Origin of the sequence: Ochrobactrum sp. P6BSIII (assembly GCF_014138065.1) — a bacterium.
Taxonomy (GTDB): Bacteria; Pseudomonadota; Alphaproteobacteria; order Rhizobiales; family Rhizobiaceae; genus Brucella.
On sequence record NZ_JACGXB010000009.1, the window covers coordinates 172,676 to 230,346 of the forward strand.

Consider the following 57,671-nt stretch of genomic DNA (forward strand, 5'->3'; position numbering starts at 1 on the left):
AGGTTGCTCGCCAGAATGGCATCGACATCAATTCGCTTTCGGGCAGCGGGCGTCGGGGCCGGATCGAGAAGGAAGACGTGCTTGCGGCTTCCGGCGGTTCGAAATCCAATAGTGCTGTGCATTTTGCCGATCTTGCAAATGGCCGTATTGCCTATCTGGATCAGGGGCCGAAGAACGGTCGTACAATCATCTTGCTGCACGGTTTTTCTGGTGACCGGACGACATGGAGTGGCATTGCAGCGGGTCTGCGGCGTGCGAATTGCCGCGTTATCGTGCCTGATCTGCCTGCCCACGGACTGACGACAATCGATGCTGCGAACGCGGCTGAACTCAGCGCCTTCCTGCCTGTGTTCCTTGATGCTCTGGGAATTGCCGAGGTTGACGTCGTCGCGCATTCTCTTGGTGCCGTCGCAGCCACGCAATTCGCGGATGCCCATGCAGGCCGCATTTCGAGCCTGACGCTTATCGCGCCTGCTGGACTTGGTTCTGAAGTCGATGCCGGCTTTATCTCCGGTATGGCCAATGCAACGACGGCTGGCGAAGTCAGCCATCTGTTGCGCCGTATCGCGGCCAAGCCAGTGGAGCTTTCACCCGAACTGGCAGCGGAGTTTGCGAAAACCATGGCCAAGGGGCGTCTCAAGGCGCTTTCCGCAGCGATTGTCGGTCCTTCGGGGCAAACTTCCGACATCGTTCCGGCGCTGGAAAGGCTTTCCCGTGCAAAGCCGGTTCGTGTTCTGGTTGGACTGCTGGATCGCATCATCCCATGGCAACAGGCGACCGCATTGCCACCGTCCATTGCCATACATTTCCTCGGTCAGTCCGGCCATATGCCGCAATGGGACCAATCCAAAGAAGTGCTTGATCTGATTATAAATTCCACGGGAGGATCCCATGACTGACGATGTCAGGCTTCGTCTGAAAGAAGCGCAAGCACGGCTTGGCGCTTTTGCAAAATCCGCACCCGAACTGATAAGCGGCTTTGCCAAGGTCAGCAAGACTGCAACGGCGGCTGGCGCGTTTTCTTCGGCGCAGCGTGAACTGATTGCGGTCGGCATTGCCGTGGTGAAGGGGTGCGAAGACTGCATCCTCTACCACGTGGACGCAGCAATCCGGCACGGCGCAACCGAAAGGGAACTGATCGAGGCGCTTGAAGTCGCCGTTGAAATGGGGGGCGGCCCGGCAGTCATGTATGCGGGCAAGGCGCTGGAAGCATTTCGCGGCCTGAGTTGAAAATTGCGCGATGAGGCATGCGAAGACTGGAGGAGTTTTCGCAGCCGCCTCGGGAGGAATTGAATGGCTTATTTTCTCACCGCCGACGGAGGAACGGAAAGTATCCGGGCGCGGGTTTACGACCTGTCGGGCACTTGCCTTGCAAGCGCGGCAGTTCCCTATGAGACGAAGTTTTCCAGCGGCGCGCGCGCGGAGCAAAATCCGGAAGACTGGTGGTCATGCTTCGTCCAGGCCGCACGCAAGGCGATAGCGGAATCGGCTGTCGACCCATCGGCAATAGAAGCGATCACGCTGGCGACGACCAGTTGCACTGTCGTGGCTCTGGATGCCGAGGGCAAGCCGCTGCGTCCGTCGATCATCTGGATGGATGTTCGCGCAAGTGCCGAGGCGGATGCCGTACTTGCCACCGGCGATCAGGCCTTGCAGGCCAATGGCGGCGGACGAGGGCCCGTCTCCGCGGAATGGATGATCCCGAAGGCGCTGTGGATCGCGCGCAATGAGCCGGAGATCTTCGAAAAGGCAGATACAATCTGCGAATATCAGGATTTCATGACCCTGCGCCTGACCGGTGAAAAGGCGGCGAGCCTCAACAATGTTTCGCTTCGCTGGCACTATTCGACAGATCGCGGCGGCTTTCCGGTTACGCTTCTGGAGAAACTTGGCCTCGACGCTCTGTTGCAAAAATGGCCGTCACGCGTGGTTGCGCCAGGGGAGGTTATCGGCGGACTTTGCGCATCGGCTGCTTCCGCACTTGGCCTGTCGCAGAGTGTGAAGGTGGTGCAGGGCGGAGCCGATGCACTTATCGGCATGATCGGTCTCGGTGTTGCCAAACCGGGTCAGCTTGCGCTGATAACCGGTTCATCTCACTTGCAATTTGGTGTTGCAGATAAGCCTCTGCATGCGCCGGGCATTTGGGGCAGCTATCCCAATATGGTCTATCCGGACCGCTACATTATCGAGGGCGGGCAGACTTCAACCGGGTCGATCATCGCATGGCTTGGGCGCATGATGAACGGCACCATGGATATGGAAGCGTTGAACGCCAAGGCTGCCGCGCTGGAGCCGGGTGCAGAGGGCCTTCTGGTGCAGGATCATTTTCAGGGTAACCGCACGCCCTATACCGATGCCTTGTCTCGCGGCGCAATTGTCGGTCTGACGTTGGCGCATGAACCGCACCACATCTTCCGCGCCATTATGGAGGGTATCAGTTTCGGCACGCGCGCCATTCTCGATGCCATGGCTGATGCTGGTTATCGCGGACAGGAAATTACGGTTGGCGGCGGGGCCAGCGCATCGCCGCTGTGGCTGCAAATCCATGCCGACACGGCTGGGTTGCCGGTCTGCGTGCCGCAATCGCGTGATGCGCCTTCTGTCGGGGCTGCGGTTCTTGCCGCGCACGGGGCTGGCCATTTCGCAAGCATTGATGACGGCATTGCCGCGATGGTGAGGCCGGGCAAACGCATCGAGCCACGCCCGCGCGAGACCGCACTCTACAATGAAATCTACCAGCAGTATCGAGCGCTCTATCCGGCATTGAAGGCCGTACAGGCTGCCTGAGGCATTGTGATGGGAGGACGAAATGCTCAAAGATTTTCAACTGACCGGTAAGCGTGCCGTCATAACCGGCGGCGCAAAGGGTATCGGGCGGGCCATTGCCGAGCTTTTCGTTGAGGCTGGCGCGACGGTTATCATCACGGACCGCGATGAAGCGGCGGGCAAGCAGACGGTCGCGGAGCTCAATGCGCGCCGTCCTTCATCTGCAAGCCTCTACATTCTGGATGTCACGGATCGTGATGTAGCAGAGCGAACAGCCGAAGCGATTGCTACCGAGGTCGGCGTTCCCGACGTTCTGGTCAACAATGCGGGCATTGTTCGCAACGGCCCGGCGAGCGAAACGTCCGAAGCAGACTGGCGCGCCGTGATCGACGTCAATCTCAACGGCGTCTTCTTTTGTGCTCAGGCCTTTGGCAAACGCATGGCTGCTGTGGGGCGGGGTGCCATTGTCAACATCTCTTCCATGTGCGGCGAGATTGTCGTCTATCCGCAGCCGCAGGTTGCCTATAACGCAGCCAAGGCCGGGGTAAACCTCATCACCAAGTCTTTGGCTGTTGAATGGGTGAAGCAAGGCGTGCGGGTCAACGCGGTTGCGCCGGGTTACACCGCAACGGAACTTACGCTTGCTGGCCGCAGCAATGAAGAATGGTTTTCAACCTGGATGCGCATGACGCCACAGGGGCGGCTGGGAGAACCACGCGAGATCGCAAATGCCGTTCTTTTTCTGGCGTCCGACGCCGCAAGTTTCGTGACGGGAACAGTACTTGCCGTAGATGGCGGTTACACCGCGCTTTGATTTTGGGAGAATGAGATGACTGAACAGGCGAAAATTGCTCTGGTCACCGGTGCAAGTCGCGGTATTGGCCGAGCCATTGCTATTGGTATGGCCAAGCGCGGCTTCGATGTCGCGATCAACGATATCGAGCGTCAAAAAGATGCGTTGCAGGAAGTGGCGCAGGAAATCGAGACCACCGGCCGCCGCGCATTAATCGTCTATGCCGATGTGAGCAACAAGGCTGACGTCGAGGCGATGGTCAAGAAGACTGCTGATGCATTTGGTCGTATCGATGCAATCGTCAACAATGCCGGTATTCTTATTGCCAGCGATGTGGAGCACCTCAAGGAAGAGCACTGGGATAGCGTCCTCGATGTCAATGCGAAGGGAACATTCCTCGTCGTGCAGGCTGTGTTGCCTTACATGAAGCAGCAGAAATACGGCCGCATCGTCAATATCGCTTCCATCGGCGGTAAGCACGGCGCGCCTGAACAGGCCCATTATTCGGCATCGAAGGCCGCCGTCATGGGCTTTACCCGCGTTCTCGCGCAGGAGGTTGGCACTTATGGGATTACGGCCAACTGCATCTGCCCGGGGATTATCCTGACCGATATGGGGCGGGTCAATTTGGACGATGTTGCCGTGCGCCAGTCCTGGCAGGAAAAGACAGCGATGCGCCGTATTGGTGACCCGGAAGATGTCGTCGGACCGGTCGCATTCCTGGCTTCGGATGATGCGGGCTTCGTGACCGGCCAGAGCCTCAACGTCGATGGCGGTATCGTGCTGAGCTAATGTTGTGCTTGAGAGGCTAAACGGTCCGTGTTTACGGCGCGGCAGTTGCTGACTGCTGCGCCGGAATGTCATCGGGAAAGGCGAAGTTACAGATCGACCGGACGTCCCGAGGCTTCTTCCTCAAGCGTGATGGCCACATCTGCATTGGCTGAAAGCCTGACCTTGTCGCTTTCGATATCGGCGACAAACCCCAGCTCGATGTAATGATGATGGTCGCTATGTTGCCCGGAATTATCGCTCTTCTTGAGCTTGATCCGGTTGCCCTCCAGCCGATCAACCGTGCCGACATGCACGCCGTCGGCACCGATCACTTCCATATTTTCGTGAATTCTATGCTGCATAGGGATTTCCTCCGCTTGAGCTTCAGATGAATTCAACATCTGCAAATGGGATTGCCGTCTCTAAACTAGTGCACGTTTGCCTCTTGGCCATGGCAATGAGTGACGGAAATCCTGTTACTCAAAAAATCAGCCCGAAGCGGGCTGAGCAATGCGTGGGTTGTTGTTTGCGTTATTCGAATACGCGCGCCAGTTCTGAGGCGCGCTGTGCTGTTAGCTCCGGATCAAGGTCGCTGTCTTCGAAAGTGCGTATAACGACCCGTGCAAGTTGGTCTCTGTCATCATCAGTCGATGGAGACCGGCCCAAAAGTTCGCAACTGCGGTTATAAGCCTGTTGCAACAACGACAATTCTGCCTGGCTGAATATGCCACGGTAAGCTGCGCTACGAAATGGCATTGGTTTTCTCCTCTGCCTATATGGAGCGCCAATTAACACGCGGCAGCAAGGAACATTCGCGTGAACTGGGTTGCGGGCATCTTCGTTGCAGGGCAAGAACTGAAATCAGTTCAGGCTTTTCAGCGTCAACAGTTCCTGAGCAGTCATCTCATCCGTGATCAGCACTTGAGCCTTTGTGGTCAGGATACTGGCGCGGATGATCTGCGCTTTGCGAACGCCTCCTGCCGAAATGATCACTTTTGGCACTTTGCGCAGTTCCGTTGGGTTGATGGCCATGGCGCGTTTGTTAATCGGATGATCGACAATCTCACCTGCCTCATCAACGAATTGGCACAACACATCGCCCACTGCGCCTGCTGCCTGCAGGCTTTCTGCATCTTGTGCCGTCAGCAAACCGCGACGGAAAATCGATGCCTGTTTGCTGACGTCCGCTACACTCAAAACAGCGAGATCTATGTCGGAAACTTTGCTTTTCAGTGCTTTTAGTTCCTGGATTTCCCACAGCTCCTTCGCCAGAGCCACATGAGGCACGAAGACGGGGGCGGTGATCTGGAAGAGTTCCGTCTTGTAAAACTCAGCCAGCCGCCATGCGACGGCTGATGGATTGTCAGCCATGGAATGTGTCAAGCCGCCGAGCAGGGAGATAACCGACAGGTCATTGATTTCACGCCATTTCAGATGGCTCATACAAGCCTGCAACGTTGCACCCCAGCCAACGCCGACTGTCAGCCCGTCTTGCAGGCGATCTGAAAGATAACGTCCGGTAGCGTGGCCGATCACGGCGGAGATACTGGCTTCGGATTGATCGGAAGAGGGCACGACAATGGCTTCAAACAGCCCGAGGTGTTTTTCCAGCGCACGTTGCAAACGTATGAGCGGCTCGGCATGGGAATTCAGAGAAATCTGGACGATGCCCTCGTCGCGCGTGGCAGCCAGCAGCCGGAAAGCCTTGATCCGGCTGATATCCAGATTCTGCGCAACCTGCTCCTGCGTCAGCCCTTCAATATAATAGAGCCACGCGGCACGTAGTTTCAGCTCGTCCTGATCTGCCTGAAACTTGGTTTTCGGCTTTGTGCTGCGGGCCATTATTCTACCTTTTGCGTCTTTCTTCCAAGAAGGCTCACTATCTCATTTGCGTGCGATAATGATGCGATAATTACCTTTACGTCAAGAATTGATTGAAATCATAAATGAACAAAAATATTGTGATTGCAAAGAATGTACAAATAAATCATATGTTGCCACATAAATTGCGGAGACTCTCCTGCTGGGAGAGGGGTTTTCAAGAGGTGGGAAATGCGAATTCTGATTTCAAACGACGACGGTATTGATGCTCCCGGCATTGCGGTGCTTGAGAAAGCCGCGCGTCTTTTGAGTGACGATGTGTGGATCATCGCACCGGATGGAAATCGCAGTGCAAACGGTCATTGTGTCTCTCTCACGGCTGGGTTTTCGGTCAACAAGCTTGCAGACAAGCGTTACGCCTGCACGGGTACGCCGGTGGATTGCGTAATCGCTGCGATTCATTGGGTATTCCGTGATCAGCAAATGCCAGATCTCGTTTTGTCGGGCATCAATGCCGGGCGCAATGTGGCCGAGGATGTGTCCTATTCCGGGACGATGGCGGTTGCCCGCGAAGGCGCGCTGAACGGCATTGCTTCGGTTGCTTTTTCCGCGCCGCGTGATTGTGAAGCGTTCGATGCAGATGCTCTGGCGTGGCTTGCCAGTCATATTCGCAATTTCTGGGAAACTAGAAGCGATTGGGCGCATGACGGTCATTGGCTGAACGTCAATCTGCCGCGCAAACTGCCCGCCGCATTGGAAATGGCTGAAATCGGCCGCGACAAGAATCTGAAATATGTGAATCTTTTCGAAGAAACGGAGAATTCAGTTCGCATCCAGCCATTAGCGGATCGTGATTACAAATCCAACGGCAACGATGAGAACGCGTTGATTGACGCAGGCAAGGCCAGCGTGACCAACCCCAACTGGTTTGGCCATTCAAAAGTTCCGGCATCGGTGACTGGACACAAGCCTGCTTGATATCTGTGGCGCGCAAAAAACACCCCCGTTGGCAGAGGCTAACGGGGGTGTATTGGTTTAAAAACGGCCGGTTTCTGGCCTTTTAAGAGCTTAGCCACCGATCAGCGGGTAAACCACCTTGATCATGTCTTCGAGGTGATCATTGGCGAAACCGTCGTGCTTCAGCACTTTGCTTTCAACGCGACCATCATCAGAAAAGTGATGTTCCATATAGCCGACTTCGCGAGTGCCACCCATTTCCGGAACAAGCTCTTCCGTTGTCGTAAACGCAATCGATGAGCACCATTCCAGATGCACATTGCCGCGCTTGGATGAGCGCTGCTGATGCAGGTGGCCGCTGGCGATTAGCCGCAGCTTTGGGTGGTTGATCAGACCCTCAAGGCGACCCCAACCCTTTGGATCGACAGTCCAATAGGTCAGCTCGGTGCTGTCCATATTATCGATGTAAATCGGCTGGTGGGAGAATACGGCGAGGTAACGGTCACCGGATGACGCGATCTGTTGGTCTATCCAGTCATATTGTTCGGCTTCCTGCGACAAGCCGGAACCAATCAGCATCGAGCTTATACCGATGATTCGCCATTTGCCTTGATCGATAACCCAGCGGTCGGCGCCAAAATAATCTGCAAATCTCGCATAGCGCGCGGCATTGATGGCGCTGCCATTTTCACTTTCCGGCTTGGAAAGGTTTGGATTGTCGCCAACGTCATGATTGCCCGCAAGAAAATGGATAGTTTTGCCGGATTCCTTAAAGAAATCCCGGCATAACGCATAATCCTCGTCATAACGAATCCCGTCCAGGGTCACATCGCCCGTATGGATGATGAAGTCATGATTTGATTCCGCCAGTGGTTCGGCGAGCAGGCGATTGTTCTCGCGGAAATGGTCGGTTCGCGGCGAAAGGTGAGTATCTGAAATTTGTAATATGCTGAATCTGGACATGTTCGCTCCCATGATGAATGAGTCCCAATACAAAGAAACTCATTTTGTACAAAAGTATTGACTGTGAATAAAAAGTTCAATAATTTTTTTGCGGATGGAGACTGGTTCCTTGGGTTTGTCCCAAAGTGTTGCCAGTCGGGAGCTGTCTTTGCGCCGATGCGGTTTCAAAGGCAGATATAAGCATTGGGAGGGGACGCGAATGTCGGGAATTGAGATCGTCAATCTCAACAAGAAGTGGACGACATTCCACGCGGTCAATGATGTGAACTTTACCGTTGAGCCCGGCACGCTGACTGTGCTGCTTGGTCCTTCGGGTTGTGGTAAATCCACCTCTCTGCGTTTGATCGCCGGGCTGGATTCTGTCACCTCGGGCCAGATCATCATCGGTGGCAAAGACGTCACCAACGCGCCGCCCGCGAAGCGGGGCCTGGCGATGGTGTTCCAGTCCTATGCCCTGTTTCCTCATTTAACCGTTGCAGAGAACATTGTTTTCGGCCTGCGTGTGCGCAAAGTGTCTGCTGGTGAGCGTGACCAGCGTTTGAAGCGCGCTGCCGATATTCTGGGTCTGTCGCATCTGCTGGATCGGCGCCCGTCGCAGCTTTCTGGCGGTCAGCAGCAGCGTGTTGCTCTGGGGCGCGCCATCGTCGCAGAAGCTTCCGTGTGCTTGATGGACGAACCGCTTTCAAATCTCGATGCGCAGCTGCGCCACGATATGCGCAAGGAAATCCGTAACTTGCAGCAGCAACTCGGTATGACCATGGTTTACGTGACCCATGATCAGATCGAGGCCATGAGCCTTGCCGATCAGGTTATTCTGATGAAGGGTGGGAAGATTGAGCAGAAGGCAAAGCCTTCCGAACTCTATCTGGAGCCCGCCACTACGTTCGTTGCCCGTTTTATCGGGACACCACCAATGAACATCATCCGTATGGCCGATTTTGACGGCAAGGCCGCTATCAGCGGTGCCCCAAATGGACCGGCGATTTTGAGCGATCCTGCCCGGGGACTTGTGCTGGGATTGCGCCCCGAGGAAATCCGTGTGGCGGAGGAGGGGCGCGTAAAAGCCTCTATCGAAGCCATCGAGTATCACGGTGCGGACAGCATTCTCGAATGCCGCGTGGGCGATCAGTCTTTGCAGGTGCGCATTGAAGGCATTCGTCGCCTCAATCGCGGCGATACCGTCGGTCTGACATGGGCACCGTCTGCGGTGCATGTGTTTGATGAGGCGGAAGGACATCGCGTCGAGCGCACGGCCTTAGCCGTTTAACCAGAAAATGATCGGGGAACGATCATCCCTTGGGAGGAGAGAACAATGAATTTGCAGGTAAAACGATCTGTAACGCTCTTGGCCACATCTGCTATGCTGGCCGTAATGGGCGGTTGGGGAACAGCCCAGGCAGAACCCGTCGAAATCAGCTTCTACTATCCGGTCGCCATCGGCGGTCCGGTCACCAAAATCGTGGATGATCTGATCACCCGTTTTGAAGGGCAGCATCCGGATATCAAGGTAAAGCCGATCTACTCCGGCACCTATCCGGAAACCCTGAGCAAATCGTTGACTGCTTTCAAATCCGGTCAGGCGCCTGAAGTCGCGGTTATGCTCTCGACCGACATGTTCACGCTGATCGATGAAGATGCCATCGTTCCTTATGAGGATCTGGCCAAGACCGACGATGACAAGGCATGGCTTGCAGGCTTCACGCCGGTTTTCATGGTCAACAGCAAGAGCGAAGACAAAACATGGGGCGTGCCGTTCCAACGCGGCACCACCGTTTTCTTCTGGAACAAGGATGCCTTCAAGGAAGTTGGTCTTGATCCAGAAAAAGGCCCACAGGACTGGAAAGAAGTTGTCGACTTCGCAACAAAGTTGACCAAGCGTTCTGCTGATGGAAGCGTCGCGCGCTGGGGCATGCAGGTGCCGTCGTCGCTGACCTCCTACTGGTTGTTGCAGGGATATGTTGCGCAGAATGGCGGCAAGCTTGCCGAGCCGGATGGGAAAACCACTTATTTCAATGCGCCTGAAGTTGTCGAGGCGATGCAATATTGGGTCGATCTAGCCCATAAGCATAAGGTGATGAAGCCCGGCGTAATCGAATGGGCGACCAATCCGAAGGACTTCTTCGAAGGTCGCGCGGCTATGATCACCACGACCAGCGGCAATCTCACCAATGTGAAAACCAATGCGCCTTTCCCGTTCGGCGTGCAGATCCTGCCGAAAAACAAAGCCTATGGTGCACCGACCAGCGGCGGCAATGCGTATATTTTCAACGTTGAAGATAAGGCAAAGCAGGCGGCGGCATTCCAGTTCGTGAAATGGCTCTCCTCTGCGGATCAGGCTGCCGAATGGAGCATCAAGACCGGCTATATCGCTGCCCGTGATGATGCTTGGCAAACGGAAGCCATGAAGAAATATGTTGAGGAATTCCCCGGCGCAAAGGTGCCGCATGACCAGATTCCTTACATGGTGCCAGAACTTTCAACCTATGAAAATCAGCGTGTCGCACGCGTGATCGACGATGCGATCGAGGCGTCGCTGACGGGTAACAAGAGCGTTAAACAAGCTCTCGACGATGCGCAGGCCGAGGCCGAACGTATCCTTAAGCCCTACCAGTGATAGGTTGGCATAGAGCTTCGTGCGGCTCGTCCATACGAAGCTCTTTATCGTGCAAGAATGACAATGCGGCGTGTGCCCGGCAGAGCCGATTCGCATCATCGCAAGAAGGCTGGAGAACTCGCGTGAACCAGGCGAAAAACCAGATAACACCATGGCTTCTGCTGTTGCCGGCCACTGTCTTGTTGGCAGTGTTTACGCATATTCCAGCCGTCATGACGTTCATCAACAGCTTCTACCAGACGCCGCGCGGCAAGCGTCCGCCTCGCTTTGTCGGCGTTGATCATTATACGACAATGATAAGCGACCCGGTTTTCTGGGCGGCCCTCAAGAATAACGCTATCTACGCGCTCGGCACTGTACCTGCATCCATAGCATTGGCCATGCTGATGGCGATCATCGTGAATTCGTCCATTCGCGGTCGCTCGTTGATGCGGATGTCGTTCTTCATGCCGACCGTGCTGCCGATGATTGCAGTTGCCAATATCTGGCTGTTTTTCTACACGCCGGGCTATGGTTTGATCGATCAGTTTCTGGGCCTGTTCGGTTTCCATGAAACCAACTGGCTGGGTAATCCCGATACCGTGCTTGGCAGTCTGATGGTGTTGGCTATCTGGAAGGAAGCCGGTTTCTTCATGATCTTCTATCTGGCGGCATTACAGCAGATCAGCCCGAGCCTGTCCGAAGCGGCAGCGCTTGAAGGCACGGGACGCTGGTACTTCTTCCGCCGTGTGACGTTTCCACTATTGATGCCAACCACTCTGTTTGTGCTGATCAATGCGGTGATCAATGCGTTCCGCCTGATCGACCATGTGATTGTCATGACCCGTGGCGGGCCGGACAATGCCAGCACTCTGCTGCTCTACTATGTTTACAATGTTGCATTCCGTTTCTGGGATACGGCCTACGCATCGGCTTTGACGGTTGTGCTGTTGCTGGCGCTTGCTCTTATCGCCTTCGTCCAGTTCGGGGTTCTTGACCGCAAGGTGCATTACAAATGAGTGCAATGACATTACCGCATCAGCCACGCGAATTCTCGTTTTGGCGGGGCCTTGAAACCGTTGGGTGTTATCTGCTGGGGTTGCTCTGGATACTGCCTTTGCTCTATGCCGTGTGGATGGCGTTTCATCCAGCGCAATATGAAGCTCGGTTTGATCTCTTCGCTCCGGTGACACTGGAGAACTTCAGCAATGCGTGGAATGCCGCGCCTTTCGGACGCTACTTCCTCAACACATTCCTGCTGATTACCACGATACTGATCAGCCAGTTCATCATCTGCACGCTGGCGGCCTATGCTTTTGCTCGCTATGAATTCCGCGGCAAAACGATTGTCTTTATGCTGGTGTTGGTACAGCTGATGATCATGCCGGAAGTGCTGCTGGTCGAAAACTACCGCACCATTGCGAAGTTGGGTCTGGTGGATACAGTTGTGGCTATGGGGCTGCCTTATATGGCGTCGGCCTTTGGTATTTTCCTTCTACGCCAGACCTTCCTCACTGTGCCGAAGGAACTGGACGACGCAGCGCGTGTCGAAGGGGCGGGGGCACTCACCACGCTTCTCAAGGTCTACGTGCCGTTGGCCAAGCCCATCTATGTGGCCTACGGTCTCGTATCGGTCAGCTATCACTGGAACAACCTGCTCTGGCCGCTGGTCATTACCAATTCCGTTTCCACCCGTCCCCTGACGGTTGGACTACAGGTGTTTTCATCGCCGGATCAGGGTGTGCAGTGGAGTATTATCTCGGCTGCTGCATTGATGACGTCAGCGCCTTTGCTGATCGGTTTTTTGCTGTTCCAGCGCCAGTTCGTTCAGAGCTTTATGCGCGCGGGTATCAAGTAGTATAGTGCGTTCTAGACCTTGAACGACGGCGGTATTCTGTATCGCCGTCGATTGCCGCGATACCAAGATAATTTAAAATAAATGCGTTCTTAAAGCGTGTAAAACGCCGGTCAAGAGCGTGCGATTTTGCCATGTGATTTCGATACTAATTTTGCCTGGCGCCGCAGCGCTGCAATGCTCGCTTCATATATCCATTCTTATTGCTGGCCTGTTTATCTCTCGGAAAGTGTTCCGATCCGCTTGTGCGATCCGGCTCGGGTGGGGGTACTCAAGGCGCATCACCGCGTATTGAGTGAATAAAAAAACGATTCATATTTCTATGGCCATCCGCTGATTTTTTCCTGGGGCTTGCAGTGAAACGCCAAGGCTTCTAGACTTGGATTTCAGATAAAATATTGATAAATAACGTTAAATTCCAATTTGATAATCAGAAGAAATTGAGAAATTTTTTAATGAAACGTTTTATTGACAGGTGTTTCCCTCGCAGCTATGGTCACGAGGTAGCTGGCAGTCAGGAGGAGACTTCGCGTTGGTAACAAGCGAAGCGACGATGCGGCTACACAATGGGAGGAGAAAATATGTCAATGCGTCTTGGTCGCCTCTTGGGCGGCGTTCTACTTGCGTCTGCAGCGTATACGAGCGTGGCGTCTGCTGCCTGTGATCTCAAGATCGGTACCCCGGCTGTGTTGTCGGGTCCGGCAGCCCAATGGGGCATTGCTTTGCGCGACGCCGTCAATTTTGTCGCCAAGGAAACAACCGACGAAAAGCGTCTGGTTATTGATGGAACTCCATGTTCGGTTTCCACTGTTGTGATTGACTCCAAATATACCGCTGAAGGTGCAGCTTCGGCGATGAACCAGCTTGCCGCTCAGGGTATCAAGGTCATTGTCGGGAGTGTCGGCTCGCCCGAAGTGACCGGTATGAAGCCTGTTGCAGCACGCAATCGCATGGTTGCTATGGTTGATAGTTTCGCCAAGAACGCAATTGGTCCTCAATGGCCGAGCATATTCCATATCGGTCCCGGACCGTCTGGTTGGGCCGATCCGATTATTGATGCTGGTCGCGAGCGTTTCAAGTTCGACAGCGTAGCGATTGTGGCTCCGAACGATCAGGGTGGTACCGATGTTGCTGGCGTGAATGCACAGATATTCAAGGAGAAGGGTGTTAATGTCTCCGAAGAATACTACCAGCGCGGAACCAGCAATTTTGCGCCGATCGTCACGCGCATAATGAGCGCAAACCCTGGGGCTCTGGATCTCGCTTCATCGCCAGCGGGCGATGCTGGCATCATCGTAAAACAATTGCGTCAGGCTGGCTTCGAGGGACCCATTTTCCGTCTGGGTGGTCCTGGTTTTGATGAAATTGCCCGTGTGGCCGGTGGCGTCGACGTGCTGAAGGATTTCCTCTGGTACGAGCCGATCTATATGGACGAAAACACGCAAGCTTTGGAAGACAAGTACAAGAAGCTGATGGGTTCACCACGCCCGGAAAATAGCGACTTCTTCCGATGGGTCTTTGCCGCTCGGATGATGATTAAAGCTGCGCAAGCTGCCGGCACTGTCGACGATTCCGAGAAGATCGCTGCCGAAATGCGTAAGCTTTCCGTGGAAGACGAGAACATTGGCAAGGGTCATTGGATCGGCCAGTCCTTCTTCGGCATCAATCAGGAAATGTCTTATCCGTTCGCTATCGGCGTCGTTCAGGATGGCAAGAAGCAGCCTCTGCTGCGCGCGGAAGCAGTCAGCGAAAAGTAAGGCACCGTATCATGGAAAGCTTCATCACGACGGGGCTGATTGGTATCAGTCTCGGCTCACAATATACTTTGCTTGCGCTTGGGTTCACACTGATTTTCGGGATCCTCGGCGTGGTGAATTTCGCTCACGGCGGCTTCTATGTAATGGGCGGCTACGTCGCCTATTACTGCACTACAATGCTCGGATTGCCTTATCCTGTGGCGGTGTTGATAGCCCTTGTGGCGACGGCAGTGCTCGGTTGGTTGTTCGAGGCAATCATTCTTGAAAGAGTGATTGAAGATCATCAGGCGACATTGATGGTCACGATGGGCTTCTATCTGGTCCTGGCCACAGCGATCCTGGTAATTTTCGGGGCTGAATCGCCGCAATTCTCTTTCCCTGTAACCGGGGTCTGGCGTTTTGGTGGCATCTATTTTCCCTATGCCAATATGATTGTGCTCGCCGCATGTCTGGTGGCTATCGCATTGGTCTATTGGCTGATCTATCGCACCAATGTCGGGCGTGGCATGCGAGCAATGGCCGAAGACCGCGCGGTAGCAAGCGCGCTCGGCATGCGGACCAAGGCGCTCTTTCCTTTTGCATTTGCTCTCGCCACCGGGCTTGCCGGGGTGACGGGTGCGCTGGTCACGCCAATCCTGTCACTCGCTCCGCATGTTGGAGATGCGACGCTCGCTTATTCGTTCATTACCGTCATTCTGGGTGGCCTTGGGAGTGTCACCGGTGCCACCGTCGCTGCCTTCATTGTCGGTATGGTTGAAGCTTATGCTGCCGTCTATCTCGGCGGATCCAAAGGTGCGCTCACGCTTTTCGCAATCGTCATGGTGACGCTTGTGGTTCGCCCACAGGGACTTTTCGGCAAGGAGGTCCGCCGTTCATGAGCCGCACCACCATTTCCTCAGACATCACCATTCGACGTCAGCCATTCTTCAGTATTCCTGATTGGATCACACTCGGCCTGGTGCTTCTGTCCTTCATTGTGCCACTTGTCAGCACCAATCCGCAGGTCTTGTCTCAGACCAATTTGATCCTGATCGCGGCAACGGCGGCACTCGGCGTCTATATTATGCAACGGCTCGATCTGATGAGCTTCGCCGTTCCTGCTTTCATGGCTGTCGGTGGCTATACCGTTGCCATATTGAGCCTGAGGCTTGGCATTACCGACATTTTTGTCCTCTCGGCAGCGGCCTTTCTCGTGCCGGTGCTCTGTGCAATTCCGCTCGGCTCGTTGATATTGCGATTGAAGGGGGTGTATTTCGTGCTGGTCACTTTTGTGCTGACCGAAATCGTCCAACTCCTGCTGTTTGAAGCTGAGCCGTTGACGGGTGGAGCAAACGGACTTGTCGGCATGCCGCCAGTGACGTTGTTCGGTATGGACCTGTGGGACAATTCCCACGTTGTGCTCACCACCTGCGCACTCGCCTTCGCCGGTTTCCTGATCACTGCCGCCTTCACACGTTGGTATCGCTACGAATTTGCGGCCATTGAGACCAACGATGTGCTGGCGGAAAGCCTCGGCCTCCCGGTCTGGAAATATAAGGCGATGGCGTTCTGCGTCGCAGCTGGCGTGTCGGGCTTCGCAGGCTTTGCGCTCGTCAACATGCTTTTGACCGCCCATCCCACGTCCTTCGCTCCGATGTCATCAATCACCTACATCACCTACGCGATCGTTGGTGGAAAGCGGACCATTCTGGGCTCGCTTGTGGGTGCAATTGTTCTGGTCTCGGCGACCAATTACTTCGCACTTTCCGGTGAATTGTCACCTGGCCTCTTCGGTGTGCTGATCATTGTTGTGACGCTTGTGGCGCGCGGCGGTCTGGTCGGTATCGCAATCACGCTCATCAAGCGTCTGCGCGGCACAGATAGTGGCTCGGTTGGGAAAGATCGGACCAAAGCGGCGGTGCATGAAGGCAATCTTGCTATTGGGGAGAATGGTCGATGAACCGGACTTCAACAAATGCCCTGAAAGCGGATCGTATCTCCAAGGCATTCGGCGGACTGAAGGTCTTCACCGATGTCAGTTTCACCTTGCCAGCCGGCGGACTTCTCGGTGTCATTGGACCAAACGGTGCCGGCAAGACCACGATGATCAACATCATCTCGGGTCGACTGAAGCCAAGCTCGGGCCGTGTTCTTCTTGGCGACACGCAGATCGACGGCAAGCCTGTCTATGAGAATGCTGGTCGAGGTCTGGTGCGCAGCTTCCAGCAGACCGCAACCTTCAATGGCTACACCGTCGAGGACAATCTTCTTTCGGCGCTCCGCTTTTCAAAGAGAGGGCGGTCGGCACTCGAACAGCTGTCTCCGCTGCTTGACCAGTTTGGTCTCGTCGAAAACTGGACGCGCAGTGCGGAAATTCTTCCCTACGGACTTCAGAAGATGCTGGGTCTCACCATGGCACTTGCAACACAGCCAAAGGTGCTTCTGCTCGATGAACCGGCGGCAGGGTTGGAAAAATCCGAGCGCACCAACATCGATACATATGTGCGTTTCGCTCAAGAAGCCTTCGGCTGCGGTGTGCTTCTGGTTGAGCACGATATGGAATTGATCAAGCGTCTGTGTCCGTCGGTCATTGTTCTCGATGGCGGCAAGCTCATTGCAGAAGGCCCGCCGGAAACGGTGCTGACAAATCCGGATGTAATCAATGCCTATCTTGGGGGCAGCGATGAGGAGGAAGACGATGCTCAGCATTCGTGATTTGCATGTGACCTATAGCGGCACGCACGCATTGTCTGGTGTCGATATCGCAGTCGAAGCCGGCCAGACAGTACTTCTCATCGGGGCCAATGGCGCAGGGAAGTCGAGTCTGATCAATGCTGTTATCGGGCTCGTCAGAGCGGCTCGTGGCCAGATCAGTTTCGATGGCCGTGATATTTCCGGTCTTTCGAGTGATGCGCGCGCCCGGCTAGGTATTGGCTACTCACCCGAAGGACGACGCGTTTTTCCAACCATGAGTGTCAAGGACAACGTGCTGGCAGGTGCCGGTTCGCTCGGCACACGTGATCAGTCGAAGGCCTGGGATCGTCTTGTGGCAAGTTTCCCTTTTCTGGCTGAACGTCAGGCCCAGCCAGCAGGTCAACTTTCGGGTGGCCAACAGCAATTGGTGGCGATTGCCAGAGCGATGTGCGGTGGCCCGAAACTATTGCTTTTGGATGAGCCGTTTCTGGGTCTCGCCCCGGTCTGGATCCAACAGATTTCGACCGCCGTACGTCAGATGCAAGAGGACGGTATCGCAGTGCTCATGACCGAGCAGATGGCGCGGCCAGCACTCAAACTTGCGCATAGCGGACACATCATGCGCGGCGGTCTCATCCGCCGTTCGGGAACGACCAATGAAATCAGAGGCGCCGCACTGGCGGAGGAATATCTCTGATCCGTTTGGTCTCCGAAATTCGACAGGAGAATTATTTTGGGTAAATCCGCACCACTTCACGGTCTTACCGTTCTCGAGCTGGGGCACAGCGTGGCCGCTCCCTATGCAGGCCTTATTCTGGCAGAGTTGGGAGCACGGGTAATCAAGATTGAAAACCCTTCCACTGGGGATTATGCGCGCGGTTGGGGGCCCCCCTTCTTCAAAGAAGACGCCACCGCATTTCACGCTCTAAACCGGGGAAAGGAAAGTCTCACACTCGATTTTTCAGACCCAGAACAATGTGCGCATCTCAAGAAGCTGATCCTTGGGGCTGATGCTGTTATCCAGAACCTGAGACCTGGTCTGCTCACCAAATTCGGTGTTGATGTCGACGAGATGCGGCGGCAGGCGCCTGGTATGATCTGGTGTGATATCGGCGCTTTTGGCAAAACTGGCCCGCTGTCGCGCAAGCTTGGTTATGATCCGCTGGCGCAGGCTTCCTCTGGCATCATGTCCATCACCGGCGAAGCGGATCGTCCTCCCGTCCGCGTCGGTGTGTCGCTGGTGGATATGGGGTCGGGGATGTGGACCGTCATCGGCCTGTTGGCAGCCCTTCTTGAGCGCAATAAAAATGGCGAAGGCGCGCATATCGCAACGTCTTTGTTTGAGACTGGGCTTGCCTGGATGACCATCCCGCTTGCCGCGCATGCGGTTGCAGGCGAAGTGCGCAAGCCTCATGGTTCCGGCCTGGCTGAAATTGTGCCCTATCAGGCCTTCGAGGCTGATGACGGCTGGGTGATGATCGCAGCGGGCAATGACCGGTTGTTTGCAAAACTCTGCCAGGCGTTACCGGGGCTGGAGCATCTGGCTAAAGATCAGAGGTTTGCGCAGAACCGCGACAGAGTGTTGCTGCGCGACGAGTTGATACCACAGATCGCGGCCGCGGTCGCTAAACTCACGGTCAGCGAACTCGGCGAAAAACTCGACGCTGTCAGTGTGCCGAATTGCCCGCTTTTGACCATCGACAAGGTCTGGACCCATCCGCAGACCGAGGCTGTTGGTATTGTGACGGAAGCTGACGGGCAGAAGTGGATCGGCCTCCCATTCACCATTGATGACGCTCGCCCAACGTCGGGCGGTTCAGCGCCCACACTTGGAGCGCACAACCAGACAATTCGACAGGAAAGCTGATGGAACGCACTTATGAAACGCTCGAACTGGAGCGCATCGATGACCATGTGCTGTTAGTCCGGCTTAATAGGCCGCAAGCAGCCAATGCGATGAACACCCGGATGGGCGAGGAACTGATGGACCTTTTCGAGAGGTTCCAGGTCGTTTCCGAAGGCGTGCGCGCGATTGTGCTGACGGGTTCCGGCGAAAAGGCCTTCTGCGCAGGCGGTGACCTGAAGGAACGCAATGGCATGACCGATGCGCAATGGTTGCGCCAGCATGCAATGTTTGAGCGCATGCTCCGCGCAATAATTGCCTGTCCGGTGCCGCTGATCGGTGCAATCAATGGTGCGGCCTATGGTGGGGGCTGCGAGATTACGGCAGCTCTTGATTTTGCCTATGCGTCTGAAAATGCACGTTTCGCATTGACCGAGGTAACGCTCGGCATCATGCCAGGTGCGGGTGGTACGCAGAACCTGCCGCGCGCCATGGGAGAACGACGCGCCAAGGAAGTTATCCTCACTGGCCTGCCTTTTGCGGCGCAAGAGGCATTTGAGTGGGGGCTTATCAATCGTGTGTTCCCGCAGGCCGAGCTTCTTGGTGCAGCACTTGCCACTGCGCGTCGTATAGCGGGCAACGCGCCTATTTCTGTGCGCCAGGCCAAGCAGTCTATTCATCGCGGTTTGCAAATGTCACTGGCTGACGGTCTGGCTTTCGAGATCGAATGCTACAACCGCATGGTGTCGACGGAGGACCGTCACGAAGGCGTGCGGGCTTTCAATGAAAAGCGCCCACCTGTCTTCAGGGGAGTTTAGGTCATGGCAGAGCATGTGACCTTGCGCGAAGTGGGACTTCGCGACGGAATTCAGATGGCAAAACGTTTTCTCGAGACCGATCGCAAACGCGAATGGGCAAGGCGGCTTATTGCGGCTGGTGTCCGCGAAATCGAACTGACTTCTTTTGTACCGCCGAAGATCGTGCCGCAATTTGCTGATGCCGACGTTTTGGCTACCAGCTTGCCTGACTTTTCTGGCGTGGTCTGTTCAGCACTGGTGCCCAATCTCAAAGGCGCCGAGCGGGCGCTTGCCGCTGGCTTTCGCCATATCAACTACGTGCTTTCAGTTTCTGAAGCCCATAGTCAGGCCAATGTCCGTCGCTCTACGGAAGAGGCGGTCGTGGAATTCGGGCGCATCGTGGCGCTAAAACAGTCGGAGGCTGGTCGCGATATGGTGCTCGCCTGTGGGCTGGCAACCAGTTTTGGGTGCACACTGCAAGGTTATGTCGCGCCGGAACGCGTGTTCGAGATTGCGCGCCGTGTGACGGATATGGGGGCAGACGAGCTGATCGTGGCGGATACGGTCGGTTACGGCAATCCGGCGCAGGTCCACGAAATCCTGCCGCCGATTGTCGAGATCGCAGATGGACGCCGCATCATCTGTCATTTCCACGATACGCGCGGCCTCGGCCTCGCCAATGTGGCAGCCGCGTTGGAAACCGGCGTCCGTGCGTTCGACAGTTCGCTGGCCGGGCTTGGCGGATGTCCGTTTGCACCGGGTGCAACAGGCAACATCAACACGGAAGATACGGCATATATGCTTGAAAGCATGGGCTTTTCTACTGGTGTCGACATTGACGCCCTGCTGGATATCCGCCGCGATGTCGAAACGTGGCTTGGCCAAGAAGAACGCTACAGTGGCGCGATAGCACGCGCCGGTCTTCCCAATACATTTTCAGTTGCAAAGTGAGACTACGCTATGACCAATACTGTCGCTACCATGGAACTGGGCGAAGACTTTCCGGAACTGCGTGAATCGATCCGTCGAATTTGTGAAAACTATCCGCTCGATTACTGGGCAAAACTGGATGAAAAATCTGGATACCCGTCTGAATTTGTACAGGAATTGACGGATGGGGGCTTTCTGGCGGCGCTCATCCCGGAAGAATTTGGCGGAGCTGGATTGCCACTGCGCGCTGCGGCTGTGATTTTGGAAGAAATCAATGCCTGTGGCTGTCAGGCGAGCCCTGCACATGCCCAAATGTATATCATGGGCACATTGCTGCGCCACGGTTCTGAGGAGCAGAAGCGCACTTACTTGCCCGAGATTGCCGCTGGGCGGCTGCGCCTCCAGGCTTTTGGCGTGACAGAGCCGACGACTGGTTCGGACACGACGCAGCTCAAAACCCGTGCCGTGCGTGACGGTGATCACTATGTGATCAACGGCCAGAAAGTCTGGACGTCGCGCGCGCTTTATTCTGATCTCCTTCTGCTTCTAGCCCGCACCACGCCGCTTGATCAGGTTGCCAAGAAAACGGACGGCATTTCGGTTTTCCTGATCGATCTGCGTGAAGCGCGCGGAAACGGTGTTGATATTCGCCCGATCAACGCATTGATCAACCACAACACGACGGAAGTTTTCATCGAAAATCTACGCGTACCGGCGTCAGCACTAATCGGTGAGGAAGGCAAAGGTTTCCGCTACATTCTGGATGGTATGAATGCAGAACGCATTCTCGTTGCGTCGGAATGTGTTGGAGATGGCCGCTATATGATCCGCCGCGCGGTGGAATATGCCAAGGAACGTCGCGTTTTCAATCGCGAAATTGGCGCCAATCAGGGTGTGCAATTCCCTATTGCTCGCGCCCATGCGGAACTTGAAGCCGCCGATCTCATGGCCCGTAAGGCTGCTGCCTTGTTCGACGCGCACCAGCCCTGCGGTGGCGAAGCCAATATTGCCAAACTGCTTGCCTCGGAGGCGACCTGGAAAGCAGCTGATACTGCGCTGCAGACGTTTGGCGGCTTCGGTTATGCAGTGGAATACGGCATTGAACGGAAGTGGCGTGAGTGCCGCATTTATCAGACTGCGCCGATCTCGACCAACATGATCCTGGCCTATGTCGGTCAGCACATGTTGGGTCTCCCACGGTCCTATTGAGGTCCATCATGGATAGCATCACGATCAAGGCCGCGGAGTTCATCAAGGATTTCGACCTCGCTCATGTTCCGGCAGAGGCGGTTCACGCCGCGCGCATCGGTATCGTGGACTGTGTCGGCACTATGCTTGCTGGCGCGCGCGAACCGGCGGTCGAACTCGTCGCGACGATTGCAACGCCTGCCAGTGGAAGCAATGACGCACCCGGTGCCGTCAACGGCCAGCGATATGGTGCGGCGGATGCCGCACTCGTCAATGGCGTGGCGGCCCATGTTCTGGACTTTGATGATGTGGCGCTTGCCGGTCATCCCAGTGCGGTATTGGTGCCCATGATCTTGGCGGAAGGATATGCGCTGCAATCCTCTGGCCAGGAGGCGCTGGAAGCCTATCTCGTCGGTTACGAATTATGGGCTCATCTGGCAGCGCTGGAGGTGGGACGCTTGCATGACCGTGGGTTCCATCCCACCGCGATCATGGGAACACTGGCCTGTGCTGCTGGTGCTGCTAGGCTCAACAAGCTTTCTTCTGAAGAAACCGCACATGCGTTGGCCATTGCTGCTTCGCTGGCGGCTGGTTTGGTTGCAAATTTTGGTTCTATGACCAAGTCGTTGCATGCCGGACGAACGGCGCAATCAGGCATTCAGGCTGCGCGGCTTGCCAAGACAGGCTACACCGGTAGCACTGATGCGCTTGAGCACCGGGTGGGTTTCCTGCAATCGTTTTCACCGTCAGGGGCTCCGATCTTGAGCGCCGATGCGTTCAAAATTGGTGAGGAATCGATGGCTGCGCGTTATGGCGTCAATATTAAACGCTATCCCACATGCTATGCGACCCATCGTTCTATTGATGCCATGCTCGATCTTGTTGATGAAAACGATATTGCTCCATCCGAAATCGCGAAAATCAATGTTCATACAGGTGTGACCCAGCAACTCATGTTGCGCAACGCCCGTCCGCAGACCGGTCTGGCAGCCAAATTCTCGATGGAGTTCGCAATGGCGAGTGCTGTCGTGGCCCGACGAGTGGGACTGAAGGAGTTGACAGATGAATTCGTCAGTCGCAGCGACGTGCAGTCTATGCTGGAGCGTGTCGAGGTGACGGTCAGTGGAGAAGAAGCGGGCGAAGATCTACCGTTCGCACCGTTCGATCTCGTCTGGATCACCCTGAAAGATGGCACAGTGCTGCGTCATGAACCGGTGGAACATGCACGTGGAAGCTGGCAGATGCAGCTTGACCGTGAAGCTTTGAAGAAAAAATTCGAGGATTGCGCTGGCATTCTCCTGCCCGAAGAAAAGCTGGGTCCGTTGTTTGAAAAGCTATACCGCATTGAGGCAATGAAAGATCTGCGCGAGCTTGATCTGGTGTGATGAAGCAACGGCCCGATATGAAATGCATACATATTTGATCTGGAACGATTTGTGATGAACAGCTTGCCCACCCGACAGATACCCGGCGTCTATCATCGCCGCTTCGGTTCTTTTCTCGTGACAGCCCTTTCCGACGGCTATGTTGAGATGGGTTATAATATTTTCCGTGAATTCGAACCGCATGAAGTCGATGAGATGATGGCGCGGGATCATCGGGTTTCACCGCCGAGAATCTCGGTCAATTGTTTCCTCCTGCGCGGTCCTGCCGGCACCGTGTTGATTGATTGTGGTTCCGGTGAAAAATTCGGTCCGACGGCGGGCAAATTGTTCGAAAATCTGGAGGTAGCTGGCGTGCGGCCGGAGGAGGTGGACCATATTCTCCTCACACATTGCCATCCGGATCATTCCTGTGGACTGACCGATCCTGTGACGGGTGAACGATTGTTTGCGAATGCGACGGTGATCGCCAACCGCAAGGAAATCGAGCACTGGTACTCAGATGCCGAAATGCAAGCAGCAGACGAACGTAAGCGGCTTCGTTACTTCGGTTGGGCGCGTGAGCAGGTGGACCCGTATCGTGACGGGCGACTAAGACTTGCTGACGATGGTGAAGAGGTGCTGCCAGGCATTACGCTTGTGGAATGCGCGGGCCATACGCCGGGCCACAGTACCTGGCTCTTGAATTCGGAAGGCAAGCAGATGATTGTCTGGGGCGATCTTGCACATGTTCCCGAAATTCAGGTTGCCCGTCCCGAAGTTTCAATGAGCTTCGATCATGATCCGGATATGGCGGCTCGTAACCGCACAAACCTGCTGGCGCGGATTTTCGAACAGGACATGCTCGTTGCCGGAATGCATATTCATTTCCCCGGATTCGGCTGGCTTGTGCGGGAGGGAACCGGATATAGGGTCGCTACCGAACAATGGAACTTTGAAATCTGAAAGGCTTCGCTACGGATTGAACATGGCCAAAACCCCTACCATACGCGATGTCGCTTTGCTCGCTAACGTATCGATCGGTACGGTTTCGCGCGTGGTCAACGATGCTGCCGATGTGCGTCCGCAGATCCGCAAGGCGGTTGAAAGCGCGATTGCGGAATTGGGCTACGTGCCCAATGCCGCCGCAAAGTCGATGCGCATGGGGCGGACAAAGACGGTGGGCTGCATCCTGCGCGAAATCAATATTGCGCAGCTGGGCGGTTTTGTATCCACGGCACATAACATGCTCAATGAGTCCGGTTATGCACTGCTGATCGCGAATTCCGAAGGCCGCCGCAACCGCGAGGTTGAATTGCTGCGCAGCTTTTCGAGCGGGCAGGTCGATGGCGTATTGATGGGGCCTTATACGCCGATAGAAGGCGAGTTCGAAGAGCTGTTGCGCACGTTACCTGTGCCATTCGTAATGATTGATCGTGATCAACCGTCATGGTGCAACGCCGTCTATGCCGATCACGAGGCTGGTATTGCTCAGGCGACAGGCCATTTGCTTGATCTTGGTCATCGTCGCATCGCACTTTTGACAGGCCCGACCAGATTGCACCCGGGTGGCGCACGCGTTCGCGGCTTCATGCGTGCTTACAAGGAGCGCGGTTTGGAACCAGCACCGGAACTGATCATTGCAGAGAGCTTTTTACGCGATCAGGCTTATCGAGTGACGTCTTCCCTGCTTGGAATGTCACAGCCTCCGACAGCCATTATTGCAGGCGGCATCGATATGCTCGCGGGTGTGTTGAAAGCGGTTCGCACGCGGGGACTGCGCATTCCGCAGGATATTTCGGTCGTGGGGTCCGGGCAAAGCGAACTGGCCGATCTGCATCAGCCGCCGATTGCTGTCGTCAGCTGGGATCAAAATGAAGTGGGCGCGACGGCTGCGGCCTTGTTGCTTGATCTGATTGCGCACGGGAAAAGGGAAGAGCCACGTCGCGTCATCATTCCAACCACGTTCAATGCGCAGGCGTCCTGCACGCCGCCGCTCGTGGGGGATTTGACGCCGAAGTAACCGGCAATCGCCAACAGGGAATGATGCAATCCGCGCTCGCATGGTCGCGGAACGGGAGAGCTATGCCTTTTGACAGGCATGGTCCGGGAAATTTGTGGAGGAGCAAAAATGCCGACGAATGTCCGATTATTTTCCGAATTTAAACTGCGTGGTGTGACGCTGAAAAACCGTATCGTGATTTCGCCGATGGGAACCTACTCGGCGGAGAACGGGCAATTGCAGCCCTTTCACCATACGCATTACGCGAATTTTGCCATGGGTGGCGCTGGGTTGGTCATGGTGGAGCAGACCTCTATCACCCGACGTGGCCGCGTGACGAATGGTGATCCGGGCCTGTGGGATGACAGCCAGATTGCTGGAATGCGGTCGATTGTCAGCCATATGAAATCTTATGGTGCGAAGACCGGCATTCAGCTGAATCACGGTGGGCGCAAGGGCAGTATGCAGCGAGCCATTCGCGGTAACGGACCCTTGACCGAACGCGATCTGGCGATGGGGGAAGAACAATGGGTACCACTGGCGCCATCGGCGCTGCCACTAGGCGAGGGCTGGCTGACGCCGGAACCGATTTCTCTGGATCACCTTGAAGGCCTTCGGTCGGCTTTTGTCGCCGCAGCAAAACGCGCGATGCTTGCAGGTTTCGACCTCATCGAGATCCATATGGCGCATGGCTATCTTTTGCAGAACTTTCTGTCGCCGCTCGCCAATCAGCGCACTGACGACTATGGCGGCAGTCTCGAAAATCGCATGCGCTTTCCACTGGAAGTCGTGCGCGCCGTAAGGCAGGTCATCCCTGATTCCATGCCGCTTCTCGCGCGCATTTCAGCCACAGACTGGATCGATGGTGGTTGGACGATGGAGGACAGTGTCGTTCTGGCGCGCGCATTGTCCGACTCGGGTGTCGATCTTGTCGACTGTTCCTCCGGCGGCAATCTGCGCATCGGTGCTACCAATTCCAGCCTTGGTCGTGGTCCGGGTTATCAGGTGCCTTTCGCTGAGCAGATACGCAAGGAAACGGGCATTCCAACTGCCGCTGTCGGCATGATCCGGACGCCGGAATTCGCGGAAGCCATATTGCAGGAAGACCGTGCTGATCTGATTTGCCTGGGCCGTCAGGCGCTGTTTGATCCGTTCTGGGCACATCATGCGGCCGAGGCGCTTGGCGTTAATCGCGATTTCTCCGGTTGGCCGCCGCAATATGGCTGGTGGCTCGAAAAATGGGGCCGGGCACTTTCGTCCAACGGCGAAAAGCCGATGGGACCAGAGGTGTTTCCCACCGCCGCAGCTGTGAAGAGCCAAGCTTCCGCCTGAACGGGAGAACTTAGGGAGGAAAAAGCATGGCAATGAAATTCTGGCACCAATCGGTCAATGAGTTGAGCCGAATTGACGCCTACAAGCGCGGTATAGAAGCCCATGCCCGCAATTTGCTGGATGGCGAGGCTGAAGTGCGTGTTCAGGGCTTACCGGAGGGTACTTACGGCGACCAGAGCCCAAGCGATGCTCTTGGCAACGCCTATCTCTATCATCGTGTGCTTGCACCTATCGTAGAGCAGGCTGTCGAGGCAGAGAAGCAGGGCTATGACGCCTTCATCATGGGGTCATTTAGCGAGCCATATCTGCGAGAGATGCGTACGGCTGTCGATATTCCGGTTGTTTCGCTGACGGAAGCTGCTCTGCTGACCGGTTGTTCGCTTGGTGGACAAATTGGTCTGATTTCGAACGCTCCGAATGTTGCCTACATGACCAAGCTCTCGGTGGCCAAGCATCATTTGGAAACACGGGTCCTGGAGGTCACGGCGCTATCGCCCGGCATGGACGAATATGAGCTTATTGCAGCGCGCGACGAGCCCGCTCAATTAATTGAAACGTTTACGGCAACTGCGCGGGAGCTAATTGCGCGGGGGGCGGAAGTTATTGTTCCAGCCGAGGGCGTGATGGCGGAAATTCTGGCACGCGAAGGCCTCAAACAGATCGACAAAGCGACAGTGCTGGATGTTTTCGCTGCGGCCTGGAGCCATGCCTTGAGCCTCGTGCGCCTGCGCAAGGCAGGTATGGGAACCAGCCGTGCCTGGCTTTACAGCCGCGGATAGGCGGTAGGGCCACCGCAATAAAAAATTCGTCTTTTGGGAGAAGGACACTATGAAAATCGCAAGCCAGATTCTTGGCGACTACCTTGCCAGTTATTCCACATTGATACTGGAACGTTCCGTTCGGGAAAAGGCTTTGATCTGCCTGCTCGATGCATTGGGTTTGGCACTTTCGGCGCGCACAGAACCCACTGCGCGGGCGGCGGTTGCTTTGTCGTATCCGCTGGGTGAGGGTGCCCCCAATTTCGCGACCGCATGGATATCCGGCGCACGTTTTTCGGCAAGCGAAGCTGCCTTCGCCAATGGCGTCGCGGTTCATGCGCATTTTCAGGATGACACGGACCATGAATCCTGGACACATCCCGGCTCGCTTGTGCCCCCTGCTATTGTCGCGCTTGGTGAGCGCAACGGTGCGACGCTTGAAGACGTGCTTCGCGCGCTGGTCGCTGGCTATAGTGTGATCAACTGGCTCGGGCGTGATGAGGTCGTCGCGCGAAAACTGATTGCACGCGGATTTCGCACCAGCCCAACCTTCGGCACTATCGCTGCTGCTGCCGGTAGTGCTGCTCTTCTCGGATTAAATGCGACACAAGCAGGCTCCGCTGTTTCGATCGCTGCATCCACCACCGCAGGCACGTTAGAACCGGTTCGTGCTGGTGCCGATGAATGGCGTGTACAGAATGGCCGCGCAGCACAGGGCGGGCTGATTGCAGCCTGTCTTGCCGAGGCAGGCGTCACGGGCGCGCCGCAGGCTCTTGATGGTCCGAAAGGTTTTCTGGCCACAGTGGCCGGTATGGATGCCACCCCGGAAGTGTGGTCTCTGCCCCCCGATCCGGCGATCATGAACTCCATACAAGCGAAGCCCTACGCAACACTCGGGGACAACATGGCAGCAGCCATGGCTGCGCAGAAGCTCTACTTGGACAAAATCGATCCGCGCGAGATTGCTGACATCAAGGTGACACTCTGGGAGCCATTCACGGCCTATCCAGGCACCAACTTTAAGGGCCCTTACGAACGTTTGGTTCAGACGCAGGCAAGCACCGCTTTTGCAGTGGCGACTATGCTGTCGCAAGGTGACATCACCTATGACATGGGCAATGAGCTGCGCAACGATCCGCTGGTCCTCGATCTGATCGCCAAGACGGCTGTTATCCCCGACGCGGTTAACGGTGCGTGGGATTCGCTGCTGACGGTGACCATGAAGGATGGCAGTGAACGCGAAGCGCATTCTCAGGAAATGCCACGCAATCTGATCTATCAAACACAGGAACGTTCTCTGGATGTGTTCGAGCGCAGGTTGACCAAGCTTGGAGCCCCGGTTGGTGTTGCGCGTGATCACGCCGCGAAACTCTTCGCGGCGCTTGATGACGGGGCGAATATTCCGATTGCCGACGTTTTGCGTGACACGCTCGCATTGACCGGTAACCGATAGGATCGGAATACCAGATGACAAAAGGACCACTTCTATTCCATCCCTACCATGTGCGCGGCGTGACTCTGAAAAATCGCATTGTCGTTTCGCCCATGGGTACTTATTCGGCTGAAGACGGGTGCCTGACGCCCTTTCAGTTCGCGCATTATGAACGCATGGCCATGGGAGGCGCGGGTCTTGTCATCATGGAGCAGACTTTCGTGACCCGCGCCGGTCGTGTGAGCAACGGCGATCCCGGTCTTTGGTCCGACAGCCATATCGAGCCAATGGCGCGATTGGTCTCCGAGATGAAACGCTATGGCGCGAAGACTGCAATCCAGATCAGTCATGGCGGGCGCAAGGGCGGGCAACAGCGCGCGCACGAAGGTAACGGTCCGATTTCTGAGCGCAATCTGGCTGCGGGCGATATTCAGCTTTATCCGATGGGAGCTTCACCCATTCCGTTATCGGAAAGCTGGCTAACGCCGGTCGAAATGAGTGAACAGCAGATTGATGGTATCGTTGATGCCTACGCAGCGGGTGCTCGTCGGGCTATTCTCGCAGGGTTTGATTTGCTCGAACTACATTTGGCGCATGGCTATCTGCTCCAGAGCTTTCTTTCGCCATTGGCCAATCAGCGCACCGACCGTTTTGGCGGTAATCTTGAAAACCGAATGCGCCTGCCCCTGATGGTGGTTGACCGGCTTCGCTCAATTATGCCGGATTCGATGCCGCTTTTTGCGAGGCTTTCGGTGACGGACTGGATCGACGGCGGCTGGACCGAAGACGAAAGCGTCGTGCTGTCCCGAGCGCTGAAGGCTGCGGGTGTCGATCTCATCGACTGTTCCTCTGGCGGCAATATGCGTGCTGGCGCGACCAACTCGAACCTGTCGCGGGGACCGGGCTATCAGGTGGCACTGTCTGAAAGACTGCGTCGCGAAGCAGGAATGCCAACCGCCGCTGTCGGTATGATCCGCACGGGCCAATATGCTGAAACCATTCTCTGCGAGGGCAAGGCCGATTTGATCTGTATCGGCCGCCAGATGCTGTTCAACCCTTTTTGGGTGCGCCATGTGGCCTGGGAGATGGGAGTAGAACGCGATTTTTCCAGTTGGCCTGAACCCTATGGTTGGTGGTTGGAAAAATGGTCCCGGGCCTTGGCGGCGAACAATGAGGACCCGCTTGGGCCTGAACATTTTCCCGAGGAAGTACTGTGAGCACGGGAGGACCAAATGCATTGGGGAAATGAACTTGCGACCATGCGCGGACGCTATGGTCAGCGTGTCGGCATCATTGATGCTGAGGGTAGCCATACAATCGCTGAGATTGTTGACCGTGCGGCGGGCATTGCCGATTGTCTGAGTGCGCTTGGCTTTGGTCCCGGCGATTTTATCGCAACGGTTTTTCAAAATTCGATGCTGGCAGCGGCGGCAAGCTATGCCGTTGCGCTGACTGGAGCGACAGAGGTCCCGATTAATCCCGTACTCAGCCAGAAAGAGTTCGATCACGCGGTCTCCTGCACGGGTACTCGGATTGTGCTTCTCGACCAAGCGACAACGCCGACGCTGACGCCGTGCGTTGCGGTGGAGGATGTGCGCAAATGCGCACCGCGCCCGCTGACGGCGGAAGGGTGGCCGGATGTGGAGCCGGAAACGCCGAGCCGTATCGTTTTCACAAGTGGCACCACGGGGCCCGCTAAGGGTGCTATCCACACCCATCTCGGACGCTGGACGGCGGGGCTTCTCTTGCGTTCGGTTCTTCCCACTCGTCCGGGCGGGCAAAACCGCATTCTCTTGATGACGCCCTTTTCGCATGGGAGTTCACTGCTGACCTTCGCTTATCTTGCCGAAGGCGCGAGCGTGCATCTGATGCATGGTGTGAATACAGCCGCCGTTCTGCCGCTTCTGGCGTCAGGTTCGATCACTGAAATGTTTGCGCCGCCGACAGTGCTCGCCAAGTTGACCGAGGCGTTGGAACAAACCGACAGTGCCAAGCCGCAATTGCATACGATCCTGACAGGAACGGCTCCTCTGTCCCCGATGCTGTATCACAAGGCTGTTGCGCAATTTGGTGAGATCATCCGCGTCACCTACGGGAAAAGCGAGATGTTCAATCCCATCACCGTGCTCTCACCTCCCGAGACCGCCGAAGCCTATGCCGGAAACGTCAGCACCGATGAGGGGCTGAGCGTCGGCTGGGCGGCAACGGGCGTGCGGATTGAAATTCGCGACGATGAAAGTCGCGTACTTCGAGACGGCGAGCCGGGGCATATTTTCCTGCATAGCCCGCATATGTTTCGGGGCTACATCACGGTTAGCGGCCTGAAGATGCTTGCGCCCGGAGAGTTTCACGATACCGGTGATCTAGGAAGGATTGACCGGACGGGCTGTCTTTTTCTCGTGGCACGCCAGTCCGACATGATGAAAACCGGCGGCTACAAAGTAGCCCCAGATGAGGTCGAGCGAGCGCTGGCCGCCGCACTTCCCGAAACCGAAATAATCGCGCTCGGCTTTCCGTCGGAATATTGGGGTGAAATAGTCACTTTGGTTGCCGAATGTCCACCATCGGATTGGCAGGAGCGTCTGGCCCCTGCACTGGCCAGCATGACCTCGTACAAGCGGCCAAGGCTTTTTGTCGCCATTGATGAGTTGCCGCGCAATGCAATCGGCAAACTGTCACGCGCCGAACTGCGCCGTCGGCTTGCGGAGCTTTACGACCTCATTGAAACGCCGCAACCGGCACTCGTCGGGAAAGGCAGGCAGATATGAGCGGCTTCGAACAGATACCAGCTATTTATCATCGCCCGCTGGGCGATATGTTGGTCACAACGCTTTGCGACGGCTACGTCGCCTACGACACTTTCGATATTTTCCGTGATGGCAATGCTGCGCGGCTGGAACGGTTTCTGACAGCTGAGACACGGATCGCGCCTCCAGTTGTCTCGATCAACGCGTTTCTTGTCCGGTATGACAGCCGGGTTATCCTTATCGACAGCGGTTCGGGCGACATCATGGGGCCAACTTGCGGGCGATTGCCCGAACTTCTCGCACGGCTGGATATCGCGCCAGAAGCGGTCACTGACGTGCTTTTGACCCATATCCATCCAGATCATTCCAATGGTCTCACCAATCCGGAAACCGGCGCTAAAATTTTTCCGCAAGCGGTTGTTCATGTTCATGAGGCGGAAATTCGGCATTGGTTCGATGACGAGGCAAAAGCTCGCGCTACGGAGCGCCAGAAGCGCGTTTACTTTGATGCTGGACGCATTCAGATAACGCCTTATCTCGCTGATAACGTGCGCATTTTCAATGCTGAGTGCGAAGTTCTGCCTGGGATCGCTGCTGTTCCATCCGTTGGACATACGCCGGGACACAGCTGCTACATTCTGCGCTCCCGCAGTGAAGCAATGATCATTTGGGGCGACACTGTTCATGTGCCCGAGGTGCAGCTTGCCGATCCTGATGTTGGGATGATTTTCGACACCGATACGCCTGCTGCTGCTTTGTCGCGTCGCAGGATTCTGCAGCGCTGTGTCGATGAAGACCTCCTTGTTGGCGGAATGCATATCCACTTTCCCGGTTTTGCTCGTGTCAGGCGCGGATATGAAGGGGAGTATCGCTTCATTCAGGAACAATGGTTCCATGCCGAAATGCGCAAGCCTGCCGAGCAAACTGGAGGAAACTGATCCGTGTCTATGATGAAAATCTGTCATGCTCCGGAACCGGGTGGGCCGGAAGCGCTCCGTTTTATGCAAGTGGAGCGCCCGACACCGACTGCGAATGAGGTGTTGATCCGTGTTGGCGCTGTTGGGGTCAATCGGCTTGATGCTATGCAGCGAGCAGGTGTCTATCCACTACCTGCGGGCGCAAATCCCGTGCTGGGTGTTGAATGCGGCGGTGAGGTTGTCGAAACGGGCGGCGACGTACCAAATTATCTACGCGGCAAGCGGGTTGCAGCTCTTCTTTCCGGCGGTGGTTATGCAGAATATGCTGTCGCCGACTGGCGGCATGTCGTTGTGGTTCCTTCAGACTGGGATGATGTGCAGGCAGCTGCGGTCATTGAAACATTCTGTACGGCCCATGAGACCTTATTCGAATTGTCGCGCCTTAAGGCAGGTGAGCGGGTACTGATTCACGCGGGCGGTAGCGCCGTTGGCAGTACTGCGATCCGCATGGCGCAACATGTAAACGCTGAAATCATTACAACGGTGGGGCGCGAGGACAAGGCCCGCCGCCTGCGCGATTGGGGCGTAACAAATGTTCTGAATTATCGCGAGGTCGATTTTGCAGAGGCAACCCGCGAAATCTACCCTGATGGCATCGATGTGATCGAAGACTTTGTCGGCCCCGCATATCTGGCGCGTCATATCGCACTTTTACGCTGGCGAGGCCGCATGACATTCGTGGGGCTGCTCAGCGACGGAAAGGCCGAGGCTGATGTGCCCGCTATTCTGACCAAGATGCTGCAGCTACGTGGTTTTACCCTGCGACCGCATTCGGCAGATGAGAAAGCCGAAGTTGTCGAGCGTTTCCGGCAGTGCTGGTTGCCGGTTCTCGCATCGGGCGTAATCGCGCCGACCATCCACGGGGTTTTGCCCTTCAATGACGCAATGGAAGCACATCGCATGCTGGAAGCTGCCGACAATTTCGGCAAGCTGATCCTGAGCATGTAACGCTCCAGCAAAAGGTAGTTTGGAAATGTTGTTATCTCAAATTCAGGACGAGAACGGAACGATCGGCGTTCTTGCACGGGAGGACGGCGAACCAGCGCGTGAAGTCATCGGCGCGGCGGGTGTGCGCGAGCTGGCGCTTGCTGCGGCCAGAAGCGGCAGGAGCCTCGTCAATCAGATCAAGGGACAAGGCTTCGGAGCGCAGTTTGAACCGGAAAGGCTTGCCGCCGATGGCCTCTACCTGCCGCCGATTACTCATTTCGATCCTGCACATTTACATTTGACCGGTACGGGGCTCACCCATCTGGGGTCGGCTGCGACCCGTGACAGCATGCATGCCAAGGTCATGACGGAAGAAGCCGAACTGACGGATTCCATGAAGATGTTCCGTATGGGCCTTGAAGGCGGCAAACCGTTGGCAGGTGAGCCAGGCGTGCAGCCGGAATGGTTTTACAAAGGCAACGGCCACACGCTAGCTGCACCGGGCGCTGCATTGGTTTCGCCGGCATTCGCACAGGACTTTGGGGAAGAGCCGGAGATAGCGGGAATTTACGTTATCGCAGATGATGGTCGCCCGATGCGCTTGGGGTTTGCCGTGGCCAATGAGTTCTCCGATCATGTGACGGAGCGGGGCAACTATCTCTGGCTTGCCCATTCCAAGCTGCGTCCAGCATCCTTGGGACCCGAAATCCGGATTGGTGCTGCGCCTCTGGATATTCGGGGGACTAGTCGCATTCTGCGTGATGACAGAGTTCTATGGGAAAAGTCGTTTTTGTCTGGTGAGGCGAACATGTCCCACACGATTGCCAATCTCGAATATCACCATTTCAAATACGGGATTTTCCGTCAGCCGGGCGATGTTCATGTCCATATGTTCGGCACAGCCACGCTTTCATTTGCCGATAAAATTCACACCCAACTAGGCGATGTTTTCGAGATCGTGGCTGAAGGGTTTGGCCAGCCTCTGCGCAATACGGTTGCTGTTGAGCCAAGCTATAGTTTGCAGGAACTGGCTGCGGTTGAACTTTAAGCAAGGTCTTTAATAACCGGCTTGAAGATCAGAAAGGACCCACTATGTCCAAGAAGAAATGCGCGATCATTGGTTCCGGCAATATTGGCACGGATTTGATGATCAAGGTGATGCGCACGTCGAAGAATATCGAAATGGGCGCAATGGTCGGCATTGATCCGAATTCGGATGGTCTGGCACGCGCCGCACGGCTTGGCGTGCCGGTCACCCATGAAGGCATCGACGGGCTGATGCGTATGCCGGAATATCGCGATATCGATATCGTGTTCGATGCAACCTCGGCCAAGGCGCATCTGCATAATGACGCGCTGTTGCAGAAGGACGGCAAGAAGGTCATCGACCTGACACCTGCCGCCATCGGCCCCTTCACCATTCCCGCCATCAATGGCGATGCCAATATCGACGAGCCGAACGTCAACATGGTCACATGCGGCGGTCAGGCGACGATCCCGATGGTCTATGCCGTCAAGCGCGCCACCGACCGCGTGGTCTATGGCGAAATCGTCGCTTCGATTTCGTCGCGTTCGGCTGGTCCCGGCACCCGCGCCAATATCGATGAATTTACCGAAACCACGTCGAAGGCGATCCGCGATCTGGGCGGTGCCGAACGTGGCAAGGCACTGATCATTCTCAATCCGGCCGAACCGCCGCTGATCATGCGCGATACGGTGTTTGTTCTGTCGCAGGGCGGCAGCCGCGAAGCCATCGAGGCTTCGATTGCCGAAATGGTCAAGACGGTTCAGGCCTATGTGCCGGGCTATCGCCTGAAGCAGAAAGTGCAGTTCGAAGTCATCGGCGATAATGCGCCGGTTCGCGTGCCGGGCATCGGGCTCGTATCGGGTCTCAAGACGACGATCCTGCTCGAGGTGGAAGGCGCTGCACATTATCTGCCTGCCTATGCCGGCAATCTCGACATCATGACATCCGCTGCATTGGTCACCGCCGATCATTGGGCAGCAAAAGCGCTTGCCAAGGAGGCTGCATAATGGCCCGCTCCAATCCCGATAAGCTCTATGTTCAGGATGTTACGCTGCGCGACGGCATGCATTCGATCCGCCATCAATACACGCTGAAGGATGTCGTCGCCATTGCGAAGGCGCTGGATGCAGCCAAGGTGGACGCGATTGAAATCACCCATGGTGACGGCCTTGCCGGTTCGACCTTCAACTACGGTTTCGGCCTGCATGACGATGTCGAATGGATCGGCGCAGTTGCCGACGCCTGCGAGCATGCCCGCGTCACCGTGCTGCTCATTCCGGGCATTGGCACGGTGCATGATCTGAAGGAAGCCTATGATGCCGGTGCACGCTCGGTTCGTGTTGCAACCCATTGCACCGAGGCCGATGTATCACGCCAGCATATCGAGGCTGCACGTGAACTGGGCATGGACACAATCGGCTTCCTGATGATGTCGCATATGGCCGAGCCGGAAAAGCTGGTCGAACAGGCGAAGCTGATGGAAAGCTATGGCGCGGAATGCGTCTATGTCACCGACTCGGCAGGCGCGCTGTTACCCGAGCAATATACGCTTCGCGTGAAGGCGCTGCGCGATGCGCTGCGACCGGAAACAGAAATCGGCGTTCACACCCACCACAATCTGACGCTTGGCGTTGCCAATGCCGTTGCCGGTATCGAAGCGGGCGCTGTTCGCGTTGATGCATCGCTGGCAGGCATGGGGGCAGGGGCGGGCAATGCGCCGCTTGAAGGCCTGATCGCCGTTCTCAACCGCAAGGGTATCGATACGGGCTGCGATCTCTATGGCCTGATGGATGCAGCTGACGATCTGGTGCGTCCGTTGCAGGACCGTCCGGTGCGGGTGGACCGTGAAAGCCTCTCGCTCGGCTATGCGGGCGTCTATTCGAGCTTCCTGCGTCATGCGGAAAACGCCTCGAAACTCTATGGCGTCGATACGCGCGAAATCCTCATCGAACTTGGCAAGCGCCGCATGGTCGGCGGTCAGGAAGACATGATCATCGACGTCGCCCTCGACATTCTCAAAAACAAGGCCGCTTAAGCAATCGGGTGTGGTTCATTGGATGCCCTATGACAATGCAGACCTACAGTGAAAGGCAACATATGGCGAAAGTGCAATTTCGCCATATGTCATCCTTGTCGAAAGATGCCTCGTAACGAGCCTGGAGATTAAACCGCTCGGTCAGCGCAAGCTGGCGCAGCTTGCCAGTTCCGCAGTAAGCCGAACATATGAGCCATCTCACAAGCAGACTGATTTGGACTTCGGAGACGGAATCTTGACCGCGCGAGCTTCCCGTCTGCAGTCAAGTTTCTTGTGTCTGCGTTGCTTCAACAAACCGGAATGTTGGTTGGTCCCAAAACTCTTGCCGGATTCAATAGTTTAGCAAATCCTCGGATGTGACGAATAACATTTGGCGGGCGATTGCGAATGAGCAATTTGGGCTGGCAGGAATTGCCTCTCGGCAAGCAGGGTCTCAATGGCGCGGATGTGACCGCGGCGAACAGCAGGCAATGGAAACGGCGCTTCGCAAATTCGACTGCGCTGGGCCGCATTCTGTGCGCGCTCATGGTTCCCGCAACCGTCATCAGTACATTCTCATTGATAGGGCCAGCCGGTGCACAGCAGCAATCTGGCTCCGGTGGTGCGGGCGGAGCGGAAGGCACGCCTCCATCACATTTCGACGCCAAGGGAAATCCGGGAGGACAGGGCTCTGGTGCCTCCGCCATATCCGGCGGTGGTGGCGGCGGAGGTGGAGCAGGCGGTGCCGCAGGTGGGGATCACGACGGCAACAACGCTTCTGCAGGAAGCGGTGGCGCTGGTGGTGAAGGTGCAAGAAGCGCGCATGGCGGTGCGGCAGGCATTAGCGGTATCATCGGTTATACAGGGGATATGGCGCCCGATGTTACGCTGGTACGCGGTTTTAACGGCGACAGTGGCAAACCGGGCGATGTCGGGAAAAAGGGGCAAGGTGCATTTGCAACCGGCAATGGCGCTTCCGGTGGTGGTGGTGGCGGCGGCGGTGGCGGCGGGACCGGCGCAATCTTCACCGGTTCTGTGACGACGCTGACCGACCAAATGATCATCGGAGGTGCAGGCGGCGATGGCGGTGCTGGCGGAAAGGGTGGCGACGGCGTTACCGTATGGAACGTCTTCACCGTTTCTCCGGGGGAGGGTGGCAGCGGCGGCGGAGGAGGAGGTGGTGGCGGTGGCGGCATCGGCATATCCACGGCTTACGACCTGACTGTCAGCAGCGGGAGTAGCATTCTGGGTGGCGCAGGCGGTGCCGGTGGGGCCGGTGGCATATCGGGCATGCACGCGGATGAAAACAACGATGGCAGCATCATGGTCTGCGAAGACGATGAGGGTGAGATCGAATGTTCCAGCCCGATTTCGCTTCCGTCTGCACCCTACGACACACTCACAACAGGCGGCGGACGCAGTGGCGATGGCGGCAGCGGCGGAGACGGTATCGGCAGTTCAGGTCAGTCTGCTATTGCGATTGAAACCGGTGTCACGGTGCACGGTGGGGATGGTGGGCAGGGCGGTGTAAGTCTGCCGGGCGGCAATACGGCATCCGATGGTGGCGATGGCGGGCGTGGCGGCAACGGCATCACGTCGACCGGCACGGCTGCAACTATCACGAATGCTGGTGCCGTTAGCGGCGGCAATGGCGGCAATGGCGGGCGCGGCGGTGGCGGTGCGGATACGGGCGGCAATGGCGGCAATGGCGGCGACGGCGGCATCGGTGAATCCATGGCGGCCGGTGCCACGCTGACCAACGTAGCCGGTGCAAGTATAACGGGTGGCAATGCGGGCGCGGGCGGCAAAGCGCCTTCGGCTCCCTTCAATCCGCCATCCTGGTGGTACAGGGGCACGGATGGGCAGAACGGAACGGCGGGCGTCGGCGTCTATTTCTCGTCCGGCGATGCGACATTGGTCAACGCCGGTACGGTTTCTGGTGGTCTCAATCAGGACGGTTCGCGCGCGGCTGCGGTGGTGTTTTCCGGCAGCAACAACACGTTGGTTCTTGGAGCTGGTTATGCCTTCAATGGCAAGGTTGTCGCGGATCCGAGCGGCCAGAACACGCTGGTCTTCGGCGGAACGGGTACGGCCCAGTTCGATCTGACCGGTTTTGAAAAAAGATTTCAGGGGTTCGATGCGCTGGAAAAGCGCGATAGCAGTACATGGACTTTGACTGGCTCGCCGGAAACTTTCAGCGGCGATCTCGGGGTGCATGGCGGAACGCTGGTTCTGACCTCCTCTGCGCAGCTTAATACGGCGGATGTGATCATTGGTTCGGCGCAGGGTGAAAGCGCCTTGCTGGAGGTGACGGGCACCGGCACAAGCCTCAATATAAGCGGCACATTGAGTGTCGCTGGCTATGGCGACGATTCACTGACCGTCGCAAATGGTGGGCGGGTTAATGTCGGCGGGGATCTTTCGGTTGGAAGTACCGCATCCGTAATCGCAGGTTCGCAAAACGCGCTGACGGTCAGCGGGAAGGGTTCCACACTGCATTTCGGCGGTACGGCCGATATAGGCGCTCTTCTTTCCGTGGCGGATGGTGGTGCGGTTCAAGGGGGGCAGTTACAGATCGGCGCCGGTGATCCGGGCAGCGATACGGCGCACGTCACGGTGGATGGAGCCGGTTCGCTCCTGAATGTCGCTGAAATCGATGTCGGTTCCGTCGGTAACGGTTCGCTGACGGTATCGAATGGCGCAAGCATTGGACTGGCGGCAGGCGGCAGCGTCTTGCAGGTCGGACAGAACGGCGCGCAAGGTACCGTGAATATTGGCGCGGCTGCGGGCGAGACAGCGGCTGCAGCCGGAACAATTCACAGCACTGTGGTGCTCGGCAGTCAGGGTACGCTCAACCTCAACCATGATACGACCGGTTACCGCTTCGATACGACGGTGCAAGGCAACGGCACGATCAATTTCCTTGGCGGAACGACGACAATCTCCGGGCAGGGACTGGCCCAGTTTTCCGGCCAGTCGAATATTGGCAACAGCAGTGTCGCGCTGACGAGTTCGGCTGTGGTCGGTGGCACGGTCGCCGTCAACGCTGGCGGTACACTGAGTGGTTCCGGCACATTGGGCAGTACCACGGTCAATAGCGGCGGCACGATTGTTGCCGGTTTGCAGTCGCAACTTACGGTCGATGGTGACCTGACGCTGCAAAGCGGTGCGACCTTTAATTATGGTCTGGGTACGTCCAACGCCCAGAAGGCGGCATCTATTCAGGTCAATGGCGATCTGACGCTGAACGGCGCGACGGTAAACGTCAGTGGCACCTCGGACAGCGCGCTGATCGGCTATCATCGCCTGATTTCCTATAGCGGAACGCTGACGACTGCCAATGCAGGTTTGATGGTGGGCGAAACGCCGATTACCAATCCCATCGCCTATTCATATGCCATCGATTACGCACCGAATGTGGTGGATCTACTGGTACTGCCAAACGGCCTTGACCTTCTTCAGGTTTGGGGCGGCAATGCGTTGACGCTCGACGGTGGCGATGGAACCTGGTCAGCATCGGATCAGAACTGGCTCGATCCGCTGGGCGGCAGCAGCACACTGGGATCGACATGGGGACAAGGTTATGCAGTGTTCCGCGGCATTGGCGGTACCGTCACGCTGGATGGAACGCAAACAGCCGTCGGCCTTCAATTCGTGAGCGGCGATTATACCATCACCGGTGGTACAGCTTTGAACCTTGTTGGCTATTCGGGCAATGGCATCACCATTGCCGTGCCGGAATTGCGGGTGCTGGCGGGTGAAACAGCGACCATTGCGTCGACCATTACTGGCAACGACGGGTTGGAGAAAACTGGCGACGGCTTGCTCGTTCTGTCCGGTTCCAACAGTTATTCCGGCCAAACGATAATCAGCGCGGGAACGCTGCAAATTTCCGCGGCGAATAATCTTGGACAGATATCCAATGGCCTTACCATCAATAACGGCACGTTACAGACGACTGGCACCATATCGCTTGGCAGCCTTGTAACGCTCGGCGGTGAAGCGGCATTTGATGTTGCATCGGGCACAGAACTGCAATTGACCGGAGTTATTTCCGGTTCCGGTTCGTTGACCAAGCAGGGCGATGGCACATTGCTGGTCGAAAATACAGCCAATGGCTGGTCCGGCGGCACGCTGATCGAGGCGGGCACACTGCGCATGGCGGCAGGTAGCGCCGGTGCGCTGCCGAACATGACCGATTACGTGATGGTCGGCGGCACACTCGATCTCAATGGCAATGCCCTGACCATGGGTTCATTGTGGGGCAGCGGCGGCACGATCTCCATCGACAGCGCCAGCCTTACAGTCAATCAGGATACGGACACGGTTTTTGCGGGAGATATCACTGGTGCCGGCGCAAGCAGCAGCCTGACCAAAGACGGCGATGGTATTCTGGTCCTGACAGGAAACAACAGTTTTCAGGGGCAGACCAGTATTCTGGGCGGCACGCTGGCAATATATGAAGCACAGAATATTGGCACCGGTGCGGCGGCCATTTCAATCAGCGATGCAACGCTGGCGACACTTGGCAATATCACGCTGGCACGCGGTGTTGAATTGTCTGGTACGGCAACCATTGACACATTGCTTGCGACGGCGCTCGAGCTGTCGTCTGATGTGTCGGGAAGCGGTGCATTGTACAAGGAGGGTGCAGGTTCGCTTATTTTAAGCGGCGACGCTAGCCATAGCGGCGGCACCACGATTGCCAACGGTTTTCTGCAAATCGGCAATGGCGGCGCCACGGGTTCGATTGCCGGTAATATCATCAATAATGGCGGTCTCGTCTTCGACCGGCAGAATAGCTACACCTATTCCGGTGTGGTTTCAGGCGCTGGCGCGCTGATCCAGGCAGGTGCGGGCACCACGGTCCTCACTGGCGAAAACAGCTATACCGGCAATACGTTTATTGCTGGCGGTACATTACAGATCGGTGATGGCGGAACCACAGGCTTCATCATCGGTGGCGTTTTGAACGAAGGCACTCTGGCCGTCGACCGGTCGGACAGTTACAGCCTCGACGGTCTGATCGTCGGTACCGGCTCCTTCGTGCAAGCAGGATCCGGCACAACCATTCTCACTGCCGACAACGCTTATTACGGCGGGACGACCATTGCCAACGGCACGCTGGAATTGGGAGCAGGCGGTAATTCCGGCTGGATCGAAGGCGACGTTCTGAATAATGGCACGCTGGTCTTCAATCGCTCGGACGCGGTGCTTTTCTCCGGCGATATCACAGGCAATGGAGCGGTGAACCAGATCGGCGCTGGCACCACGGTTCTTGCTGGCGACAACACCTATACCGGTGGCACGAACATTCTGTCCGGCGCGCTGGTCATCGGCAATGGCGCAACATCCGGCGCGATAACAGGCAATGTCGAAAATGACGGTATCCTTGCCTTCAACCGGTCCGACACAATGGCGTATGCAGGCACGATCAGCGGCTCCGGCAGCGTGCAGCAGATCGGCACAGGGACAACTATCCTGACCGGTAGCAACAGCTATACCGGCGCGACGATGATCGCGGCCGGGCGCTTGCAAATCGGCGATGGCGGTACGTCCGGTTCCATTACCGGCCACGTGCTCAATGACGGCACGCTGGCTTTCGACCGGTCCGATACCGTGACCTTCGATGGCATGGTGTGGGGTGACGGCAAACTGGAGCAGGCGGGCACCGGTACGCTCGTTCTGACCGGGAGAAATCAATATGGCGGCGGCGTCAGCATATCCTCAGGTACATTGCAATTGGGCGACGGTGGCGAAAGCGGCACGCTTGCGGCAAATGTCGAGAATAGTGGGCAGTTCGTTGTCAATCGTTCTGGAACTGTTGTGCTGAAAGGCGATATTTCCGGTTCCGGTTCATTCGAGCAAGTCGGCAGCGGCGTGACGGTGCTCGCAGGCAATAATAGCTATGGCGGCGGCACGACGGTTCAGTCCGGTACGCTGGTGGTCGGGCTTGGCGATACCGGAAGTATTGCTGGCAATATCGTCAATAATGGCACGCTCGCCTTCAATCGATCAGACAGGTACAGCTTTTCGGGCGCTATCTCCGGGACCGGCGCATTCTGGCAGATCGGCGAGGGCACAACGGTTCTTAGCGGCAACAGCAGCTATTCGGGCGCGACCGGCGTTTATGACGGTCGTCTGGCGGTCAACGGCTCGATCGCATCTTCATCGCTGGTCACGGTCTATGAAGGCGGCGAGCTTGGTGGAAACGGCATCGTTTCCACCACCCAACTCGACGGCGGTACACTTGCGCCCGGCAATTCCATTGGTACTCTCACGGTCAATGGCGACCTGAGCTTTACCGGAACATCAACCTATGCCGTGGAGGTCTCGGCATCGGATGCCGACCGGGTCAATGTCACAGGCCAGGCTGATCTCGGTGGCGCAACGGTAGCAGCGACGTTCGCGCCTGATAAATATGTCATGCGTCGCTATACGATCCTCAATGCGGAAGGCGGAATTGGCGACAGCCGGTTTAGCACGGAATTGACAACCGATCTGCCGCAGAGCTTTACCTCAAGTCTGAGCTACGATGCTGACAATGCTTATCTCGATTTGACCCTGAACATGATCGGTCTCAACGTGAACCAACGCAATGTTTCGGCGGCGCTGGTTGGCTATTTCAACCGTGAAGGACAGATTCCACTGGCCTATGGCGGGTTGGATGCGGAGGGACTGACGGTTGCATCAGGCGAATTGGCGACGGCTGTTCAGCAAACGACCGTGGATGCAATGAGCCAGTTCATGGCGACGCTGACCGATCCATTGGTTGCGGGAGGGGCGAAAACAGAAACCTCTGTTGAAGGCGATCCCTTCAAGGCGCGCTGGAATGTGTGGGGTGCCGGGTTTGGTTCATCGCGCTCGCTGGATGGTGACAGCGTCATCGGGTCACATGATTTGCGAAGCAAGATCAACGGTGTGGCCGTAGGCGCGGACTACCGGCTGTCGCCCGATACCTTGCTCGGCTTTGCCGTGGCTGGCGGACATAGCAGTTTCAGTCTCTCCGACGGTTTGGGCAGCGGCAATTCGGATCTGTTCCAACTCGGCCTTTATGGTCGTCAGACGGTCGGAAATGCTTATTTCAGTGCGGCCCTGGCTTATGGCTGGCAGGATATCGAGACAGAACGCGCCGTCGCGCTGAACGGTTTCGATACGCTACAGGCCGGTTATGACGCCAATGCCTGGTCAGGCCGTCTGGAAGCCGGTTATCGTTTCGACACGCCATGGATTGGGATTACACCCTATGCCGCCGGGCAATTCGTCAGCTTCGATCTGCCGTCTTATGCGGAAACCGTCGGTAGCGGGGCAGATACCTATGCATTGCGATACGCATCGAAGCACGAAACGGTCGGGCGCGGTGAAATGGGTCTGCGAGCGGACAAATCCTTTGCACTCAGCGACGGAGTTTTCACCCTGCGCGGCAGGGCTGCGTGGGTGCGAAACGTCAACAATGATCGCATCATGTCGGCAATGCTCACCGGATTGCCGGGGGCTGGATTTGTGGTGAACGGCGCTTCGGTATCGCGTGATACGGGCCTTGCCAGCATTTCAGCGGAAATGCTGTGGAACAACGGACTGTCGCTGGGCGCGGCTTTTGATGCGGAATTTTCGGGAGCGAGCAGCAATTATGCCGGAAAGGGCGTGCTGCGCTATAAATGGTAAGATTGTCGGGCTGACGGAACTGCGTCAGCCCGAGGTTTTTTAATTACGAACGCGGGGCCTTGGTCCAGTGGCCCGTGCCGCCGCCATTGTAGAAATCGATGTCAAACCCCTGCACCTGACCCTGATCGACCTTGAAGATGATGGATGCGAGCGAACCGACCAGTTCTGCCTCTCCGACCGGGACAAAGGCGAAAGTATCGCCGTCCCAATGTTGCAGCGGGAACTGCATTTCCTTCGGACCGAGAACGAGCGTCAAGGTTCCTTTGATTTCCTTGATTTCCGTCTTGCCGAAATAGGCGTTGTCGAAGCTGCCGGTATATTCCTGCAAGGCTTTGGACGGTAATGGCGCGGCCGGCTTTTCCTTGAAGGACAGGTCGCCCTGTGGCTGGAAAAAGCCCTTCATGACGCCGTTATAGGCGGCGAACCAGTCGCGGGAGGATTTGCCGTAAAGGGCTATATCGGTGAATTGCGCGACCACCGATTCCGCAGCCCCAACCGGTGCGCCATTGGTCAGCACGATGATGCCGATACCGGCCGACGGTACGATCTTGAACGCTGTGCCCGCGCCGAGCAGGAAAGCGCCGGAATGGCCCATGGACGGGCGACCGCCGAGTTCTGTGCTGACGTTGAAGCCATAGCCGTAGAAGCCGGAGCGTGCGCCGGTATCATGCGCGCGAGCGCTGAAGGATTGCGGCGAAAGCGCCGGCAGAAGCGCATCTTCTGCGATCAGGCGCTTGCCCTTGTACTCGCCATTGGCAAGCAGCAGTTTCAGCCATTCCGCCAGATCGACGACAGTGGACGACACACCGCCAGCTGGCGCCTGTTCATCTGCATTGCGCTGTCCGAGCGGCAGGAACGCGCCATTCTGATAGACATGGAGTGAAGCGCGATTGTCATGCGCCGTATAATCGGCATAGCGATAGCTGGTCGATTTCATGCCCAGCGGCTGGAGAAGCTGTTCGTCTGCCAGCTTGTCCCATGGTTCATGCGCTGCCGCTGCAACCGCCTCCGCGCCGATGGTCGTGCTGAAATTCGCATAGTGATAGGAGATGCGGAACGGATCGAGCGGCAATTGCTGCAAGCGGGCGATCACGTCGTTGCGCTTGAAGCCGAGGTCTTCGAGATCATCGCCTGCCGTGCCCGGCAAACCGCTGCGATGGGCGAAGAAATCGCCGATGGTTCCGTATTGCGACACATAGTCGTTGTTCAGTTTGAAACCGGACAGATGTTTTGCCACCGGATCGTCCCACGCAACCGCGCCCTTCGTTACCTCGATGGACGCAACAGTCGCGGATATGGATTTCGAAATTGAAGCGATCTGGAACACGGTGTCGGCATTTACGGCGGCATCTTTGCCCATTTCCCGTTTGCCGAAGCCTTTCGCAAACACGGTCTTGCCGCCGCTGACCACAGCAACCGCCATGCCGGGCACATGGCTGCGTTTCATAATATCGGCAACAATCTGCGGCAGGGCCTTGAGTGCCTTATCAGTGCTTCCTTTCGGAATCTGTACAACGTCGGCAGCCGGATTGGGCTGGCTTTGAATGGAGACCGACTGCGACAGGGCCGCTGTCGAGCAGCCGAGCGCGAACAGACAGGCAAGGACGATGGACGACGTTCTGGTTCTCACGCTGGTGTTCATGGTTGCCTTAAAACCCCGTTTGATAAGCGATGCGGAAAACACCCTGATTGATGTTCAGGGTCTGGTCTTGTTGGTGGATAAGCCCCGTTTGCAGAATGACGCCGATGGGCGTGACGTAGGTGACAGTGCCTGCCACGCCCCAGTCCCAGTCGGACTGAAGCCCGTATTGCGCCAGTTGTTGATCTCTGCCAGATAATTTGCGCACCGCGGTTGTCGCCGTGAACTGCCAACGATCATAAGACAGTGATAGAGATGTCACTCCGTTGCCGTTGGAAACCGGTGTGCCGCGAAAGGCGCTGGAAAAGGTGGCTTCGTTGAACCAGCTCAGGTTCCATTTGTCAGTCAGGGCCGTATCGTAACGTAGCCGGGCGGAGATCGTGTTGGCACTTTCGCCATACCCGGGTTCCGCTTCCAGCCGTCCGACATCCACGCCGCCGGATATGTTTTTCAAGCCGGGCACATTGCGGAAATCATAGGACAGGATGAACGAATTCAGATCGTTGCTGAAGGCGGGCGGCTGGCCTTCGGTGGGCGAGATGAAACCGTCGTCGAGGCTGAGGCGACGGCTTAGAACTGTGTCGTCGCGTTTAAACACCAAACCGGCGAATGAATGCGCGCCTATACTCTCGGTGTTGAATGTATAGCGTCCGCCAAGTCCGATTGAGCCATTATACTGAAAATCGTCGGTGAAGCCGCTATAAAGACCGTCAATGGCGTGCCAGCCATCGCCGAAGCCGATATCCATCTTGCCGCCATAGAGCGCAAAATTGTCATGGGTGTAAGAGGCAAACAGGTTTTTCAGGTTGAAGCCGAGATCGGAAAAGGCGTTGTCTTGCGTTGCCTCGACAGACGAGTCGAAGGTGATTTTCGAAAGGATGGAGAATTGCTGTGACAATTGCCAGACGAGCGCGGCTTCCGCTGTCGGCTGCGCGCTGTTCCAGTGTGAACGCGGAATCTGGCCGTTGCTGTCCTTGATTCCGAAATAGCCGGTATAGCCGGTCATGAACAGCAACTGACCGTTCAGTTTCGGATAATCGCCCGCAGCATCTCCATCGCCCAGCTTGCTATAGGGTGTCAGGAATATTTCGGTTTTGAAAATGTCGCGCTTTTCTTGCGCAAATGCGTCGGGCATGCCGGACGCAAGCAAAGCCGTAGTACCGAGCAGAGTGCTGTATAGCAGGCGACGGAAAAAAATTGCTTTCCATCGCCAGCCGAATTGCCGAAGCAGTGCGAAACTCTGCATGATTAGCGAGCCAGTTCAGCCGCCAGCTCGCGTACCTGCGAATGGATATTCTCGAACATGCCGAAATTGACCCGGCTGGCGACGACAAATATGCCAAGCTTGCGGTTGGGCGACAGAACCGCATAGCTCATGAAGCCACCAAGGCCGCCACTTTTACCGAGCAGAAACGGCGTTTCATCACGGGGCAGGGTGGCAACCCAGCCAAGCCCCATGCCGTCGCCTGCTGTCACTTCGGTTCCGATCACATGCTTCAGGCCGTCATATGGCAGCCAAAGCGTATGATCGAGCAGCGCATCTTCCCGGGACTGGGCCGCGCCGTCGAGATGCCAGCGCATCCAGCGCACCATGTCGTCCGCCGTGGTGTAGATACCGGCGCTGGCATACATGATGTCGGGAACGGGGCTGTTCGCATCCGGCTTGTTAAGGGGATCGAGACCGGTCATCAGCCGCTTCTTCTGCTCGTCGCTCAATACATTGGTCGTGTCGGTGAGCCCGGCCGGTTTCAGCACTTCGTTGGCGAGGACCGTGGAATAATCCGCACCGCCAGCTTTGGCGAGCGCATCGCCCAGAAGACCGTAGCCGAGATTTGAATAAATCGTGGTGGTCCCGGCTACATAAGCTGGCTTGTTGCTTCCGATCCACTTCCAGTAATAATCACGGTCGAAGGCGGCAAATGGGTTATCCGTGATTTTCGTATCGGGATTGGGCAACTCGCGCGGCAGACCGGCAGAATGCGTGGCCAGATCAAGCAGGGTGATCGGACGTCCGTTGGCTTCGACCTTGGCACCTTCCGGCGCATAATTTTCAAGCGGGTCCGTCAGCTTGAGTTTGCCTTTCGCGGCGAGCGCAGCCAGCAAATCACCGGCAAAAACCTTGGAAACGGAGGCGATACGGAAAACCGAATGCGCGTCCGGCTCGACATTGCTGCCGGGGGCAGTCTCACCATAGGCCTGGATGATGCTGTTATCGCCCTGCACCACGGCGATGATCAGCCCCGGTGCACCGGAGTTGAGGAAAAGCTGCATCCCTGCCATGGAGACGGCATCCTTCAAGGCAAGGTCTTCGGCTTTTGTCTGAGCGTTATTGGCAAGGAGAATGCTGGTGGTGATCAGCGAGAGAGCGGTAAAATGCGCTAGCATCCGAGAGGACATGTGGAGACCCTTAAAGAACCGTGGGGAACGTTCTGATGCAAGCACCATCCAAGAAATTGCGGGAATGACAATATTTCAAGGACGAAACGACGTGCCGGTCTGACGAATGACATGATGCTAAAAGTGTAACGGTCACAATGAACTAGGCGGCTATATTCCCATGCGTTCGCGTAGTTGCTTCCGGTAGGAGCGTGACACTGGCCAAGCGCGGTCGATGGAGCGCATCTTGATCTGCCATTTGTCGATTTTTCTGCGGTCGACATCGATGACATGCAGCGTATTCACGAAGGCGGTTCTGTGTATCCTGAGAAAGACCTTTGACGGCAGCAGGCTGGACCACATGCCGAGCGAGCGGGAATCGAGCAGCATGGATCCATCTTCGAGCCAGATTTCACTGTAATTGCCAGCTGAGCGCACCCCGACGATGATTTCGGGATGAACCCCACGTACCACACCGCGATTTCTCAGATAGACGAGGGGAGAAGCGTTTTCCGGTGCGATTATCTTTTCAAGGGCGTGACCGGTCGAGTATTTTGCCTGTCCGATGAGATTGGCGCACTGAAACAGGGCTTTGACTTCGCTGGCCGACCATATCTTGTTTGCGACGGTCGTATCGAAGCCGATGATGCCGCGCAGTTTATTGTCATAGAATATGGGCACGCTCAGGACGCTTTTATTGCTCTGGCGGAGAAACTCCACCTGAATTGCGCGCGCTGTCCGGGGCAGGTCTGTCACGTCGTGGACCGCCACCGCATGGCCCAGAACCAGATATTTGTGCAGCCAGGCGATGAGTGTTGTCGGCGTTTCCTGAAGTTCGGAAATATAGGCCTTAGTTTGCCCCCGGCACCATTCATGGGTGTTGCAGAACCGAAGCAGGTCTGGCCGGTACTCGATCATCCATGCCCGGTCGGCGTTCGATGCCGTGCCCATCAGGGCGAGTTGTTCGGATATAGCTTCATCGACGGCATATTTGAGCAGGCTCATGCCGCAGAGATAGGGCCAGTCCAGCGAGGCGCTACGCTCAAGATCCGCCTTGGCGTGAATCCTGTAAGAGCCTAGGTCTTCTGACACGTCGGTCTGGAGCATGGCTTTTCCCCCGCCCAGCCCGGAAATCGAGTGAAATGGCGTGGGGTGTTTCCCTATCCGATTGGATGCCCCCGCATCATTTGCACCAACCAAAAGGGGTGAGCCTACTGCTGATGAATTAGCAACATCAGTTTTGCTCCAACGAAGGGCTTAGTCAAACTCTAGATGTAAGTTGAATAGGTTATTAAGATCACGACGAGAGTTATTGAAGTTTTTGTTGGCGCAACGAGGTAAAATAATGACGCGGATCTGCCATATCAAACTGATTGCTATTTGATAGCTAACAGCGATGAGGCGAAAATGAAAAACAGCTAAATTGTTGATTTTTTTGGTGCCGCTTGCGTGACTCGAACACGCGACCCCATCATTACGAAAACTACCTTTAACTGTTTTCCGATGTTTTCCACATCCCGATTGAAATTTATTTATCCATATAAAACAAGGCGTTGTATCATTCTGATTGCCGATTGAGTTTTCCGCCGCCTTCCCAATCTTCCGAATTTATGGTGAGTATTTTGTGAGTTACCTGTGAGTATGCGGTGAGTAATTTGCCACTCCTCACTCGGGAGAATGTCGCTTCTTTGAAAAATAATGTCGCATCGTGGCATCAAAAAGCGTCGTTTGGCCTACTCACAGGACCCCATTTCTTGGAGTGTTGGAGTCCCGTATTGCCAAAATTGACCAAAACAGTTGTCGAAAGTTCCCCGCCAAAAAGCAAGCAATACATCATTTGGTGTTCCGATTTGAAGGGTTTCGGAGTTTCTATAAACCCGGCTGGCTCCCGCTCATATGTTGTGGATTATCGGACGGCTGAAGGTACGCGGCGGCGTATGACCATTGGTCGGCACGGGCCACTCACGACCGAAGAAGCGCGAAAGCTGGCAATCAAGACGCTCGGCAGCACCATACAGGGCGAGGACCCGCAGCTGGAGCGGAAGACGCGCCGGAAATCCCTGACGGTGGCAGAGCTTTGCCAGCAGTATTTCGAACTGGCGGATAAAGGCTTGATTATCGGGCGAGGCGGTCGGCCTAAAAAGCAACTGTCCATCGACACAGATCGCAGCATGATAAATGCCCATGCTGTGCCCTTACTAGGCAATAAGCTGGTAATCGATCTTCAACGATCCGACATTGTGAAGTTTATCCGTGACATTTCATCCGGGAAGACCGCAAAGGCCAAAACCGCCTCGGGTAAACTCCGGGGCAGAGTTCGCGTTTCAGGTGGCACAGGATCCGCGACGCGAACGGTTGCGGCACTGGGCGCTGTTTTGACCTATGCCGTCTCGGAAGGAATTATTGACGTAAACCCGACGCATGGCGTGAAGAAGCCAGCTGTTGGAAAACGCGAGCGCCGATTGACGCCCGATGAGTATGCGGCGTTCGGCCAGGTATTAAGGGATGCGGATCACGATGAAATCAAGGCATGGCAAGGCATTGCGTCCTTGCGGCTTGTGGCGTTCACCGGTTGTCGAGTTGGCGAAATTGAGAAGTTGAAATGGTCGGAAGTCGATTTTGAGAATAGCGTTCTTAAGCTGGAGGACACAAAAACCGGAAAATCGGTGCGACCTCTCGGGAAACCCGGCCATCGTCTTCTGAAGAACATCGAGCGCGATCCAGACAATGAATATGTTTTCCCAGCTGCAAGGCTGGAGAGCAGGCCTTACGCGGGCCTCAAACGCTTCTATCGAGGGATATTCAAGGCGTCTGGCTTTGATGATGTCACCCCGCATGTGCTTCGCCATTCGTTCGCGAGCGTGGGGGCTGATCTGGGATTTTCGGATAGCACGATAGGCGCAATGCTCGGACATACGGGAGGGGGAATAACGAGTCGCTACACTCATCGGCTTGATAGTGTGTTGGTCGCAGCTGCGGACAAGATTGCGGAAGAAATCGAAAAGCAAATGGCCGGGAAAGCCCCGGCCAAATGATCAGCGTTCAGAAGTAGAGCGGACGGTGAGCGATAATCGTTCGTCGGCCCAATTGTCCAAATCGTCTTTGTGGTAGAGAGGGAACCGGCCTTGATATTGCATCGCTGGACCGCCGCCGACGCTGGCAAGCTTCTCCAGTGTGGCATAGGCGATATCGATACCGTGTTTTGTGCGCAGATATTCCGGAACATCCTTCCGACGCAGGCGAGGGCGGTCGTTCATTGGTCCTCTCCCATATTTCGGTACCTGATCAATACGAAAGCGGGTTCGTGGCTAACGTGGGCGTGGAAAACCTCACCATGCTGTTGCCCCATGAGGAAAGCCAAATCGTCTGCGGCTTCCTGAATTGTGCGAGCGATAGCCTGTCCATTTTGGACAGATTGACGGAAGGCGTCCGCCACCAGCTTTTTGTTGATCGAAGTCATTGAACAGCCTCTAATGCCTTGATCATGTCTGCATGGGCTTTAAAGGCTCGGCGGCACGTATCAGATGTGGCGAAAATTATTTCATCGCGAAGGCCAGTGGATAGGCAAAAGACATACTGGCCATGCTCGTTCTTGCTGGCGAATGACAAGGACAGCCATTTTTCAACCATTCCCTCCATGATGGTAGCCATGTTCTTTAGCTCCCAGAGAGCGCCGTTCAGGTCTTCGAGGCGCACACATGCATCTTCTGACAAGCGTTGCTCATTTTCAGGCAAACCTTCGGCGTTAGCCGGAATGGTACGTTCCGTCATTGGGTTTCTCCCGCATCGGCAGTATTCACAGCCAGCGCTGACCAGAAAAAGCTCAACAGGCTTTGGGGTGTCGTAAACTCGAACGAAGGGGCTTTCTTCGACATATCGAACAAATGCTGCGCAACCGCCTTGATATCCGCTAGATTGTGAAATTGAACCGAAAAAAGCTCGTCAGTAATTTCATCCAGCTTCTCTGTAGCGGTCACGATGCCTCGGTCAAGTTCATCTATTCCGCTGTCACGATAAGCCTTCTGTACGCGGCGAAGCTCTTGGATAGCCCTGACTTTGACCGTCTGGAACTGTCGTCTGATCCGTTCTTTGTGTGGTTCGTTCATGATCCCGGCGCAGTACCGGTCGCGGTAATAGTTAATTACGGCGATTAAATTTTCTTCGCTCCTAACGAAGTAGGGGGTTCTCGGGAGAGCTTCGCGAGGGCCGTTCGCATCGACGTATTGTGCGAGATTGAGGCTATCGCTAGCAAACCCACTGTCTTGCTCAGCGTCATTGAACATCTGCATCAGGCTTTCGCACCCTGTAGCCACATGCTTGTGGCGTGCAATCAAGTCTATGACCGCTGTGGAGGCCGCTATTTGAGAGGCGGCTGGATTTCCGGCTAAGCCGGTGCTATATGAATTGCTGTCCATAATACCTCCGATGGCGTTTGGACGTTTCGGAGCCGCCTGCCAGCGGCTACTGATCTTGAAAGCGGCGATTGAACGGGCCTGCCAGCCTATTCGGTTGCCGTTTTCGCTTGTGGGGAAGGCTTGAGAGCATTCCTCAAGTGGAAAACAATTTCCGCATTCATTGTTCTGCAGCTTTCCTTTGCCGCTTTCTGAATTTGATCCCGCATCCCGTCAGGGAGGCGTATAATCACTTTGTCCTGTCCTTGTCTCATTCCTTCCTCGCTAATGAATGGCTATTAGCCACTCGTTAACCATGGCTAATAGCTATTCTTGTGTCAAGCAATAAAGTATGGCTAATAGCCTTCATGACAAAAGAAGCGCTTCAGCCCCAAGATAAATACGTTCTGCGCCTTCCAGACGGTATGCGTGACCGCATCAAGTTGGCAGCGGAGAAGAATAACCGGTCAATGAACGCGGAGATTATTGCAACGCTTGAGGAGGCGTATCCGTCTTCCCTTCCGGCACCGTATTTCTTCCCCGGTTCGGATACTGGCATGTTGGTCCTCCATTGGAATTCACGCTCTTGGATTGCGGTTGACTGGGATAGTTGGCAGCATTTGAGGCTTGGAGAGGTGAACGCGAGTTTACTTCCAGATATGTCCGATCAAAACAATTACTTCGTGATCGTGGTTCTGGATAAGAACGGGAAGCTCTGGAACCTCATTGCTAGTAACCTCCGTATTGATGGCAACCGATTTGACGACGCAGGTTTCTATCTCCTGACGAAAGATGAAAGATCCGAATATAGTCGCCTTATGTCCTCTCCCACTGCGACCGCAATTGATGAAAAACGCTTACATGATCTTCGTGAGAAGATGATCAAAGCCTACCATTTGCCCTCAGACGCCATACTTAAGCTAAGAGAGGTGCTGATGGGCGTTGCCCCTGCTCGTGTGGTGGATAAGCTCATTGAAGATAGGCTTATAGAAGCCTCTCCTTAAACATCATTTTCATTTGCAGATCGGCGCGCCCTCGTGGCGGGCTTCTTCGTGCTGACTGCAATAATAAAGCCACGCTTGATTTCTAATGTCAAGCGTGGCTTTATATTTTGTGTGACTATAGGGCTTTCGACTAGTCCGTACGGTAAAATCTTCTAGTTTCCCGCACAACGCCGACCACAAACCCAGGATTATTATTATCTACGATGATTGGGTTCCCAGCATCCGCGCTGAGCCGTTTGAGTGAGAATATCGGTGCTCTGTGCTCGTTAAATCCCATTGGTTCATATACACCTAGGCGCACCACTGGAAAATTTTCCATTTTAATAACTACAAAGTCCCCACGCTCCGGTGCTCTGCCCGTGTCGATTATTACGATATCACCAGAGGCGATATCGGGTCGCATGGAGTAATCAATAACTTTTAGTGCGTATATTTCTCCCTTTGGCTTCCAATGAACACCAAATAGATGTTCTGGTATTAATCCTTTAGTATTCTCCTCGGAAAATAGATCAAAATTATATAAATGCCAATCAGCGTGGTCGTTCCACTTCACGAGTGGAGCAAGAGCCATTCCTGATGTATCTCTTGCATTGACTAATACGGAATGAAGATCAACTTTATCTTGTATTTGTAGGTTGATGAACTTTGATAGTTGCATAAGATTTCCGCTGCTGGGAAGGGTTCTTCCGTTTTCCCATTGAGATACGGCTTGCACGCTAACGCGCAAATAATCTGCAACATCTTGCTGCGTCTTTCCCGCCGACTTTCTCGCATTTTTGATGTCATCCGACAGCGACATAAACTGATCCCTTTATAAATAATGCTAATTATAAAGGCTTGCTTGATCAAAACAATCAAGCCAGACTTGAAAGTTTGGTTAAGCCATGCTTAAGTTCGGTGAACGCAAAATCAATGGACGGATCAATGACACCTCTGGACCAAGCCAAAAAAGCGCTGGGCTATTCGAAAGATCTGGCTCGTCGCTTAGGCGTCACGCCGCAAGCCATCAGTCAATGGAAAAACGTACCCGCATCAAGAGTGATCGCGGTGGAGCGTGCAACAGGTGTCAGTCGCCACGACTTAAGACCCGATCTCTATCCACGCGAAAACCTCGGTGAGTGAAATGCGTTTTATCACGCATGCGCATGCACGCGAGAAGCTGCTCGCCGGTGCCGCAAGATTTCCGTGTACCGCTGGCGGTCGCTCGATAATGCGTGAAGCCTATGAGTTTTCATTCATGCCGCACCCAGCAGAGGCTACACGGGTTTCAGACGTGGATTGGGATGCGGTCGCCGGGCAGATTAATGACATCCTTGAAGGCCGGGGGCGCAGCAATGGCTAAGTCCAAGGTAAGGCGCGTCGATTACGCGCCAGACGAGTATATTGCCGGTGTTGGCGGTGTTCTGCGCGCCGATGAGCAGGGCGTTTACTGGATGGTATGCACCCTCATCATGTCCGAAGGGCATGCCATTGAATATGATGCACGGCGGCTTGCTGCACTGTGCGTTCTCAGGCCGACCGATGTCAAAAAAATCATCGACCGGTTGGTGCAGCGCGGAAAACTGACGCTCCAAACTGACGGCAAATTGACCCAAAACCGTGCTCAAAGTGAAGTTGAAAAGTCCTTAAACCGTATTCAAACTGCAGCTGAAAACGGTTCAAAAGGCGGGCGACCTTCTGAAAAAAGCATGCAAAATCAACAGATGAAAAAACCAAACGGTTTATCTGACGAAAAAACTAACAAACAACAATCAACAAGCAACGACCAACAAGAGAAAGAAACTATCGTTTCTTTTGATCAATCACCACGCGCAAAGCGCATGGCGGAGTTGGATTTGGAATTCTCAGAAAAGTTTTGGCCCGCATATCCTCGAAAGGTTTCGAAAGGGGCGGCGGAGAAGGCATATCGAGCCGCAAGGCAAATTGCCACGCTTGATGAAATCATTTCTGGCGTGAACCGGTACGCGAAAAAACGCGCCGGGAAGGAAAAAGAATACACTGCCTACCCGGCAACTTGGCTTAATGCCAAAGGTTGGACTGACGAGCCAGAGGATAGCCGTGACCGGCAGGCGAACGGCGAGCCTTCTCGTGCATTTTTGTTCGGGCGAGGCTGACCATGAACGATATTCAGAACGCACTCGCACAACATGGAATTCATCTGCGCGACAGCCGACCGGGAAGCCACAAGGTCGTTTGCCCCCAATGTTCGTCAGGACGACGCAAGAAGAACGATCCGTGCTTGTCTGTCACGGTTGAGCCAGATGGCCGAGCCGTCTGGAAATGTCACCATTGCGATTTTGCTGGGGGCGCTGGTGGCGAGGGTTATAGGCCGCAACGTGAAAAGCGCGCCTATCGTAAGCCCGAGCGTGTTCAGGATCCGCAGCGGCCTGATAGCCTGTTCGCGTGGTTCAAGAACCGGGGCATCTCGCCAGACGTGGTTTTGCGTATGGGCATCTACAAAACCCGTGCTTGGTTTTCCCAGACCAATCAGGAAGAAGATTGCATAGCGTTCCCTTATGACTGGCAGGGCCAGCTTCGGAATGTGAAGTACCGCACAGCAAAGAAGGATTTTCGGCAGGAGAAAGACCCGGAACCGGTATTCTACAACGCGGACAGCATAGCCGAAGGCGAAGACCTGATTATTTGCGAAGGTGAGATTGACGTTCTCGCGTTTGTTGAGGCCGGGTTCAAGCACGTGGTGTCTTTGCCAAACGGTGCCCCATCGGGCCCGGAAACGAGCGATAAGCGGTATGAACCATTCGGCACCCATTGGGACGCGCTCATGAAGGTTCGTCGTGTTCTTATCGCTAGCGACATGGATGCGCCCGGTGAAATGCTCGCCCAAGAGATTGCAAAACGAGTTGGCCGTGACAGGTCGTTTCGAGTGCGAATGCCGAGCATCAACGATGTGCAGGTAAAGGACGGCAACGAATGCTTGGTCGATCATGGGCCAGACGTGTTGCGCGAGTGTGTCGATCAGGCGGAGCCGTGGCCTATTGATGGCCTGCACGAGGTGGATGATTTTTACGATGAGGTTATGGACCTCTATCATGGTCGCGGGCCGCAGCCACTATCGACGGGATTCGTAGAACTCGACAAAGCGTTCAGGTACATCCCGGGCCAGTTCATAGCAGTCACAGGAATTCCAAATCACGGCAAGTCTCGCGTAATTGATCAGATCGCAGTGCAGTCTGCGACATTGCGCGGTGAAAAGTGGGCCATGTTCTCGCCTGAAACCGGTGAGGGGAACCATATAGCCGATTTATGCGAGATTTGGGCGCGTGGACCGTTTTTCGATGGTCCAAACCCTCGCTTGTCCGAAAGAGATGTGAAGGCAGCTCTCAACTGGGTGCGTGAGCATTTTTTCATGATGGGTGCTGTTGAACATACCCCGTCGATTGATTGGCTTCTGGAGCGCGCCAGAGCCGCCGTTCTCCGGTATGGCGTCAAGAATATCGTCATCGATCCATATAACGAGCTGGAAGCCTCGCGGCCTGACAAACTGACTGAAACAGAATTCGTTTCGCAGTTAATTTCGAAGTGCAAGCGCTTCTCCAAGCACCACGAATGCACGGTCTGGATGGTGATCCACCCGACCAAACTGAAATCCAACAATGACGGTGGGAAAGAGCCTGTACCCGGGCTTTATGATTTGGCCGGTAGCGCTCATTGGCGGAACAAAGCTGATGCTGGCTTGGTCGTTTATCGCGATTACGAGGCAGAAGTTACCTATGTGATCGCCAAGAAGATCAGGCGACAGCCCATATGCGGCAGGCCGGGTTCGGTCAAACTGGAATTCATCGGCGCTGATCGACGCTTCAGAGATATTCCCGACAGCTACGCCTCACTCGGAAAGGAAAGCATATGAACCAGTTTTCGTCAGGAAAGAGGGAATTCGGACACGCTGAAACCATTGCTGAACGCAAGGCACGGCTCGCTTATGACAAAGCGCATCCTTGGCTCCCTGTCTCTGAGGCGAGTGTCAACGGCGCGGTTTGTGAACTGCAATTCAGCGACATGGTGGGCCATATCGATAGCGGACACCGTCGCTTTGTCCTTCTCGGGCTTGACCGTTGGAAGCTCCAAGTTTGGTGGCAAATCAATCCAATTGAGAGCGTTTTAGCCAGACCAATGTCTTTTCGAGAAACCGGCGCGAAAGTCAGCGACGAAAAGTTGAGGAGATTGCACCGGCTGGCGGATCGAAGCCTTATCGGTGGTCTGCAATCGATCAGCCCCAGCGTTCCACAGCAGCAAATTCAGGATCGGTAGGAACAGGCATGGCAGCAACATCGATCAGTAAAGACAAAGATTG

53 protein-coding genes (2 of these 53 running past the window's edge) are annotated in these 57,671 nt (G+C 55.7%); 41 read left to right on the top strand and 12 right to left on the bottom strand.

Annotated features, from left to right (window positions below; all coding sequences use genetic code 11):
- The 5 genes from FHW00_RS14525 to FHW00_RS14545 all read left to right on the top strand — a co-directional run.
- Window positions 1–899: the 3' portion of an acetoin dehydrogenase dihydrolipoyllysine-residue acetyltransferase subunit gene (locus FHW00_RS14525; protein ID WP_078339109.1), read on the top strand. 406 nt of this gene lie to the left of the window's left edge; 899 of the gene's 1,305 nt are visible here — the last part of the coding sequence; its start codon lies beyond the left edge, outside the window; the stop codon is at window positions 897–899.
- Complete coding sequence (locus FHW00_RS14530; protein ID WP_078339108.1) at window positions 892–1,230, top strand: carboxymuconolactone decarboxylase family protein; 339 nt, start codon at window positions 892–894, stop codon at window positions 1,228–1,230. The genes FHW00_RS14525 and FHW00_RS14530 overlap by 8 nt, the downstream gene beginning before the upstream one ends.
- A 63-nt stretch (window positions 1,231–1,293) precedes the next feature.
- Entirely contained in the window at window positions 1,294–2,787 is a 1,494-nt protein-coding gene (locus FHW00_RS14535) for an FGGY-family carbohydrate kinase (RefSeq protein WP_078339107.1), read from the top strand.
- Between the two features lie 22 nt (window positions 2,788–2,809).
- Window positions 2,810–3,580 (top strand): SDR family NAD(P)-dependent oxidoreductase, encoded by a 771-nt coding sequence (locus tag FHW00_RS14540; RefSeq protein ID WP_078339106.1) that lies wholly within the window; start codon window positions 2,810–2,812, stop codon window positions 3,578–3,580.
- Window positions 3,581–3,595: 15 nt separating this feature from the next.
- Window positions 3,596–4,351, top strand: coding sequence for an SDR family NAD(P)-dependent oxidoreductase (locus FHW00_RS14545; RefSeq protein WP_078339105.1), 756 nt, complete (start codon window positions 3,596–3,598; stop codon window positions 4,349–4,351).
- Between the two features lie 86 nt (window positions 4,352–4,437).
- On the opposite strand, the gene FHW00_RS14550 is transcribed toward FHW00_RS14545, so the two are convergent.
- Both FHW00_RS14550 and FHW00_RS14555 read right to left on the bottom strand, forming a co-directional pair.
- Window positions 4,438–4,692: a DUF2171 domain-containing protein gene (locus FHW00_RS14550; protein WP_078339104.1), complete on the bottom strand. Its 255-nt coding sequence runs from the start codon at window positions 4,690–4,692 to the stop codon at window positions 4,438–4,440.
- A 499-nt stretch (window positions 4,693–5,191) separates the two neighbouring features.
- On the bottom strand, window positions 5,192–6,172 hold the full coding sequence (locus tag FHW00_RS14555; protein ID WP_210276547.1) for a sugar-binding transcriptional regulator: 981 nt from the start codon (window positions 6,170–6,172) through the stop codon (window positions 5,192–5,194).
- 210 nt (window positions 6,173–6,382) lie between these two features.
- Between FHW00_RS14555 and surE the strand changes: the two genes are divergently transcribed.
- Window positions 6,383–7,129: a 5'/3'-nucleotidase SurE gene (gene surE / locus FHW00_RS14560; protein ID WP_021586541.1), complete on the top strand. Its 747-nt coding sequence runs from the start codon at window positions 6,383–6,385 to the stop codon at window positions 7,127–7,129.
- A gap of 90 nt (window positions 7,130–7,219) precedes the next feature.
- Here the strand turns inward: surE and FHW00_RS14565 are convergent, their stop codons facing one another.
- Window positions 7,220–8,071, bottom strand: coding sequence for a metallophosphoesterase family protein (locus FHW00_RS14565; protein WP_078339101.1), 852 nt, complete (start codon window positions 8,069–8,071; stop codon window positions 7,220–7,222).
- A 199-nt stretch (window positions 8,072–8,270) separates the two neighbouring features.
- On the opposite strand from FHW00_RS14565, the gene FHW00_RS14570 reads away from it, so the two are divergent.
- The 27 genes from FHW00_RS14570 to FHW00_RS14700 all read left to right on the top strand — a co-directional run bounded on the left by FHW00_RS14570 (window position 8,271) and on the right by FHW00_RS14700 (window position 43,949).
- A complete protein-coding gene (locus tag FHW00_RS14570; RefSeq protein WP_078339100.1) occupies window positions 8,271–9,338 on the top strand; it encodes an ABC transporter ATP-binding protein in 1,068 nt (355 codons plus the stop codon).
- 45 nt (window positions 9,339–9,383) lie between these two features.
- A complete protein-coding gene (locus FHW00_RS14575; protein WP_078339099.1) occupies window positions 9,384–10,685 on the top strand; it encodes an ABC transporter substrate-binding protein in 1,302 nt (433 codons plus the stop codon).
- A gap of 122 nt (window positions 10,686–10,807) precedes the next feature.
- Window positions 10,808–11,683, top strand: coding sequence for a carbohydrate ABC transporter permease (locus FHW00_RS14580; protein WP_006469828.1), 876 nt, complete (start codon window positions 10,808–10,810; stop codon window positions 11,681–11,683).
- The gene (locus FHW00_RS14585; protein WP_078339098.1) at window positions 11,680–12,522 is read left to right on the top strand and encodes a carbohydrate ABC transporter permease; all 843 of its coding nucleotides are present in this window, start codon (window positions 11,680–11,682) and stop codon (window positions 12,520–12,522) included. The genes FHW00_RS14580 and FHW00_RS14585 overlap by 4 nt, the downstream gene beginning before the upstream one ends.
- 578 nt (window positions 12,523–13,100) lie before the next feature.
- Complete coding sequence (locus FHW00_RS14590) at window positions 13,101–14,276, top strand: ABC transporter substrate-binding protein (protein ID WP_139364377.1); 1,176 nt, start codon at window positions 13,101–13,103, stop codon at window positions 14,274–14,276.
- Window positions 14,277–14,287: 11 nt separating this feature from the next.
- Window positions 14,288–15,154: a branched-chain amino acid ABC transporter permease gene (locus tag FHW00_RS14595; protein ID WP_078339096.1), complete on the top strand. Its 867-nt coding sequence runs from the start codon at window positions 14,288–14,290 to the stop codon at window positions 15,152–15,154.
- A complete protein-coding gene (locus FHW00_RS14600; RefSeq protein WP_078339095.1) occupies window positions 15,151–16,215 on the top strand; it encodes a branched-chain amino acid ABC transporter permease in 1,065 nt (354 codons plus the stop codon). Before FHW00_RS14595 ends, FHW00_RS14600 begins: the two co-directional genes overlap by 4 nt.
- Window positions 16,212–16,970: an ABC transporter ATP-binding protein gene (locus tag FHW00_RS14605; protein WP_078339094.1), complete on the top strand. Its 759-nt coding sequence runs from the start codon at window positions 16,212–16,214 to the stop codon at window positions 16,968–16,970. Before FHW00_RS14600 ends, FHW00_RS14605 begins: the two co-directional genes overlap by 4 nt.
- Window positions 16,954–17,646 carry an ABC transporter ATP-binding protein gene (locus FHW00_RS14610; protein WP_078339093.1) on the top strand — a complete coding sequence of 231 codons (693 nt, stop codon included), beginning with the start codon at window positions 16,954–16,956 and terminating at the stop codon, window positions 17,644–17,646. Before FHW00_RS14605 ends, FHW00_RS14610 begins: the two co-directional genes overlap by 17 nt.
- A 36-nt stretch (window positions 17,647–17,682) precedes the next feature.
- Window positions 17,683–18,816, top strand: a complete 1,134-nt coding sequence (locus FHW00_RS14615; protein WP_078339092.1) for a CaiB/BaiF CoA transferase family protein — start codon at window positions 17,683–17,685, stop codon at window positions 18,814–18,816.
- Window positions 18,816–19,610: an enoyl-CoA hydratase/isomerase family protein gene (locus tag FHW00_RS14620; RefSeq protein WP_078339091.1), complete on the top strand. Its 795-nt coding sequence runs from the start codon at window positions 18,816–18,818 to the stop codon at window positions 19,608–19,610. The genes FHW00_RS14615 and FHW00_RS14620 overlap by 1 nt, the downstream gene beginning before the upstream one ends.
- Window positions 19,611–19,613: 3 nt before the next feature.
- A complete protein-coding gene (locus tag FHW00_RS14625) occupies window positions 19,614–20,540 on the top strand; it encodes a hydroxymethylglutaryl-CoA lyase (RefSeq protein ID WP_078339090.1) in 927 nt (308 codons plus the stop codon).
- 9 nt (window positions 20,541–20,549) lie between these two features.
- Window positions 20,550–21,728 (top strand): acyl-CoA dehydrogenase family protein, encoded by a 1,179-nt coding sequence (locus FHW00_RS14630; RefSeq protein WP_113533847.1) that lies wholly within the window; start codon window positions 20,550–20,552, stop codon window positions 21,726–21,728.
- Between the two features lie 8 nt (window positions 21,729–21,736).
- Window positions 21,737–23,092 (top strand): MmgE/PrpD family protein, encoded by a 1,356-nt coding sequence (locus FHW00_RS14635; protein ID WP_078339089.1) that lies wholly within the window; start codon window positions 21,737–21,739, stop codon window positions 23,090–23,092.
- A 54-nt stretch (window positions 23,093–23,146) separates the two neighbouring features.
- The gene (locus FHW00_RS14640; protein WP_078339088.1) at window positions 23,147–24,034 is read left to right on the top strand and encodes an MBL fold metallo-hydrolase; all 888 of its coding nucleotides are present in this window, start codon (window positions 23,147–23,149) and stop codon (window positions 24,032–24,034) included.
- A 22-nt stretch (window positions 24,035–24,056) separates the two neighbouring features.
- Complete coding sequence (locus FHW00_RS14645; RefSeq protein WP_078339087.1) at window positions 24,057–25,091, top strand: LacI family DNA-binding transcriptional regulator; 1,035 nt, start codon at window positions 24,057–24,059, stop codon at window positions 25,089–25,091.
- Window positions 25,092–25,199: 108 nt separating this feature from the next.
- On the top strand, window positions 25,200–26,402 hold the full coding sequence (locus FHW00_RS14650) for an NADH:flavin oxidoreductase/NADH oxidase (protein WP_078339086.1): 1,203 nt from the start codon (window positions 25,200–25,202) through the stop codon (window positions 26,400–26,402).
- A gap of 26 nt (window positions 26,403–26,428) precedes the next feature.
- The gene (locus FHW00_RS14655; RefSeq protein WP_078339085.1) at window positions 26,429–27,181 is read left to right on the top strand and encodes an aspartate/glutamate racemase family protein; all 753 of its coding nucleotides are present in this window, start codon (window positions 26,429–26,431) and stop codon (window positions 27,179–27,181) included.
- A 49-nt stretch (window positions 27,182–27,230) separates the two neighbouring features.
- The gene (locus FHW00_RS14660) at window positions 27,231–28,613 is read left to right on the top strand and encodes an MmgE/PrpD family protein (RefSeq protein WP_078339084.1); all 1,383 of its coding nucleotides are present in this window, start codon (window positions 27,231–27,233) and stop codon (window positions 28,611–28,613) included.
- Window positions 28,614–28,627: 14 nt separating this feature from the next.
- Window positions 28,628–29,809, top strand: a complete 1,182-nt coding sequence (locus FHW00_RS14665) for an NADH:flavin oxidoreductase/NADH oxidase (protein ID WP_078339083.1) — start codon at window positions 28,628–28,630, stop codon at window positions 29,807–29,809.
- A gap of 15 nt (window positions 29,810–29,824) precedes the next feature.
- Window positions 29,825–31,360 carry a class I adenylate-forming enzyme family protein gene (locus FHW00_RS14670; protein WP_078339082.1) on the top strand — a complete coding sequence of 512 codons (1,536 nt, stop codon included), beginning with the start codon at window positions 29,825–29,827 and terminating at the stop codon, window positions 31,358–31,360.
- A complete protein-coding gene (locus tag FHW00_RS14675) occupies window positions 31,357–32,277 on the top strand; it encodes an MBL fold metallo-hydrolase (RefSeq protein WP_078339081.1) in 921 nt (306 codons plus the stop codon). Before FHW00_RS14670 ends, FHW00_RS14675 begins: the two co-directional genes overlap by 4 nt.
- A 9-nt stretch (window positions 32,278–32,286) precedes the next feature.
- Window positions 32,287–33,264 (top strand): NAD(P)H-quinone oxidoreductase, encoded by a 978-nt coding sequence (locus tag FHW00_RS14680; protein ID WP_078339080.1) that lies wholly within the window; start codon window positions 32,287–32,289, stop codon window positions 33,262–33,264.
- 25 nt (window positions 33,265–33,289) lie between these two features.
- On the top strand, window positions 33,290–34,291 hold the full coding sequence (gene araD1 / locus FHW00_RS14685; RefSeq protein WP_078339079.1) for an AraD1 family protein: 1,002 nt from the start codon (window positions 33,290–33,292) through the stop codon (window positions 34,289–34,291).
- 44 nt (window positions 34,292–34,335) lie between these two features.
- On the top strand, window positions 34,336–35,277 hold the full coding sequence (locus FHW00_RS14690) for an acetaldehyde dehydrogenase (acetylating) (protein WP_113534992.1): 942 nt from the start codon (window positions 34,336–34,338) through the stop codon (window positions 35,275–35,277).
- On the top strand, window positions 35,277–36,305 hold the full coding sequence (gene dmpG / locus FHW00_RS14695) for a 4-hydroxy-2-oxovalerate aldolase (RefSeq protein WP_078341218.1): 1,029 nt from the start codon (window positions 35,277–35,279) through the stop codon (window positions 36,303–36,305). The genes FHW00_RS14690 and dmpG overlap by 1 nt, the downstream gene beginning before the upstream one ends.
- Before the next feature lie 387 nt (window positions 36,306–36,692).
- The gene (locus FHW00_RS14700) at window positions 36,693–43,949 is read left to right on the top strand and encodes an autotransporter-associated beta strand repeat-containing protein (RefSeq protein WP_182514664.1); all 7,257 of its coding nucleotides are present in this window, start codon (window positions 36,693–36,695) and stop codon (window positions 43,947–43,949) included.
- A 43-nt stretch (window positions 43,950–43,992) separates the two neighbouring features.
- Here FHW00_RS14700 and FHW00_RS14705 read toward each other — a convergent pair whose 3' ends face one another.
- The 4 genes from FHW00_RS14705 to FHW00_RS14720 form a co-directional block, all read right to left on the bottom strand.
- Window positions 43,993–45,579, bottom strand: coding sequence for a serine hydrolase (locus tag FHW00_RS14705; RefSeq protein WP_210189501.1), 1,587 nt, complete (start codon window positions 45,577–45,579; stop codon window positions 43,993–43,995).
- A 19-nt stretch (window positions 45,580–45,598) separates the two neighbouring features.
- Entirely contained in the window at window positions 45,599–46,723 is a 1,125-nt protein-coding gene (locus tag FHW00_RS14710; RefSeq protein WP_445558027.1) for a hypothetical protein, read from the bottom strand.
- 113 nt (window positions 46,724–46,836) lie between these two features.
- Complete coding sequence (gene ampH / locus FHW00_RS14715) at window positions 46,837–47,985, bottom strand: D-alanyl-D-alanine-carboxypeptidase/endopeptidase AmpH (protein ID WP_445558026.1); 1,149 nt, start codon at window positions 47,983–47,985, stop codon at window positions 46,837–46,839.
- A 150-nt stretch (window positions 47,986–48,135) separates the two neighbouring features.
- Entirely contained in the window at window positions 48,136–49,071 is a 936-nt protein-coding gene (locus FHW00_RS14720; protein WP_176168389.1) for a LytTR family transcriptional regulator DNA-binding domain-containing protein, read from the bottom strand.
- Between the two features lie 668 nt (window positions 49,072–49,739).
- Between FHW00_RS14720 and FHW00_RS14725 the strand changes: the two genes are divergently transcribed.
- Window positions 49,740–50,999, top strand: a complete 1,260-nt coding sequence (locus FHW00_RS14725) for a tyrosine-type recombinase/integrase (RefSeq protein ID WP_078341220.1) — start codon at window positions 49,740–49,742, stop codon at window positions 50,997–50,999.
- Here the strand turns inward: FHW00_RS14725 and FHW00_RS14730 are convergent, their stop codons facing one another.
- From FHW00_RS14730 to FHW00_RS14745, 4 genes are all read right to left on the bottom strand, one after another.
- Window positions 51,000–51,221 (bottom strand): hypothetical protein, encoded by a 222-nt coding sequence (locus FHW00_RS14730; protein WP_078341213.1) that lies wholly within the window; start codon window positions 51,219–51,221, stop codon window positions 51,000–51,002. It lies immediately after the preceding gene.
- 199 nt (window positions 51,222–51,420) lie between these two features.
- Window positions 51,421–51,735: a hypothetical protein gene (locus FHW00_RS14735; RefSeq protein WP_078341211.1), complete on the bottom strand. Its 315-nt coding sequence runs from the start codon at window positions 51,733–51,735 to the stop codon at window positions 51,421–51,423.
- Entirely contained in the window at window positions 51,732–52,379 is a 648-nt protein-coding gene (locus tag FHW00_RS14740) for a hypothetical protein (RefSeq protein WP_078341210.1), read from the bottom strand. Before FHW00_RS14740 ends, FHW00_RS14735 begins: the two co-directional genes overlap by 4 nt.
- An 86-nt stretch (window positions 52,380–52,465) precedes the next feature.
- Window positions 52,466–52,630, bottom strand: a complete 165-nt coding sequence (locus FHW00_RS14745; RefSeq protein ID WP_078341209.1) for an Arc family DNA-binding protein — start codon at window positions 52,628–52,630, stop codon at window positions 52,466–52,468.
- Window positions 52,631–52,723: 93 nt separating this feature from the next.
- Between FHW00_RS14745 and FHW00_RS14750 the strand changes: the two genes are divergently transcribed.
- Window positions 52,724–53,359, top strand: a complete 636-nt coding sequence (locus tag FHW00_RS14750; protein ID WP_078341208.1) for an Arc family DNA-binding protein — start codon at window positions 52,724–52,726, stop codon at window positions 53,357–53,359.
- 130 nt (window positions 53,360–53,489) lie between these two features.
- Here the strand turns inward: FHW00_RS14750 and FHW00_RS14755 are convergent, their stop codons facing one another.
- Window positions 53,490–54,158, bottom strand: coding sequence for a helix-turn-helix domain-containing protein (locus FHW00_RS14755; RefSeq protein WP_078341207.1), 669 nt, complete (start codon window positions 54,156–54,158; stop codon window positions 53,490–53,492).
- 125 nt (window positions 54,159–54,283) lie between these two features.
- Here FHW00_RS14755 and FHW00_RS14760 point away from each other — a divergent pair, with 125 nt between their 5' ends.
- The 6 genes in view from FHW00_RS14760 to nusG are tightly spaced (at most 8 nt apart) and all read left to right on the top strand, a layout consistent with a single transcriptional unit that may run on beyond the window.
- Window positions 54,284–54,481, top strand: coding sequence for a transcriptional regulator (locus FHW00_RS14760; protein ID WP_078341219.1), 198 nt, complete (start codon window positions 54,284–54,286; stop codon window positions 54,479–54,481).
- A 1-nt stretch (window position 54,482) separates the two neighbouring features.
- The gene (locus tag FHW00_RS14765; protein ID WP_176168388.1) at window positions 54,483–54,701 is read left to right on the top strand and encodes a hypothetical protein; all 219 of its coding nucleotides are present in this window, start codon (window positions 54,483–54,485) and stop codon (window positions 54,699–54,701) included.
- Window positions 54,694–55,473 carry a DUF1376 domain-containing protein gene (locus tag FHW00_RS14770; protein ID WP_176168387.1) on the top strand — a complete coding sequence of 260 codons (780 nt, stop codon included), beginning with the start codon at window positions 54,694–54,696 and terminating at the stop codon, window positions 55,471–55,473. The genes FHW00_RS14765 and FHW00_RS14770 overlap by 8 nt, the downstream gene beginning before the upstream one ends.
- A 2-nt stretch (window positions 55,474–55,475) precedes the next feature.
- Window positions 55,476–57,227 (top strand): bifunctional DNA primase/helicase, encoded by a 1,752-nt coding sequence (locus FHW00_RS14775; RefSeq protein WP_078341205.1) that lies wholly within the window; start codon window positions 55,476–55,478, stop codon window positions 57,225–57,227.
- Complete coding sequence (locus tag FHW00_RS14780; RefSeq protein ID WP_078341204.1) at window positions 57,224–57,628, top strand: hypothetical protein; 405 nt, start codon at window positions 57,224–57,226, stop codon at window positions 57,626–57,628. Before FHW00_RS14775 ends, FHW00_RS14780 begins: the two co-directional genes overlap by 4 nt.
- Window positions 57,629–57,636: 8 nt before the next feature.
- A protein-coding gene (nusG, locus tag FHW00_RS14785) for a transcription termination/antitermination protein NusG (protein WP_078341203.1) crosses the window boundary here: on the top strand, window positions 57,637–57,671 show its beginning. 547 nt of this gene lie beyond the right edge of the window; 35 of the gene's 582 nt are visible here — the first part of the coding sequence; it begins with the start codon at window positions 57,637–57,639; its stop codon lies off the right edge, out of view.

What these genes read in the sequence shown, in the direction of transcription:
- FHW00_RS14530 (WP_078339108.1), top strand. Translation starts at nt 892, where the DNA reads ATGACTGACGATGTCAGGCTTCGTCTGAAAGAAGCGCAAGCACGGCTT.
- FHW00_RS14535 (WP_078339107.1), top strand. Translation starts at nt 1,294, where the DNA reads ATGGCTTATTTTCTCACCGCCGACGGAGGAACGGAAAGTATCCGGGCG.
- FHW00_RS14540 (WP_078339106.1), top strand. Translation starts at nt 2,810, where the DNA reads ATGCTCAAAGATTTTCAACTGACCGGTAAGCGTGCCGTCATAACCGGC.
- FHW00_RS14545 (WP_078339105.1), top strand. Translation starts at nt 3,596, where the DNA reads ATGACTGAACAGGCGAAAATTGCTCTGGTCACCGGTGCAAGTCGCGGT.
- FHW00_RS14550 (WP_078339104.1), bottom strand. Translation starts at nt 4,692, where the DNA reads ATGCAGCATAGAATTCACGAAAATATGGAAGTGATCGGTGCCGACGGC.
- FHW00_RS14555 (WP_210276547.1), bottom strand. Translation starts at nt 6,172, where the DNA reads ATGGCCCGCAGCACAAAGCCGAAAACCAAGTTTCAGGCAGATCAGGAC.
- surE (WP_021586541.1), top strand. Translation starts at nt 6,383, where the DNA reads ATGCGAATTCTGATTTCAAACGACGACGGTATTGATGCTCCCGGCATT.
- FHW00_RS14565 (WP_078339101.1), bottom strand. Translation starts at nt 8,071, where the DNA reads ATGTCCAGATTCAGCATATTACAAATTTCAGATACTCACCTTTCGCCG.
- FHW00_RS14570 (WP_078339100.1), top strand. Translation starts at nt 8,271, where the DNA reads ATGTCGGGAATTGAGATCGTCAATCTCAACAAGAAGTGGACGACATTC.
- FHW00_RS14575 (WP_078339099.1), top strand. Translation starts at nt 9,384, where the DNA reads ATGAATTTGCAGGTAAAACGATCTGTAACGCTCTTGGCCACATCTGCT.
- FHW00_RS14585 (WP_078339098.1), top strand. Translation starts at nt 11,680, where the DNA reads ATGAGTGCAATGACATTACCGCATCAGCCACGCGAATTCTCGTTTTGG.
- FHW00_RS14590 (WP_139364377.1), top strand. Translation starts at nt 13,101, where the DNA reads ATGTCAATGCGTCTTGGTCGCCTCTTGGGCGGCGTTCTACTTGCGTCT.
- FHW00_RS14595 (WP_078339096.1), top strand. Translation starts at nt 14,288, where the DNA reads ATGGAAAGCTTCATCACGACGGGGCTGATTGGTATCAGTCTCGGCTCA.
- FHW00_RS14600 (WP_078339095.1), top strand. Translation starts at nt 15,151, where the DNA reads ATGAGCCGCACCACCATTTCCTCAGACATCACCATTCGACGTCAGCCA.
- FHW00_RS14605 (WP_078339094.1), top strand. Translation starts at nt 16,212, where the DNA reads ATGAACCGGACTTCAACAAATGCCCTGAAAGCGGATCGTATCTCCAAG.
- FHW00_RS14610 (WP_078339093.1), top strand. Translation starts at nt 16,954, where the DNA reads ATGCTCAGCATTCGTGATTTGCATGTGACCTATAGCGGCACGCACGCA.
- FHW00_RS14620 (WP_078339091.1), top strand. Translation starts at nt 18,816, where the DNA reads ATGGAACGCACTTATGAAACGCTCGAACTGGAGCGCATCGATGACCAT.
- FHW00_RS14625 (WP_078339090.1), top strand. Translation starts at nt 19,614, where the DNA reads ATGGCAGAGCATGTGACCTTGCGCGAAGTGGGACTTCGCGACGGAATT.
- FHW00_RS14630 (WP_113533847.1), top strand. Translation starts at nt 20,550, where the DNA reads ATGACCAATACTGTCGCTACCATGGAACTGGGCGAAGACTTTCCGGAA.
- FHW00_RS14635 (WP_078339089.1), top strand. Translation starts at nt 21,737, where the DNA reads ATGGATAGCATCACGATCAAGGCCGCGGAGTTCATCAAGGATTTCGAC.
- FHW00_RS14640 (WP_078339088.1), top strand. Translation starts at nt 23,147, where the DNA reads ATGAACAGCTTGCCCACCCGACAGATACCCGGCGTCTATCATCGCCGC.
- FHW00_RS14645 (WP_078339087.1), top strand. Translation starts at nt 24,057, where the DNA reads ATGGCCAAAACCCCTACCATACGCGATGTCGCTTTGCTCGCTAACGTA.
- FHW00_RS14650 (WP_078339086.1), top strand. Translation starts at nt 25,200, where the DNA reads ATGCCGACGAATGTCCGATTATTTTCCGAATTTAAACTGCGTGGTGTG.
- FHW00_RS14655 (WP_078339085.1), top strand. Translation starts at nt 26,429, where the DNA reads ATGGCAATGAAATTCTGGCACCAATCGGTCAATGAGTTGAGCCGAATT.
- FHW00_RS14660 (WP_078339084.1), top strand. Translation starts at nt 27,231, where the DNA reads ATGAAAATCGCAAGCCAGATTCTTGGCGACTACCTTGCCAGTTATTCC.
- FHW00_RS14665 (WP_078339083.1), top strand. Translation starts at nt 28,628, where the DNA reads ATGACAAAAGGACCACTTCTATTCCATCCCTACCATGTGCGCGGCGTG.
- FHW00_RS14670 (WP_078339082.1), top strand. Translation starts at nt 29,825, where the DNA reads ATGCATTGGGGAAATGAACTTGCGACCATGCGCGGACGCTATGGTCAG.
- FHW00_RS14675 (WP_078339081.1), top strand. Translation starts at nt 31,357, where the DNA reads ATGAGCGGCTTCGAACAGATACCAGCTATTTATCATCGCCCGCTGGGC.
- FHW00_RS14680 (WP_078339080.1), top strand. Translation starts at nt 32,287, where the DNA reads ATGATGAAAATCTGTCATGCTCCGGAACCGGGTGGGCCGGAAGCGCTC.
- araD1 (WP_078339079.1), top strand. Translation starts at nt 33,290, where the DNA reads ATGTTGTTATCTCAAATTCAGGACGAGAACGGAACGATCGGCGTTCTT.
- FHW00_RS14690 (WP_113534992.1), top strand. Translation starts at nt 34,336, where the DNA reads ATGTCCAAGAAGAAATGCGCGATCATTGGTTCCGGCAATATTGGCACG.
- dmpG (WP_078341218.1), top strand. Translation starts at nt 35,277, where the DNA reads ATGGCCCGCTCCAATCCCGATAAGCTCTATGTTCAGGATGTTACGCTG.
- FHW00_RS14700 (WP_182514664.1), top strand. Translation starts at nt 36,693, where the DNA reads ATGAGCAATTTGGGCTGGCAGGAATTGCCTCTCGGCAAGCAGGGTCTC.
- FHW00_RS14710 (WP_445558027.1), bottom strand. Translation starts at nt 46,723, where the DNA reads ATGCCCGACGCATTTGCGCAAGAAAAGCGCGACATTTTCAAAACCGAA.
- ampH (WP_445558026.1), bottom strand. Translation starts at nt 47,985, where the DNA reads ATGTCCTCTCGGATGCTAGCGCATTTTACCGCTCTCTCGCTGATCACC.
- FHW00_RS14720 (WP_176168389.1), bottom strand. Translation starts at nt 49,071, where the DNA reads ATGCTCCAGACCGACGTGTCAGAAGACCTAGGCTCTTACAGGATTCAC.
- FHW00_RS14730 (WP_078341213.1), bottom strand. Translation starts at nt 51,221, where the DNA reads ATGAACGACCGCCCTCGCCTGCGTCGGAAGGATGTTCCGGAATATCTG.
- FHW00_RS14735 (WP_078341211.1), bottom strand. Translation starts at nt 51,735, where the DNA reads ATGACGGAACGTACCATTCCGGCTAACGCCGAAGGTTTGCCTGAAAAT.
- FHW00_RS14740 (WP_078341210.1), bottom strand. Translation starts at nt 52,379, where the DNA reads ATGGACAGCAATTCATATAGCACCGGCTTAGCCGGAAATCCAGCCGCC.
- FHW00_RS14745 (WP_078341209.1), bottom strand. Translation starts at nt 52,630, where the DNA reads ATGAGACAAGGACAGGACAAAGTGATTATACGCCTCCCTGACGGGATG.
- FHW00_RS14750 (WP_078341208.1), top strand. Translation starts at nt 52,724, where the DNA reads ATGACAAAAGAAGCGCTTCAGCCCCAAGATAAATACGTTCTGCGCCTT.
- FHW00_RS14755 (WP_078341207.1), bottom strand. Translation starts at nt 54,158, where the DNA reads ATGTCGCTGTCGGATGACATCAAAAATGCGAGAAAGTCGGCGGGAAAG.
- FHW00_RS14760 (WP_078341219.1), top strand. Translation starts at nt 54,284, where the DNA reads ATGACACCTCTGGACCAAGCCAAAAAAGCGCTGGGCTATTCGAAAGAT.
- FHW00_RS14765 (WP_176168388.1), top strand. Translation starts at nt 54,483, where the DNA reads ATGCGTTTTATCACGCATGCGCATGCACGCGAGAAGCTGCTCGCCGGT.
- FHW00_RS14770 (WP_176168387.1), top strand. Translation starts at nt 54,694, where the DNA reads ATGGCTAAGTCCAAGGTAAGGCGCGTCGATTACGCGCCAGACGAGTAT.
- FHW00_RS14775 (WP_078341205.1), top strand. Translation starts at nt 55,476, where the DNA reads ATGAACGATATTCAGAACGCACTCGCACAACATGGAATTCATCTGCGC.
- FHW00_RS14780 (WP_078341204.1), top strand. Translation starts at nt 57,224, where the DNA reads ATGAACCAGTTTTCGTCAGGAAAGAGGGAATTCGGACACGCTGAAACC.